Here is a 46,678-nt window from a genome sequence, read left to right as displayed (position 1 = left end):
CACACCCGTTCCCATACCGAACACGGAAGTTAAGCTCTTCAGCGCCGATGGTAGTTGGGGGTCTCCCCCTGTTAGAGTAGGACGTCGCTAGGCAATGAGGAAGATGGATGAAGATCCATCTTCTTTTTTTGTTTTAAAAAGAAAGAAAAGGATCTTTTAGTGATCAAAACAACCAAGATGAGCTGCTGTCTGTAAAATGACAAGCTGCTTGTTCTATGGAAGGCTACATATAAAGCTGTTTTTTCTTGTGAGAAAAGAGCTATCGCGTGGAACGAAGGATATTCTGCGTGGAAAGAGAGAGATTTTGCGTAAAACAGAGTGTATATCGCGTGAAACTCTCACCAACCTGCGTGAAAACCTCCTATCTTTGCGTGAACGTGTAACAAAATAAAAGAACACGTACCGTAAAAAAACTAGCAGACATAAGAGTAGGACGTCACTAGGCAATCAGGAAGATGGATGAAGATCCATCTTCTTTTTTTTGTATAAAAAAGTTTGAAGTAATGAATGGTGCTCCAGCAGCATCATTAATAAGTAAAACTCTGTTTATGAGTCTTCAGCAAGATTTATGAGTCCTTTGCACATTTCAACTTTATTTATAAGTTCCTTCACCAGCGTTTTATCCAATTCTATTTGTCAGAAAGTTACAGCCTAAAGCAAACCCATCACTTATTCCAGTCCAATCTCGACCCAATCCACCCAAAAACCCATCCCACATCCCAAAACCACAACCAGCAAATCCTACTAACCCTCCTCCAAAACCACCATATATTCGACAGAATCATACAGGTTAAAGCACAACTCAGGAGGCAATAATGGAGGCATAGAGATTTGCATTTTCGGAAAAAACCAGGCTATAATAAGGGATAGTCAAAGTTAGTCAAAGTCAGAAGGGGGAGGGGAAATGAGGAATATTTCAGATGTGATTGAAAATTATTTAAAGCAAATTCTCTCAAGCACAAACGATTTGGCCATCGAGATCAAACGGACAGATATTGCTGAAAGGTTTCAATGCGTACCTTCTCAAATTAATTATGTGATCAACACGAGATTTACGGTTGAAAAAGGATTTGTAGTGGAAAGTAAAAGAGGTGGAGGCGGATATATCCGGATCATGAAAGTTCGAACGGAGAGCTCCGCACATCTTATCGATCACTTAACAACCTTGATTGGTGAAAGGATATCACAAGGTAACGCAGAAAATGTTATTAAGAGACTACTGGAAGAAAACATTGTCCGTGAACGTGAAGCGAGGTTGATGTTAAGCGTTATGGACCGTTCCATCTTAAAGCTGAATCTTCCGGATCGGGATGAATTGCGAGCAGAACTTTTAAAAGCTATGATAAAAACTTTAAAATATAGAACCACATAGCCCTTTTTTTCATTCTATATAAAGGGAGGGAGCAGAATGAATTGTGAAGAATGCCATGAACGTGAAGCTTCATTGCATTTTACTAAGATCATAAATGGGGAGAAAACAGAATTTCACATTTGTGAACATTGTGCTAAAGAAAAAGGAGAATTCCTGCCGGGGTCGAATTCCTTTTCCATTCACCAATTGCTTTCTGGTCTTCTGCATGGTGATGGACATGTTCCGAACACACCATCATCGAACTTTATTCCACCATCGTTAGCCTGTGAAAAATGCGGAATGAGTTATTACCAGTTTGCTAAGATTGGCCGCTTTGGATGTGATAATTGCTATAAAGCGTTTGAATCCAAATTAAATCCTATCTTCAAACGGGTTCATGGCGGCAATACGCTGCATGCAGGGAAAATCCCATTACGGGCGGGAAGCAGTATTCAAGAAAAAAAGCAGCTTCAGCAATTAAAGCAAGCCATGCAGCAGTATATATTAAATGAGGAATTCGAAAAAGCTGCTGAAACAAGAGATGAAATAAGAGAGATTGAGCAACGCTTGCAGCAGGGGAGGGATACGTAAACTTATGTCTCTAGAGCGATTTATCAGTGATGCGATCAGTCCCTGGATGAAAAGGGAAGGACCGGAATCAGATATTGTTCTCTCAAGCCGTGTCCGACTTGCCCGAAATCTTCAGCAGTTTGTTTTTCCTATCGCAGCAGACAAAGAATCTGCTCATGAGGTGATTTCATCTATTTCTTCTTTCATAAATGAAGAAAAGGATGTACCAGAAGCAGAAAATTTGGAAATGCTGGTAATGGAAGAGTTAAAACCGATTGAAAAACGGGTACTTGTTGAGAAACACCTCATCAGTCCAAATCTTGCTGAACAAGCAAAATACGGGGCAGTTCTTATGAATCAGGATGAGTCGGTCAGCATCATGCTAAATGAGGAGGACCATATCCGCATTCAATGCTTAGCACCAGGTTTTCAACTGGAAGAAGTGCTTCATAAAGCAAATGTAATCGATGATTTTATTGAAAGAAATGCAGATTATGCGTTTGACGAAAAGCGAGGATATTTAACGAGCTGCCCGACTAATGTAGGAACAGGACTCAGAGCCTCGGTCATGATGCATCTCCCAGCTTTGGTTCTGACAAAGAAAATGAGCCGTATTATTCCTGCGATTAATCAGCTTGGATTAGCCGTAAGAGGAATTTATGGTGAAGGAACCGAAGCGCAGGGGAATATTTTTCAGATTTCAAACCAGATGACACTAGGCAAGTCAGAAGAGGATATAATGGAAGATCTAGCTGGTGTCGTCATGCAGGTTATTCAACAAGAGCGTGCTGCAAGAAAGCAGCTGCAGGATGGTTTGAAACTACAGCTTGAAGATAAGTTATACCGTTCATTGGGAACGTTGGAAAACAGCAGGATTATTCAATCGAAAGAAGCTGCCAAATGCTTATCAGATGTAAGGCTTGGCATCGACTTAGAAATCTTGCCTGGTATTTCGAAAACAATCTTAAATGAACTTATGATACTTACACAACCAGGTTTTCTTCAACAATATGCAGGTGAAGTTCTAACTCCAGACGAACGTGACATAAGAAGAGCCACTTTAATCAGAGAAAGAATAAAATTGGAAAACCGATAAGGAGCGTGAAGGGTATGATGTTTGGCCGTTTTACAGAGCGAGCTCAAAAAGTATTAGCGTTAGCACAAGAAGAAGCAATTCGATTGGGTCATAACAATGTGGGAACTGAACATATTTTGTTAGGGTTGATCAGGGAAGGCGAGGGTATTGCGGCAAAAGCTCTCCAAGTACTTGGTCTCGGACCTGAAAAGATTCAAAAAGAAGTGGAAACGTTAATCGGTCGTGGGCAGGAAGCTGTTCAAACGATTCATTATACACCGCGTGCTAAAAAGGTGATTGAGCTTTCAATGGACGAAGCTCGTAAATTAGGACACTCGTATGTTGGAACAGAACATATCTTATTAGGATTGATTCGTGAAGGTGAAGGCGTAGCAGCAAGAGTCTTGAACAACCTTGGTGTGAGTCTGAACAAAGCGCGTCAGCAAGTGCTTCAATTGTTAGGAAGCAATGAATCTTCTTCAAGCCATAGAGGTTCATCTGCCAGTGCGAATACACCGACTCTAGACAGCTTAGCTCGCGATCTGACAGCAATTGCGCGTGATGGTTCGCTTGACCCTGTTATCGGGCGTGCGAAGGAAATACAGCGTGTTATCGAAGTGTTAAGCCGCCGTACGAAAAACAACCCTGTGCTGATTGGGGAGCCTGGTGTAGGTAAAACGGCGATTGCTGAAGGTTTAGCACAACAGATCATTAATAATGAGGTGCCTGAAACACTTCGTGATAAGCGAGTGATGACGCTTGATATGGGTACGGTGGTTGCAGGAACAAAATACAGAGGTGAATTCGAAGACCGTCTGAAAAAGGTAATGGATGAAATTCGCCAAGCGGGCAATATCATTCTGTTTATTGACGAACTTCACACATTAATTGGTGCAGGCGGAGCAGAAGGTGCGATCGATGCATCTAACATTTTAAAACCTGCTCTTGCACGTGGTGAACTGCAATGTATCGGTGCTACAACACTTGATGAATATAGAAAGTATATTGAAAAAGATGCAGCGTTAGAGCGCCGCTTCCAGCCGATTACGGTTAATGAGCCAACGAAGGATGAAAGTATCCAGATCCTGCAAGGACTTCGTGACCGCTATGAGGCTCACCACCGTGTAACCATCACGGATGAGGCGATCGAAGCATCAGTTTCATTATCTGACCGCTATATCTCAGACCGTTTCTTACCGGATAAAGCGATCGACTTAATTGACGAAGCCGCATCAAAAGTACGTCTTCGTTCATACACAGCTCCGCCAAATTTAAAAGAGCTTGAGCAAAAGCTTGAAGAAGTCCGCAAAGAAAAGGACGCAGCTGTTCAAAGCCAGGAGTTTGAAAAAGCAGCATCACTGCGTGACTCAGAACAGCGTCTTCGTGAAGAGCTTGAAAAGACGAAGGACGTTTGGAAAGAGAAGCAAGGGAAAGAAAATACAGAAGTTACGCCTGAAGATATCGCACAAGTAGTATCTTCGTGGACGGGAGTGCCGGTTTCTAAGCTTGCAGAAGAAGAAACAGAACGCCTCTTGAAGATGGAAGAAATTCTTCATGACCGTGTAATCGGTCAGTCCGAAGCAGTAACGGCTATTTCGAAAGCTATTCGAAGAGCTCGTGCTGGATTGAAAGATCCTAAGCGCCCGATTGGTTCGTTCATATTCTTAGGACCGACTGGTGTTGGTAAAACGGAGCTTGCAAGAGCTGTTGCTGAAACACTTTTCGGAGACGAAGATGCCATTATCCGCATCGACATGTCTGAGTACATGGAGAAGCATACTACTTCAAGGCTTGTTGGATCTCCTCCAGGTTATGTGGGGCATGAAGAAGGCGGACAGTTAACCGAGAAAGTAAGAAGAAAGCCTTACTCTGTTATCTTGCTTGACGAGATTGAAAAAGCACATCCAGAAGTATTCAACATTCTGCTTCAAGTGCTTGAGGATGGGCGTCTGACAGATTCTAAAGGACGTACAGTCGACTTCCGAAATACGGTTGTGATCATGACATCAAACGTTGGTGCGAGCACGTTAAAACGTAACCGCTCACTAGGATTTGCTGTTCACAATGAAGGACAGAAATACAACGATATGAAGTCTAAAGTAATGGATGAATTAAAACGTGCGTTCCGTCCAGAGTTCTTAAACCGTATCGATGAAATCATCGTCTTCCATTCTCTAGAGAAAGAACACCTATTAAGAATTGTAAGTCTCATGGCAGATTCCTTGAAGAAGCGTCTGAGTGACCAAGGCATCGAGATTGAGCTCAGTCAGGCTGCACTAGAGAAGATTACTGAAGAGGGCTATGATCCGGATTATGGAGCGCGCCCACTTAGAAGAGCACTTCAGCGTAAGATCGAGGATAGATTATCTGAAGAGCTGCTAAAAGGAAACATCAACAAAGGGCAAACGGTAAAAATTGACGTTGAAGAGAACGACTTTGTTGTTGAAACCGTGTAAGTAAATGAATGAACAGACCGGTTTTGGCCGGTTAAATAGAGTAAATGAGAATATCTTGCAAAAAAACCCGGAAGGCAGTCATGTCCTCCGGGTTTTTGTCGAAATAATTCTTACGTTTCGCCGTTTTTTGCAGAGCGTAAATGGAAAGAGTTGTTAGGTTTTATGTTATGATATTATTGAATAAATTTTTTTATTTTATAGCATTTAACTGTTTAATATATAAAAGCTTCGGATTGAATAAATATCATGTTTTAAGGTGTGAAGTTAAAGAGGAGTTTTTTTAATGGCCAAAGTAAAATCAATATTTATGTGCCAGGATTGCGGTTATGAGTCTCCAAAATGGATGGGGAAATGTCCAGGCTGCCAGGCTTGGAACACGATGGTGGAAGAAACGATTCGTCCTGAAAAGAACGTAAGAGGACTAAGTTCAGGTGATTCGAATCTTAAGCAGAAACCACAGTCGATCGTAGAAGTGAAAAGTGAGCAGGAACCTCGTATTCCTACAAATTATCAGGAGTTTAACCGTGTTTTAGGTGGAGGGATTGTTCCAGGCTCTTTAGTTTTAGTTGGCGGAGATCCGGGAATCGGAAAATCAACGCTTCTCCTTCAGACATCAGCACAGCTTGCTCAAAAAGGAGAACGTGTTCTCTATATATCTGGTGAAGAATCTGTTAAACAAACAAAGTTAAGAGCGGATAGACTTGAGATCGCGGCAAAAGATTTATTTGTTTTAGCAGAAACGGATTTGGAACTGATAGAGCAGGCGATGGCCGACATTATGCCATCTGTTATGATCATAGATTCCATTCAAACCGTTTATCGGTCTGAAGTAACTTCAGCGCCAGGAAGTGTTTCACAAGTACGAGAATGTACATCGCATCTAATGAGAATGGCAAAAACAAAAGGAATTGCAATATTTATCGTTGGACATGTTACAAAAGAAGGTGCAATTGCCGGACCTCGTCTTTTGGAACACATGGTGGATGCTGTATTATATTTTGAAGGTGAAAGACATCATACTTTTCGTATCTTAAGAGCAGTTAAGAATCGTTTCGGATCAACGAACGAGATTGGTGTTTTTGAGATGAAGGAAGAAGGATTGGAAGAAGTACTGAATCCTTCTGAAATTTTCTTAGAAGAACGTTCAAAGGGAGCTGCAGGCTCTACAGTTGTAGCTTCACTGGAAGGAACGCGGCCGATGCTTGTTGAGCTTCAGGCACTTATTTCACCGACCAGTTTTGGAAACCCTAGAAGGATGGCTACCGGAATCGATCATAACCGTGTATCCCTATTGATGGCTGTTTTAGAGAAAAGAGTCGGGTTGCTGCTTCAGAATCAAGATGCTTATTTAAATGTGGCAGGCGGAGTAAGGCTAGATGAACCTGCGATTGATCTTGCTGTGGCCATCAGCATCGCGTCAAGTTTCAGAGATGCACCTACAAAGCCAACGGATGTAATGATCGGAGAAATTGGATTGACGGGGGAAGTGCGAAGAGTCTCTCGTATTGAACAACGAGTACATGAAGCAGCAAAGCTAGGATTTACGCGTGCTATTATACCTGATAAAAATATCGGCGGCTGGACGGTTCCAAAAGGAATAAAAGTCGTTGGTGTATCTACTGTTTATGAGGCATTACAAGCAGCGTTAGGAGGGTAAAGCATATTATGGATCATGCGATTAAAGAAGCGATCATTAGTCAGATGCTGCAGCTTGTTGCCCCCGGAACACCGCTTCGGGAAGGCATCGATAACGTATTGCGCGCAAATACAGGCGGACTGATTGTTGTTGGCTATAATGATAAAATTAAAGAGATCGTCGATGGCGGTTTCTCGATAAACTGTAAGTATTCACCTGCTTCTCTATATGAGCTTGCCAAGATGGATGGAGCAATTATTTTAAACGAAGATGCAGCGAAGATTTTGTTTGCGAACACGCAGCTTATACCTGATACGGTTATTCCTTCAACGGAAACGGGAATCAGGCATAGAACAGCAGAGCGTGTTGCGCGTCAGACAGGCAACCTTGTAATCTCTATTTCACAGCGACGTAACGTCATCACGCTCTATCAAGGAATGATTCGGTATTCCTTAAAAGAAATAGGCGTTATATTAACGAAAGCGAACCAGGCGATACAGACGCTTGAGAAATATAAGGTTGTGTTTGATCAAAGTGTGACCAATCTAGGCGCACTAGAATTTGAAGAACTTGTGACTTTCCAGGAAGTTACACAAGTTATTCACAGAATTGAAATGGTTTTACGCATAAAAAATGAGATAATTAAATATGTTAATGAACTTGGAGTTGAAGGCAGACTGATCAGGATTCAGATGGAAGAGCTCGTCTCAAACATCGAAGAAGAAGCTTTGCTTTTGATCAAAGATTATATGAAGGACGATGAAAGCGATCCATATGCGATCCTTCGCCAGCTCAATAAGCTTTCAAGTGAAGAATTATTCGACGAGTCCGTTATTATGAAACTTTTAGGCTTCTCAGCCGGTATGAATATGCAGGATGAAACCATTCATCCCCGCGGATACCGTATTCTTGCAAAGATACCAAGACTGCCATCTGTTATTATCGAAAACTTAACAGATGCATTCGAAAATCTCCCGCAAATATTGCGTGCTTCAATTGATGAGTTGGACGAGGTTGAAGGAATTGGTGAGATTCGAGCAAGAAAAGTAAAAGAAGGATTAAAACGAATTCAGGAGCAGCTTTTTGTAGATCGTCATATTTAGTTTTTAAAAATACGATTTTTTACGTTTCAAAACTATTATTTTGTAAATAATGATTAGGGGAGGTGAATCAGGCATGCTAAAAAGAATTGTTCAATTATTTTTTATAGTGATCGGGGGCATGCTCGGCTATCTTTATATTCCAGATTTAATTCGTGTTCTTAACTTCGGTGATCTGCCGACTCAAGTAACATCCCCATATGTCGGGGCAGTAATTGGTGCACTTATACTATTTTTATCTACATTTTGGCTGTCGGATTATGTAGTAGGATTGATTCGCTGGGCAGAGGAAACGGTTGTAAAGGCCCCTGCAACTGATCTCTTATCGGGTACGATGGGACTTATCATTGGATTGATTGTTGCATTCTTAATTCAGTCGCCGCTAAGCAGCATGGATATCGTTGTTGTAAGTTCAATTCTGCCGATCGCTATCACTTTTTTACTTGGATATCTTGGGTTCCAGGTCGGATTCAAAAAGAGAGATGAATTGATTCAGCTCTTCTCTCTGAACCGCCAAGGCAAAGAGAAGAAGAAGGAAGCAGAACCTGAAAAGACTAGAGGAAAATACAAGATTCTCGATACGAGTGTTATTATTGATGGCCGTGTTGCAGATATCTGTCAAACTGGTTTTCTGGAAGGTCCGCTGATCATTCCTAGATTCGTTTTAGAGGAATTGCAGTATATTGCAGATTCGTCAGATGTTTTGAAACGTAACAGAGGCCGTCGAGGATTAGATATCTTGAACCGTATTCAAAAAGAGCTGTCTATGAAAGTGGAGATCTATGAAGGTGACTTTGAAGAAGTGACCGAAGTAGACAGTAAGCTTGTAAAGCTTGCGCAGCTTTTAACAGGCGTAGTGGTTACGAATGATTTTAATCTTAATAAAGTATGTGAGCTGCAGAATGTTGCGGTTCTTAACATTAATGATCTTGCCAACGCGGTAAAACCTGTCGTTCTTCCTGGTGAAGAACTGGTTGTTCAAGTGATCAAAGACGGAAAAGAGCAGAATCAGGGTGTCGGCTATCTTGATGACGGAACGATGATCGTTGTTGAAGATGGACGAGACTATGTCGGAAAAACGATTGATGTGGTTGTTACATCTGTACTTCAAACATCAGCGGGCCGTATGATCTTTGCTAAAAAAAAGCTGCTAGAAAAAGCATTGTAATGAACGGTGGGGAAAGCACGTGAATTATTGGACAGTAATTCCTGCAGCCGGACAAGGCAAAAGAATGAACGCTGGTATTTCAAAACAATGGATCGAGCTCTTAGGAGAACCGGTTTTAAAACATACGTTGGATGTTTTTGAGAAAGACCCGGCATGTTCGGGTATTGTTCTTGTCGGCAGCGAGCGGGAATTAAAACAAATGCAAGATTTTGTACAAACATTCCAATATACAAAAGTGCGCCAAATCGTTCCAGGCGGAAGTGAACGGCAGCAGAGTGTATATGAGGGTCTAAAAAAAGTTCCGGAAGATGCAGAGCTTGTCCTCATACATGATGCTGCACGACCTTTTATTACGCATTACCACATTAGCCAGCTCGTAGAAAATGCGGCTGAAACAGGTTCGGCTGTTTTAGCTGTACCTGTAAAGGATACGGTGAAGCGGGCTGTGCAAAATCAGGTGGTAGAAACGATCGACCGTTCCAGCTTGTGGGCTGTTCAAACCCCGCAAGCTTTTCGTCTTTCTATCGTAAAAGAAGCGCATGAAAAAGCTGCTGCCGAACAATATCTTGGAACGGACGATGCAAGCCTGGTGGAACGAATTGGACATACAGTCGCTATTGTAATGGGAGACTATCATAATATAAAATTAACTACGTCTGATGACTTGTTGTTTGGACAAGCCATCTTGCTGGATAGACAGGGGGAAAAAGCATGATGCGCATAGGCCAAGGGTTTGATGTCCACGCATTTTGTGAAGGACGGCCTTTAATTATTGGCGGAGTTACGATACCTTATGAAAAAGGACTTTTGGGACATTCTGATGCAGACGTTCTTTTGCATGCGATAACAGACGCATTGCTTGGGGCTGCAGGTGAAGGGGATATCGGCAAGCATTTCCCTGACACGGACCCTGCCTATAAGGGTGCAGATTCAAAGCGTTTATTATTAGATTCCTGGAAGCTGGTCGAGAAAAAAGGGTACCGCTTAGGAAATATAGATTGCACGATTATCGCCCAAAAACCCAAAATGCTTCCTTACATTGAAGAGATGAGAAGCGTTATTGCAGGTATTTTTGAAGTGGATGCCGATCAAATCAATGTGAAGGCGACCACGACAGAAAAATTAGGTTTTCCAGGCAGAGAAGAAGGAATTGCGGCTCAAGCGGTCGTTTTAATCGAGAAGTAAAGATTAGTTAAACAAAACTTTTAGAGGTGAACAGGATGGCAAATGAAGTTCGAGTGCGCTATGCACCAAGTCCTACAGGACATTTACATATAGGTAATGCACGTGCTGCTCTTTTTAATTATTTATATGCACGTCACACAGGCGGGAAATTTATTATCAGAATTGAAGACACAGACCAAAAGCGAAATATTCAGGGCGGTGAAGAAAGTCAGCTGGACCATCTAAAATGGCTTGGCATGGATTGGGACGAAAGTGTTGATATCGGTGGAAATTATGGTCCTTATCGTCAGATGGAGCGCTTAGATCTTTATCAAAAATACACGGATGAGCTTCTTTCAAAAGACCTAGCGTATAAGTGTTATTGTACGGAAGAAGAACTGGAAGCTTCCCGTGAAGAGCAGATGGCAAAAGGTGATACACCTGTTTATGACGGACGCTGCCGCAATCTTTCAGATGAAGACCGTGCTGCATTAGAAGCTGAGGGACGCAAGCCGAGTATTCGTTTCTTAGTTCCTCAAGACCAGACGATTACGTTCGACGATATGGTAAAAGGAGAAGTTTCCTTTGAATCAAGCGGGTTTGGCGATTTTGTTATCGTAAAAAAGGACGGTATACCAACGTATAACTACGCGGTAGTAATCGATGATCACGAAATGGCGATCTCTCATGTATTACGTGGAGATGACCATATTTCAAATACACCTAAGCAGCTTTTAATCTACAACGCACTTGGCTTTGAACACCCCAAGTTCGGACACACGACACTAATCGTGAACGAAAACCGCAAGAAGTTAAGCAAGCGTGACGAATCTATCGTTCAATTCATTGAGCAGTATAAGGATCTAGGTTATCTTCCTGAAGCTCTGTTCAACTTTATCGCATTATTAGGCTGGTCACCGGGCGGAGAAGAAGAAATCTTCAGCCGTGAAGAGTTTATTGAGATTTTTGATCCGAATCGCTTGTCAAAGGCACCTGCTGTTTTCGATACGCAAAAGCTTGAATGGCTGAACAACCAGTACATGAAAAAGCAGGACGTTGAACGAATCGTTGACCTTTGCTTGCCTCATCTAATAAAAGCAGGAAGAATCTCAGAGAACCTTAGTGCCGATGAGCAAGAGTGGGTAACACGCCTTGTAGCTCTTCACCAGGAAAAGATGAGCTATGGTGCAGAAATCGTAGATCTAACTGAACTTTTCTTTAAAGAAGAGATTGAGTATGAAGGTGAAGCACTAGAAGTTCTTCAAGGCGAAGGTGTTCCGTCTGTTATGGAGGCTTTCTTAGCTCAGGTTGAAAACAGTGAATCGTTTGAAGCAGAAGATATTAAAGCGATGATGAAGGCAGTACAAAAGGAAACAGGACAAAAAGGAAAGAACCTATTCATGCCGATCCGTGTTGCCACAACAGGACAGACGCACGGTCCAGATCTGCCTGCAGCAGTTTCTCTTTTAGGGAAAGACGTTATTGTTAAACGCCTAAATGCTGTGATCGCAAAAATTAATAAGTAATAAAAGTACACATTTTGCAAAGATTATAATATAGTAAAAGAAACTTATTTTTAAAGACTAAAACGCAGATGAGGAAAGTAGGCTGGCGCCTTTTCATATTAGAGAGAACCATCACCGGCTGAAAGTGGTTTATGAGAAATGCCTGCTGAAGTGCCCCTCGGAGTCCCGTGCTGAAACAGAAGTAGGCATAGGCGGCAGCTCCCCGTTACGGAGATCAAGGGAACAGGTAGTGAAGTTTATTAAATGTACCTGTTAAACAGAGTGGAACCGCGTCTAATTCAGCGTCTCTGTGTCATTCGGCACAGGGGCGTTTTTTATTTTTAGATTTTTTCTAAAAAGTGCAGCTGGTCAGCTTTCATAAAACTTCGGAGCAGTTGATTGGAGCGCAAGGTGCGAGACTCCTGCGGGACGAGTGGGACAGGTGAGACTCCTGAGGGCGCAAAGCGCCAGGAGGCTCACCGCCCGCCCCGCGGAAAGCGAGTACCTGGAGCGGAAATCAACCACTTACAAGAGCAACATAGTTTACTAAAAAGGTTTAAATTTTTTTGCAAGGAGGTTGAGAAGCATGTTTTCAGCCATAAAAGAAGACATTCGTGTTGTATTTGAAAAAGATCCAGCCGCAAGAAGTTCGTTGGAAGTGATCTTAACATACTCAGGGCTGCATGCCGTCTGGGCACATAGACTGGCACACAAATTATTTAAGCGCAGACTGCTGTTTTTAGCCCGTGTGATCTCTCAGATCAGCCGATTTTTCACTGGTATTGAAATCCATCCTGGAGCACAAATCGGAAGAAGATTCTTTATTGATCACGGTATGGGAGTCGTAATCGGTGAGACGTGTATCATCGGCAATGATGTAACCATCTATCAAGGTGTTACACTCGGCGGGACCGGAAAGGAAAAAGGAAAACGGCATCCGACACTTGAAGATCATGTTCTTGTTGCCACAGGAGCAAAGGTCTTAGGGAATATTACCATTGGGAAAAATTCAAAGGTTGGAGCGGGTTCAGTTGTTTTACAAAACGTACCGCCAAACGCAACTGTAGTCGGTATACCAGGAAAAGTCGTCATTAAAGACGGGATCAAAGTGGGATGTGAACTAGATCACCGAGACCTGCCAGATCCGGTAGCTGATAAGTTCAGAGAAATGCAGCTCGAAATGAAAAAGTTATGTGAAGAATTGGAAAGAATGAAAAGAGGGAGTGAATCTTAATGAGCATTAAAATTTTTAACACGATGACGCGCCAAAAAGAACTGTTCGTACCTTTAGAAGAAGGCAAAGTAAAGATGTATGTTTGCGGACCTACTGTATACAATTACATTCACATCGGCAATGCGCGTCCGGCTATCGTTTTTGATACCGTCAGAAGATATCTGGAATACAGAGGATATGATGTTCAATTTATCTCCAACTTTACGGATGTTGATGACAAGCTGATTAAAGCAGCTAACGAAATGGGCAGCGATGTCCCGACGATCGCTGAAAAATTCATAAATGCTTATCACGAAGATACGTGCGCGCTTGGAGTTCAAAAAGCAGATGCACATCCGCGTGTAACAGAAACGATGCCTGAGATTATTGACTTTATCGAGAATCTGATTAAAAAAGGATTTGCATACGAGGCAGCAGGGGATGTTTATTTTAAAACACGTTCTTTTGACGGCTACGGCAAGCTTTCCCATCAATCTATCGATGACTTGAAATCAGGCGCAAGAATTGAAGTCGGAGAGAAAAAAGAAGACCCGCTTGATTTCGCGCTTTGGAAAGCAGCGAAAGAAGGGGAGATCTATTGGGAGAGTCCTTGGGGCAAAGGACGCCCGGGTTGGCATATTGAGTGCTCGGCTATGGCTAAGAAATATCTTGGTGATTCCATCGATATACATGGAGGCGGACAGGACCTTGCATTCCCGCATCATGAAAATGAGATTGCACAATCCGAGGCATTGAATGAAGCTCCGATGGCTAAGTATTGGATGCATAATGGGTATATTAATATAGATAATGAAAAAATGTCCAAGTCACTCGGCAATTTCGTGCTAGTTCATGACCTTGTCAGAGAACAGGATCCACAAGTTATCCGGTTCTTCATGCTGGCTGTTCACTACCGCAACCCGATCAACTTCAGCCAGGAACTACTGGAAGTGGCGGAAACGAGCTTGAACCGAATCAGAACAGCTTATGAAAACTTGAAACACCGTCTGACTGTTACAGCTGATTTGGCTGAAGAAAACGAAAAATGGGCAAAAGTGATCGAAGACACAAGAGCCAAGTTTATCACAGATATGGATGATGATTTTAATACGGCTAACGCGATTTCCATCCTGTTCGATTTTTCAAAAGAAGCGAACGTGTACTTGCAGGAAAAGAACACTTCAAAATCTGTCATTACTGATTTCATCCATTTGTTCGATGAGCTTGCAGGAGTATTAGGACTGACGCTTCAAAAAGAAGAAGAGCTTTTAGACGAACAGATCGAAGCACTAATTGAAGAAAGAAATCAGGCGCGCAAAGACAAGAACTTCTCTCGTGCCGACGAAATTCGCGATCTGCTAAAAGAGCAGAACATCATTCTGGAAGATACCGCACAAGGTGTCCGGTGGAAAAGAGATAAGTAGATGAAACTATCTGATGCAGACATCAAACAACTGAATGGGACCACGCTTGCCTATATGGGTGATGCAGTAATGGAGCAATTCGTACGTGAGCATCTAATACGCAACGGACAGGTCAAACCGAATAAGCTTCATGTATCTGCAACAAAGTATGTATCTGCCAAAGCTCAGGCAGGCATGGTCGTTCACTTGCTAGAAGAAAACTTTTTTACGGAAGAGGAAGTTGCAGTCATCAAACGAGGGCGCAACGCTAATCAAGGGACGGTTCCGAAAAATACGGATGTACAGACATACAGGCATGCAACGAGCTTTGAGGCGATTATCGGCTATTTATATTTGCTGAACGAGCATGAGCGGCTCAAAGCATTAATGAAAACTGTTTTACCAGACAAACAAGATTGAGAGGGGGAAGGCTGAAGATGAGTGAAGAAAAAGAGCAAGAACTGATTATAGGCAGAAATCCGGTGATGGAGGTACTGCGCTCCGGCCGAGATATTAATAAAATTTTTGTAGGTGAGGGTTCGCAGAAAGGACCGGTTAGCACGATTGTTTCAATGGCTAAAAAGCAAAATGTACTCGTTCAATATGTCCCGAAACAAAAACTCGATTCCCTTAGCGGGGGAGGAAATCACCAAGGCGTTGTCGCTGGTGTAGCAGCATACACATATGCTGATATCGATGATTTGTTTAAACTAGCTGAGGAACGCGGTGAAGAGCCTTTCTTTATTTTATTAGACGAGCTTGAAGATCCGCATAACCTAGGATCGATCATGCGTACCGCTGATGCTGTTGGAGCACATGGAATCATTATTCCGAAAAGACGATCTGTAGGATTAACTGCAACAGTTGCAAAGGCATCAACAGGTGCAATTGAATACATCCCTGTTGTACGTGTAACAAACCTTGTGCAGACGATGAAGGACCTGAAGGAAAGAGGCATGTGGTTTGCGGGAGCAGATATGAAAGGTACAGATGATTACCGCCAGGCGAAATGGGACATGCCTTTAGGTCTTGTAATCGGAAGTGAAGGAAAAGGGATGGGAAGACTCGTTTCAGAAACATGTGATTTTCTAGTCCGGCTGCCAATGAAGGGCAAGGTAACATCACTCAATGCATCGGTCGCTGCCAGTCTTTTAATGTACGAGGTATACCGCGGCCGAAATCCACTAGAATTGAAAAAATGAGAACACGCCATTATTTGATTGTTGACGGGTACAACATCATTGGCGCGTGGCCCGAACTCCGGGGCTTAAAAACTTCCGATTTTGCAAAAGCAAGAGATCTGCTGATTGAATATATGGCAGAGTACCAGGGCTCGACAGGGTATCAAGTAATCGTTGTATTTGATGCCCATCTCTCCCCGGGTACTGAAAAAAAGACAAAAAATTACCGGGTAGATGTTATTTTCACACGTGAGAACGAAACAGCCGATGAGCGGATTGAACGGCTGGTAGGGGAATTGAAATCGATAGAAACCCGTATATATGTTGCGACATCAGATTCTACAGAACAATGGCAGATATTTGGCAAAGGTGCATTAAGGAAATCTGCCCGAGAGTTAAAGAACGAAATGGATGAGATCCAAAAACAGATTCATGTCTCCGTAGGCGAGAGAAAACGCCGACAAAGCTCTTCCTCTATACATCTTTCGGATGAAATTGCCGAAATATTTGAAAGATGGAGAAGAGGGCAAAAATAAGGAATGTTGACGCTTTTGTGAACTATGAAGTATAATATTGCTATATTTTGCCGGTAAAAACCTGGTCGGGGGGATTTGTCGTGAACATAGATCTCAAGGAACTGTCAGTAAGCGATTACGAGCTAATGGAAGATGAAAGCCTTGTGGAACTGGTTCATGAGGGAGACAGTGCAGCGTTAGAATATTTAATCAATAAATATAAAAACTTCGTTCGTGCTAAGGCGAGGTCATACTTTTTAATCGGTGCAGACCGTGAAGATATCATTCAAGAAGGTATGATTGGGCTTTATAAAGCAATTCGTGATTTTAAAGAGGACAAGCTGTCATCCTTTAAAGCTTTTGCCGAACTCTGTATTACGAGGCAAATGATCACTGCTATCAAAACAGCAACAAGACAAAAGCATATTCCGTTGAATTCATATGTATCATTGGACAAGCCCATCTATGATGAAGAGTCCGATCGTACACTAATGGATGTTATTTGCGGTACAAAAGTCACTGACCCGGAAGAACTCATCATCAATCAGGAAGAATTTGATGATATCGAAGTGAAGATGGGAGAAATCTTAAGTGACCTCGAACGCAAGGTTCTTATGCTGTACCTTGACGGAAGATCCTATCAAGAAATCTCAGTGGATCTTGACAGACATGTGAAATCAATTGATAACGCACTTCAGAGAGTGAAGCGTAAATTAGAGCGGTATCTAGAACTAAGGGAAATAACTTCTTAAAAAGCAGGGTCTATCCCTGCTTTTTTGTGTATTTGGGCTCAATTGAGCAGAAAGATGTTCGATTTTAAATGAAGTTATATACAGAATTAAAGGCTATTGGGTGAAAGTGAAGGTATCATGCGTGGAACGAAGCTCATTCTGCGTGAAACGGCAGGAGTTTTGCGTGAAAGTGATAGTGTATCGCGTGGAACTTCCCTATTTCTGCGTGAACGTGTAATAAATAAAAAAACACGTACCGTAAAAGCATGATCAAAATGCGATAAGTCCAAAGCCTGCTAGATTAGACAAAATCATTCATTCTAGTCCTTTTTCCCTTTATTGACAAGCTTATACCCCTATGTTAATGTTTTAAAAGTAACATTGTAACGTGGATGAGTGGGTTTGTCGCACGAAAGGTGTTTATTTAGCATGAGAAAAAAAGTATTTTTAGCCTGTAAACAATGCTCAAAACGGAATTATACAACGATGAAGAACCAGCAAAACAATCCTGAACGAGTCGAGGTTAAGAAGTTTTGCAGCTACTGCAACGCTCATACCATTCACCAGGAAACGAAGTAAGCGAGCAAGCTTTTTTATAAATGTTTGAATGAATTAAAGGCATGGGGGTTTATGAAGATGGCGGATGTTGCAGAAAAGACAAAAAAATCACCAGCAAAGTTTCTTTCTGATGTTAATAAGGAAATGAAGCGCGTAAGCTGGCCTAAGCGAAAAGAACTGTTTCGCTACACGGGGATTGTACTGTCAACTGTTGTAATTATGGCTTTGTTCTTCTGGGTTGTGGATCTAGGGATTTCACAAATCGTAGAGCTTATTTTAGGGTAGATTAGATACATCTTCTTTTGGATAGAATGCTAGAGTATTATCCATTTTAGGAGGGAAAGGACACGGGTCCCATCGTATGGAAAAAAATTGGTACGTAGTTCATACCTATTCAGGTTATGAAAACAAGGTAAAAGCAAACTTGGAAAAACGTTTAGAATCTATGGGGATGACAGATAAAATTTTCCGTGTACTTGTACCTGTAGAAGAAGAGACCGAAACAAAGAACGGCAAGACAAAAACAAGCATGAAAAAAGTTTTCCCTGGTTATGTACTGACAGAAATGATCATGACAGATGATTCTTGGTACGTTGTACGTAATACACCGGGTGTAACTGGATTTGTCGGTTCTGCTGGTGCGGGTTCAAAACCAACGGCGCTATTGCCTGAGGAAGTAGAACATATTCTTAAAGGTATGGGTATGGAAGCGCCGCGCGTTGAAGTGGATTTCGAAATTAAGGAATCTGTAAAAGTGAAAGAAGGTCCTTTTGCTGACTTTGTTGGAACGATTGAAGAGATCGATGCAACAAAACGCAAGCTGAAGGTTCACGTTAACATGTTCGGCCGTGAAACACCTGTTGAACTCGAGTTTAACCAAGTCAGCAAGTTAAGTTAACAGCAATAATGGAAAAAGACTTGTAATCACTTTAAAAAGGTGATAGAATTTTTTATGTTTGATATTTCTAATCAACTGCTTCTTCTCTTTTAGGAGGGGAAGCGTATTTTTGAGTGGGAGGGTTTCGGCCCATAATACCACATCACGGACTTAAGGAGGTGTGTCGCGTGGCTAAAAAGGTTATTAAAATGGTGAAATTGCAAATCCCTGCTGGTAAAGCAAACCCGGCACCGCCAGTTGGACCTGCACTAGGACAAGCTGGGGTAAACATCATGGGATTCTGTAAAGAATTCAACGCTCGTACTGCTGATCAAGCTGGTTTAATCATTCCGGTTGAAATCACGGTTTTCGAAGACCGTTCATTTACATTCATCACTAAAACTCCTCCGGCTGCTGTTCTTTTAAAGAAAGCTGCGGGAATCGAGTCAGGTTCAGGTGAGCCAAACAAGAAAAAAGTTGCGACTGTAAAGCGTGATAAAGTTCGCGAAATCGCAGAATCAAAAATGCCTGACCTAAACGCTGCTAGCGTTGAAGCTGCAATGCGTATGGTTGAAGGTACAGCACGCAGCATGGGAATTGTTATCGAAGACTAATTCCATGCCTGATGTATATTAGGTTGCGAGTAAATGGATGAGATCCTGCCGTTAATCACGGTTCGCAACCTTTATTCATGCAAAGCGCGTGAGTTGTACTCGACAAATTCGAGTGCAATAAGTGGGAGGAATATCCGCTAAACCACATAAGGAGGACAAAACAAATGGCAAACAAAGGTAAGAAGTACCAAGAAGCGGCTAAATTAGTAGACCGCACAAAAGCATATGAGCCTGCAGAGGCTATTGAGCTAGTTAAGAAAGCTGCTCCTGCTAAGTTTGACGAGTCTGTAGAAGTTGCAGTTCGTTTAGGAGTAGACACTAAGAAAGCTGACCAGCAAGTTCGTGGAGCAGTAGTGCTTCCAAACGGAACTGGTAAAACACAACGTGTATTAGTTTTCGCTAAAGGCGAAAAGGCGAAAGAAGCAGAAGCTGCTGGAGCAGATCACGTTGGAGATTCTGACTACATCAACAAAATCCAACAAGGCTGGTTCGAGTTCGACGTAATCGTTGCAACTCCTGACATGATGGCTGAAGTTGGTAAACTTGGACGTGTTCTAGGACCTAAAGGCTTAATGCCAAACCCTAAAACAGGAACAGTTACATTTGAAGTAGAAAAAGCGGTTAACGAAATCAAAGCTGGTAAAGTAGAATACCGTGTTGATAAAACGGGTAACGTACACGTTCCAATCGGTAAAGTATCTTTCGAAGCTGATAAGCTTGCAGAAAACCTTTCAACAATCATCGAAACATTGTTAAAAGTTAAGCCTGCAGCTGCAAAGGGAACTTACATGAAGAATGTAGCTATCTCTTCTACTATGGGACCTGGGATCAAAGTTAATCCAACTTCTTTCTCTGTAAAACGATAGTTGACAAACGGGTTTTGACCCGTTATATTATATACTGTTAAACACAAATGCATCAGATGAATGCCGTAGACAGCAGGAGCCAACTTGGCTTAAAACTTTCCTGCCGAGGTGAAGCATCGATAAGCTCATTAGTATGTTACTTATGACTTTTAGATACTCACGCCTCCATGTCTCGACATGGAGGCTTTGTTTTTGAAACAAAACCTGCGGTGATGCAATCATTTTACAGGAGGTGTAATAATGAGCAGCATTTTAGAAACAAAAAAGCAAGTAGTATCCACTATTTCTGAGAAAATCAAAAATAGCCAATCAACAATTCTTGTTGATTACCGTGGACTTACTGTTGCTGAGGTTACTGAACTTCGTAAGTCTTTGCGTGAAGCTGGCATCGAGTTTAAGGTATACAAGAACTCAATGGTAGTCCGCGCTGCTGAAGAAAATAACCTTAACGAACTATCAGAACACTTAACTGGTCCTACAGCGATCGCATTCTCAAATGAAGATGTTGTAGCTCCTGCTAAGATCCTTAACGACTTCGCTAAGAAGCATGAGGCTCTTGAAATCAAGGCTGGTGTAATCGAAGGACGCATCGCGTCTCTAGAAGAAGTTAAAGCTCTTGCTGAACTTCCTTCAAGAGAAGGTCTTCTTTCAATGGTACTCAGCGTGCTTCAAGCACCTATCCGCAACTTTGCGTTGGCTACTAAGGCTGTTGCTGAACAAAAAGAAGAACAAGGCGCATAAGCTGATTCTTCATCCAATAACTTACATTCCATAAGGAGGAAATTAAAATGTCAAAAGAACAAATCATTGAAAGCCTAAAAACAATGACTGTTTTAGAGCTTAACGATCTAGTTAAAGCAATCGAAGAAGAGTTTGGTGTAACTGCTGCTGCTCCTGTAGCTGTAGCTGGTGGAGCTGCTGGTGGAGAAGCTGCAGCTGAAAAGACTGAATTCGACGTAATTCTTGCAAGCGGTGGAGCTTCAAAAATTAAAGTTATCAAAGTTGTTCGTGAACTTACAGGTCTTGGACTTAAAGAAGCGAAAGAACTTGTTGACGGTGCTCCAAAGCCAGTTAAAGAAGGCGTATCTAAAGACGAAGCTGAAGAAATCAAAGCTAAGCTTGAAGAAGTTGGAGCTTCTGTTGAAGTTAAGTAATTCAAAAGAAAAGGTTCGCCCGTTGGCGGACCTTTTTGCTTGTTTTACTGTTTAAAAGTACGAAATCCGTACTGATCGGGAATACTGTCTTTATCAGATGGTAAGGAGAGTTGTTTAAAATGAAAAACCATTACTATTCAGAAACACCTGGGACAGAGAGTAAAAGAGAAACGTGGGAATTTGAACTTAACGGCGGTAAATTCAAATTTACAACTGATTCTGGAGTATTTTCAAAAAAGGAAGTAGATTTCGGAAGCCGTGTTTTGATAGATTCCTTTATTTCTCCAGAGGTACCCGGGGATTATATAGATGTAGGCTGCGGATATGGTCCGATCGGACTTTCGCTTGCAAAAGCAGAACCTGGCCGAACAGTACAGATGATTGATATCAATGAACGTGCAGTAGAACTTGCGAAACGAAATGCAGAGCAAAACAAAATAGACAACGTTAAGATTAAAAAAAGCTATTTGTTTTCTGAAGTTGCAGATGATGATTTCGCTGCAGTCATCACAAACCCGCCGATCAGGGCAGGGAAGGCAGTGGTTCATCAAATTTTTGAAGACGCTCATGAGAGACTCCGCATTGGAGGCGAACTATGGGTAGTTATTCAAAAAAAGCAAGGTGCACCCTCTGCGATGGATAAAATAGAAGAATTATTCGGGCAAGTTGAAACGGTCGCAAAGAAAAAAGGTTATTATATTTTGCGTTCAATAAAAGTTTGACTTGATAAAACCCGTATGATAGTATTATAAAATGCCAATGGATTCGCATTTTCCTGCTTATTTTTCGTGGTAAGCGAAAAAACGTTGATATATCAACGTTTTTTACTCATGTTTAGACGTATAGAATGTGAAAAAGTTGGACAAAATTATATAATCAGCTTTTGTCAAAATAGGAAAACTGCGGTTTTAAATTATGAAACCCTTTTTCTTTTTGTTTTCTAACCTTCTTAATAGAATGTTAGATAGAAATAAAAAAACACGAAAAAAACGCTGGATTTGAGGGGTGAAGCAGTTGACAGGTCAACTAGTTCAGTTTGGACGCCACCGCCAACGAAGAAGTTATGCAAGAATTAGCGAAGTGCTTGAATTACCAAACTTAATTGAAATTCAAACCGCTTCCTATCAATGGTTTCTTGATGAGGGGTTACGTGAAATGTTCCGAGACATTTCGCCGATTGAAGATTTTACAGGGAACCTCGTTTTAGAGTTTATTGATTATAACTTAGGTGAGCCGAAGTATCCTGTAGATGAATCAAAAGAGCGCGATGTTACTTACGCTGCTCCGCTTCGTGTGAAAGTGCGTCTGATCAATAAAGAGACGGGCGAAGTAAAAGAGCAAGAAGTATTTATGGGAGATTTCCCGTTAATGACAGATACGGGAACCTTTGTGATCAACGGGGCAGAGCGTGTAATTGTATCACAGCTCGTTCGTTCACCAAGTGTTTACTATAGCGAGAAAATAGACAAAAACGGTAAAAAAGGTTTTACCGCAACTGTCATTCCAAACCGCGGTGCTTGGCTGGAGTTTGAAACCGATGCTAAGGACGTAGTTTATGTGCGTATTGACCGCACAAGAAAAATCCCGATTACCGTATTGCTTCGTGCTTTAGGGTTTGGGTCTGATCAAGAAATCATTGATTTGCTCGGAGAAGACGAGTATCTGCGCAACACGCTTGATAAGGATAATACAGAGGGAACTGAAAAGGCCCTTCTTGAAATCTATGAGCGTCTTCGTCCGGGAGAGCCGCCAACAGTAGATAATGCCAAAAGTTTATTAGATTCTCGTTTCTTTGATCCGAAGCGCTATGACTTGGCGAATGTTGGACGCTACAAAATCAATAAGAAGCTTCATATAAAAAATAGATTGTTCAACCAGAAACTAGCTGAAACACTTGTTGATGCTGAAACTGGCGAAGTGATCGCTGAAGAGGGTACAGTGCTTGACCGCAGAACGCTGGATAAGATTATTCCTGCGTTAGAGAGCGGAGTAGGCTTCAAAACTGTTACACCTGCTGGCGGAGTTGCTGAAGATCAGGACATCGCTTTACAATCTATTAAAATCTACGCACCTGATGATCAAGAAGGTGAAAGAATCATTAATGTTATTGGTAACGGTCTTGTTGATAAAGAAGTTAAAAACATTACGGTTTCAGACATTATTGCTTCTATTAACTACTTCTTCAACTTGTTGCATCAAGTAGGAAGCACTGATGATATTGATCATCTTGGAAACCGTCGTCTGCGTTCTGTTGGTGAGCTTCTGCAAAACCAATTCAGAATCGGACTTTCCAGAATGGAACGTGTTGTGCGTGAACGTATGTCTATTCAGGACACGAACGCGATCACACCACAAGCTTTAATCAATATCCGTCCTGTAATTGCTTCAATTAAAGAGTTCTTCGGAAGCTCACAGCTTTCACAGTTCATGGATCAAACGAACCCGCTTGCCGAATTGACGCATAAACGTCGTCTTTCTGCATTAGGGCCAGGTGGTCTTACACGTGAACGTGCAGGCTTTGAAGTTCGTGACGTTCACTACTCTCACTATGGACGTATGTGTCCGATCGAGACGCCGGAAGGTCCGAACATCGGGTTGATCAACTCACTTTCATCTTATGCGAAAGTAAACCAGTATGGTTTTATTGAAACTCCATACCGTCGTGTTGATCCAGAAACAGGCCGTGTAACGAGCCGTATCGATTACCTGACTGCCGATGAAGAAGATTTGTACGTTGTAGCGCAAGCAAACTCACTCCTAGGCGAAGATGGAGAATTCCTTAACGAAGACGTAATTGCACGTTTCCGTGGTGATAACACAGTTGTTAAACGCGAACGCATCGACTACATGGATGTATCGCCGAAACAGGTTGTATCAGCTGCGACGGCATGTATTCCGTTCTTGGAAAATGATGACTCCAACCGTGCCCTAATGGGAGCGAACATGCAGCGTCAGGCTGTACCATTGCTTGTTCCTGAATCACCGATCGTCGGTACAGGAATGGAGCACGTATCAGCAAAAGACTCCGGAGCTGCAGTTATATGTAAGCACGAAGGAATTGTTGAGCGTGTTACAGCTAAACAAGTGCAAGTACGCCGCATTAAAGAAGTAGATGGCAAGGAAGTTTCTGGCGACCTTGACACTTACAACATGCTTAAATTTATCCGTTCCAACCAAGGAACTTGTTATAACCAGCGTCCGATCGTGAGCACTGGTGACCGAGTAACTAAAGGGGAGATCCTAGCGGATGGTCCTTCGATGGAGAAAGGTGAACTTGCTTTAGGACGCAACGTACTTGTTGCCTTCATGACTTGGGAAGGTTACAACTACGAGGATGCTGTTATCATGAGCGAGCGTCTTGTAAAAGATGATGTTTACACTTCTATTCATATTGAAGAATATGAGTCAGAAGCACGTGATACGAAGCTTGGACCGGAAGAAATCACTCGTGATATTCCGAACGTCGGAGAAGATGCACTTCGCAACCTGGATGAACGCGGAATTATCCGTGTTGGTGCAGAAGTAAAAGACGGAGATATCTTAGTTGGTAAAGTGACACCTAAAGGGGTTACAGAACTGACTGCAGAAGAACGTCTATTACATGCGATCTTCGGTGAAAAAGCTCGTGAAGTTCGTGATACTTCATTGCGTGTGCCTCATGGCGGCGATGGAATTATCCTGGATGTTAAAGTATTCAACCGTGAAGATGGCGATGAACTTCCTCCTGGTGTGAATCAGCTCGTTCGTGCATATATCGTGCAAAAACGTAAGATTCACGAAGGAGATAAGATGGCCGGACGTCACGGAAACAAGGGTGTAATTTCTAAAATTATGCCTGAAGAAGATATGCCTTATCTTCCTGATGGAACGCCAGTTGACATCATGTTAAACCCGTTAGGGGTACCTTCCCGTATGAACATTGGTCAGGTATTGGAGCTTCATCTTGGAATGGCAGCACGCCAGCTCGGCATTCATGTTGCAACACCGGTATTCGATGGTGCGCGTGAAGAAGATGTTTGGTCTACGATCGAAGAAGCCGGCATGGCTCGCGATGGTAAAACGGTACTTTATGATGGACGTACAGGAACTGCTTTCGATAACCGTGTATCAGTTGGTGTCATGTATATGATCAAACTTGCTCACATGGTTGATGATAAGCTTCATGCTCGTTCAACTGGACCTTACTCACTTGTTACACAGCAGCCTCTTGGCGGTAAAGCGCAATTCGGAGGACAGCGTTTCGGGGAGATGGAAGTTTGGGCGCTTGAAGCATATGGCGCAGCTTACACTCTTCAGGAAATTCTTACGGTTAAGTCCGATGATGTTGTCGGCCGTGTGAAAACGTATGAAGCCATCGTTAAAGGTGAAAACGTTCCTGAACCAGGTGTTCCAGAATCATTTAAAGTATTAATTAAAGAGCTTCAATCTCTTGGAATGGATGTTAAGATCTGCTCTGGAGATGATCAGGAGATCGAAATGAGAGAGCTTGATGATGAAGACGATCAGGCAAGCGAGAAATTAAATCTAAATCTTGAGTCTTACACTGCGAATGACTAAACCAGGATATCAAAAGGGAGGTACGCTCCTTGATAGACGTAAATAATTTTGAATATATGAAAATTGGTCTTGCTTCACCGGACAAAATCCGGTCGTGGTCAAGAGGGGAAGTAAAAAAACCTGAAACAATCAACTACCGTACACTTAAGCCTGAAAAAGACGGCTTGTTCTGCGAAAGAATTTTCGGTCCTACAAAAGACTGGGAATGTCATTGCGGAAAGTATAAGCGCGTCCGTTATAAAGGTGTCGTTTGTGACCGCTGTGGTGTTGAAGTAACTAGAGCTAAAGTTCGACGTGACCGTATGGGTCACATCGAGCTTGCTGCTCCGGTTTCCCACATCTGGTATTTCAAAGGAATCCCGAGTCGTATGGGCCTTGTTTTGGATATGTCTCCAAGAGCATTAGAGGAAGTTATCTATTTTGCATCTTACGTTGTTACAGATACAGGGGATACTCCGCTTGAGAAGAAACAATTGCTTTCTGAAAAGGAATACCGCACATACCGTGAAAAGTATGGCAAAGGGTTTACTGCCCAAATGGGTGCAGAGGCAATCAAGCGTCTTTTAGAAGATATCGACGCTGAAAAAGAAGTTGATATGCTGAAAGAAGAGCTTAAAACTGCACAAGGACAACGCCGTACGCGTGCAATTAAGCGTTTGGAAGTATTGGAAGCATTCCGTCACTCGGGCAACCATGCTGACTGGATGATTCTTGAAGTACTTCCTGTTATCCCGCCGGAATTGCGTCCGATGGTTCAGCTTGATGGCGGACGTTTCGCTACTTCTGATCTTAACGACCTTTACCGTCGTGTTATCAACCGTAACAACCGTTTGAAGCGTCTATTAGACCTAGGTGCTCCTAACATTATCGTTCAAAATGAAAAACGTATGCTTCAAGAAGCAGTTGATGCTTTAATCGATAATGGCCGTCGCGGCCGTCCGGTTACAGGACCAGGAAATCGTCCGCTTAAATCACTTTCACACATGCTGAAAGGGAAGCAAGGACGTTTCCGTCAAAACTTACTTGGTAAGCGTGTTGACTACTCTGGTCGTTCGGTTATCGTTGTAGGACCGAACTTAAAGATGTATCAATGTGGTCTGCCAAAAGAAATGGCACTTGAATTGTTTAAGCCGTTTGTTATGAAAGAACTTGTATCAAAAGGTCTTGCTCATAACATTAAGAGTGCTAAACGCAAGGTTGAACGTGTTCAGCCTGAAGTCTGGGATGTTTTAGAAGAAGTTATTCGTGAACACCCAGTATTGCTAAACCGTGCACCAACGCTTCACAGACTTGGTATTCAAGCATTTGAACCAACTCTAGTTGAAGGACGCGCGATCCGTCTTCACCCGCTTGTTTGTACAGCTTACAACGCTGACTTCGATGGTGACCAGATGGCCGTCCACGTACCTTTATCTGCTGAAGCGCAAGCAGAAGCTCGTATCCTAATGCTTGCTGCACAAAACATCTTGAACCCGAAAGATGGTAAGCCAGTAGTTACACCTTCACAGGATATGGTACTAGGTAACTATTACCTGACTCTAGAGCGTGCAGGAGCTATTGGTGAAGGTTCAGTATTTAAAGACATCAACGAAGCGATTATCGCTTATGAAAATGGATATGTTCATCTGCATACAAGAATTGCAGTGCCAGTATCGAGCCTTAACAAAGAATCGTTCACTGAAGAACAGCAATCCAAGCTTCTTATGACAACAGTAGGTAAATTGTTATTTAACGAGATCCTGCCGCCGTCATTCCCATACATTAACGAGCCGACAACTACGAACCTTCAAGTGGAAACACCTGAAAAGTATTTCTTAGATCCGGCATCTAATGTTAAAGAAGAAATTCAAAAGCATGAAGAGATCGTTCCTTTCAAGAAAGGTATTCTTGGAAAAATAATCGCTGAAGTCTTCAAACGCTTTAAGATTACAGAAACGTCTAAAATGCTTGACCGCATGAAGGACTTAGGATTTAAATATTCAACTCGCGCTGGTATTACGATCGGTGTATCTGACATCGTAGTATTACCTGAAAAGCAAGATATCCTTAAAATTGCAGAAGAAAAAGTAGTTAACGTTACAAAGCAATTCAGACGTGGTTTAATCACAGAAGAAGAGCGTTATGAGCGTGTAATTAACATATGGAGTTTGGCGAAAGACGAAATCCAAAATAAATTGATGGGTACTCTTGATAAGCGCAACCCGATCTTCATGATGAGTGACTCCGGCGCCCGTGGTAACGCATCTAACTTTACGCAGCTTGCTGGTATGCGTGGTCTGATGGCCAACCCGGCTGGTAAGATCATCGAGCTTCCGATCAAGTCAAGTTTCCGTGAAGGACTAACAGTACTCGAGTACTTTATCTCTACTCACGGAGCGCGTAAAGGTCTTGCCGATACAGCCCTTAAAACAGCTGACTCAGGTTACCTTACTCGCCGACTTGTTGACGTTGCTCAAGACGTTATTGTGCGTGAAGATGACTGCGGAACTGACCGCGGCTTAGAAGTTGCAGCTATTAAAGAAGGCAACGAAGTTATCGAACCGCTTCATGAACGTTTAATTGGACGTACAGCTTATAAAAAGGTGTACCATCCTGAAACAAATGAAATTCTTGCAGATGTTAACGAATTGATCACAGAAGATATGGCTGCTCACATTGAGGAAGTAGGCGTAAAAGCTGTAACAATCCGATCTGTATTCACTTGTGACACGCGTCACGGTGTATGTAAAAAGTGTTATGGACGTAACCTTGCAACAGGCTCTGACGTTGAAGTCGGGGAAGCTGTTGGAATCATCGCTGCTCAATCCATCGGTGAGCCAGGTACACAGCTTACAATGCGTACCTTCCATACCGGCGGTGTAGCAGGAGACGATATTACACAAGGTCTTCCGCGTATCCAAGAATTGTTCGAAGCGCGTAACCCGAAAGGTCAAGCCGTTATTTCTGAGCTTGAAGGAACGGTTGTTGGCGTTAACGACAATAAAGATAAGCGTGAAGTAGTCGTTCAAGGTGAAATTGAATCTAGATCTTACACTATCCCATTCGGTGCTCGTATTAAGGTAGTTGAAGGCGATAAAGTAGTTGCAGGTCAAGTATTGACTGAAGGTTCGATTGATCCGAAAGAATTAATCAAAGTCCGAGGTGCGGAAGGCGTTCAGGAATACCTGTTGCGTGAGGTACAGAAAGTTTACCGTATGCAAGGGGTAGAAATCGGAGATAAGCACGTTGAAGTAATGGTTCGCCAGATGCTTCGTAAAGTGCGCATCATCGATTCTGGTGATTCTCAAGTGCTTCCGGGAGCTCTTATGGACATCCATAACTTTACGGATGTTAACCGAAGTGTTCTTCTTGAAGGCGGAACTCCTGCTACAGGACGTCCAGTTCTTCTTGGTATCACAAAAGCATCACTTGAAACTGAATCGTTCCTATCTGCTGCATCATTCCAAGAGACAACAAGAGTTCTTACTGACGCTGCGATCAAAGGTAAGCGTGATGAATTGCTCGGTCTTAAGGAAAACGTTATTATCGGTAAGCTGATTCCGGCTGGAACGGGTATGAACCGTTACAGAAACATCGGAATGAATTCTCCGGTAGTTGAAGAAGAGAACGGTGAAGAGGCTGAACTGCCTACAGAGCTTGTTTCTCAAGATTAATAAATGAAATGTTGACATCGGGAGTACATCGGTGATATTATAACGGATGTGCTCCTAAGAATTGTTACTTTGGAGGATATTCGTATGTCTTATGAAAAAGTGACACAGGCTTCTGAAATTATCGTAGGTACTAAGCAAACAATCAAAGCTTTACAAAACGGCGAGGTAAAAGAGCTGGTCGTTGCGGAAGACGCTGATTTTCGGGTAACGAGCAAAGTATTGCAGATTGCCGAAGAAAAGAAAGTGCCGATCGTAAAGGTTGATTCTATGAAAAAGCTTGGAAAAGCATGCGGTATAGATGTCGGGGCCGCAACTGTTGCGATAAAAGGATAAAATAACTGTTTTTGCGATGAGCATTGCTTAACGCTCCTCTCGCAAAAACTTTCTTTTGTCCTAAAATGAACCACCTGGGTCGGTGGTATTACAAGACAAGAGAGGAGGAAATAAAAATGCCTACAATTAACCAACTAGTTCGCAAAGGTCGCGTTTCTAAAATTAAGAAATCTGACTCTCCTGCGTTGAACAAAGGTTACAACAGCTTCAAAAAGTCCCAAACTAACGTTTCATCTCCGCAAAAGCGTGGAGTTTGTACTCGTGTTGGTACTATGACTCCTAAGAAGCCGAACTCGGCGCTACGTAAGTATGCTCGTGTTCGTTTAACTAACGGAATCGAAGTTACAGCTTACATTCCTGGTATCGGTCACAACCTTCAAGAGCACAGTGTTGTTCTTATCCGTGGAGGACGTGTAAAAGATTTACCGGGGGTACGTTACCACATCGTTCGTGGTGCTCTTGATACGGCTGGTGTTACTAACCGTATGCAAGGTCGTTCTAAGTATGGAACGAAGCGTCCAAAGGAAGCTAAGAAATAATATTGTTTTAAAATAAATTAAACAACTATAAGAAAGGAGGGGACCACATGCCACGTAAAGGACCTGTTGCTCGTCGTGATGTGTTACCTGATCCAATTTACAAGTCTAAGCTTGTAACTCGTCTAATCAACAAAATTATGATTGACGGTAAGAGAGGGGTAGCTCAAACAATCTTGTACAATGCGTTCGAACTTATTAAAGAACGTACAAACCAAGATCCTATGGAAGTGTTTGAACAAGCTCTTAAAAATATCATGCCAGTTCTTGAAGTTCGTGCTCGCCGTGTTGGTGGAGCTAACTACCAAGTACCAGTTGAAGTTCGCCCAGAGCGTCGTACAACTTTAGGACTTCGTTATTTAACGAACTACTCTCGTCTACGCGGAGAAAAGACAATGGAAGAACGTCTTGCGTTCGAGATCATGGATGCTGCAAACAACACTGGTGCTTCTGTTAAGAAGCGCGAAGATATGCACAAAATGGCAGAAGCAAACAAAGCGTTTGCTCACTACCGCTGGTAAAATCATAGAGACAGTTTTCGGACTGTCTCTAAAACACTATAAAAATTCCTTTGCATAAGGAAGGAGAGAAATTCATGGCTAGAGAATTCTCCTTAAAAAATACTCGTAATATCGGTATCATGGCTCACATCGATGCTGGTAAAACAACGACTACTGAACGTGTACTTTATTATACTGGCCGTATCCACAAAATTGGTGAAACTCATGAAGGAGCTTCACAAATGGACTGGATGGAGCAGGAGCAAGAGCGTGGAATCACGATTACTTCCGCTGCTACAACTGCTCAATGGAAAGGTCACCGTGTCAACATCATTGATACACCAGGTCACGTAGACTTTACAGTTGAAGTAGAACGTTCATTACGTGTATTAGACGGAGCGGTTGCTTTACTTGATGCTCAATCAGGTGTAGAACCACAAACAGAAACAGTATGGCGTCAAGCGACTACTTACGGAGTTCCCCGTGTAGTATTCGTAAACAAAATGGACAAGATTGGTGCGGATTTCTTATACTCCGTAAAAACTATCCATGATCGTCTTGGTGCAAATGCTCATCCGATTCAATTACCGATCGGTGCTGAAGACCAATTCGAAGCAATCATCGACTTAGTTGAAATGAACGCTGTATTCTACGGAAACGACCTTGGTACTGATATCGAAGTTCGTGAAATTCCTGAAGAACACATGCCTTTAGCTGAAGAATACCGCAACAAGTTAGTTGAAGCGGTAGCTGAGCTAGACGAAGAAATGATGATGAAGTACTTAGAAGGCGAAGAGATTACGAAAGAAGAACTTAAAGCAGGTATCCGTAAAGGTACTTGTGACGTTGAGTTCTACCCAGTAATGTGTGGGTCGGCATTTAAGAACAAAGGTGTTCAGCTTATGCTTGACGCTGTTCTTGATTACCTTCCATCGCCAGTTGATGTACCAGCTATTAAGGGTGTTCTTCCAGATTCAGAAGAAGAAGTAACTCGTGAATCAAGTGACGAAGCTCCGTTTTCAGCACTTGCATTTAAAGTTATGACTGACCCTTATGTTGGTAAGTTAACATTCTTCCGAGTGTACTCAGGTACATTGAACTCTGGATCATACGTACAGAACTCTACTAAAGGAAAGCGTGAGCGTGTTGGACGTATCCTTCAAATGCACGCGAACTCCCGTGAAGAGATCTCTATCGTATACGCTGGAGATATCGCAGCTGCTGTAGGTCTTAAAGATACTACAACTGGTGATACACTATGTGATGAAAAGAGCCTTGTTATCTTAGAATCCATGGTATTCCCAGAGCCGGTAATCTCACTATCTATCGAGCCGAAGTCTAAAGCAGACCAAGACAAGATGGGTATGGCGCTTTCTAAGCTTGCTGAAGAAGATCCAACATTCCGTACTGAAACAAACGAAGAAACTGGACAAACGATCATCGCAGGTATGGGTGAACTTCACCTTGATATCCTAGTTGACCGTATGCGCCGCGAATTCAAGGTTGAAGCTAACGTGGGTGCTCCTCAGGTTGCTTACCGTGAAACGATTCGCCAAGCTGCTAAAGTTGAAGGTAAATTCGTTCGTCAGTCTGGTGGTCGTGGACAATACGGTCACGTTTGGATTGAATTCGAGCCAGGTGAAGAAGGATCTGGATTCGTGTTTGAAAACAAAATCGTTGGTGGGGCAGTTCCTCGTGAATACATCCCTGCAGTACAAGCTGGTATCGAAGAATCAATGAAAAACGGAATGCTTGCTGGTTTCCCATTATTGGACCTTAAAGCTCGTATCGTTGATGGATCTTACCATGACGTTGACTCCAACGAAATGGCGTTTAAGATTGCCGGTTCAATGGCACTTAAGAACGCAAAAGCAAAATGTGATCCTGCAATTCTTGAGCCGATCATGAAAGTTGAAGTAACGGTTCCTGAAGAGTATATGGGTGATATCATGGGTGACGTAACTTCCCGTCGTGGACGTGTTGAAGGTATGGAAGCTCGTGGTAACGCACAGATCGTTAAAGCGATGGTTCCACTTGCTGAAATGTTCGGATATGCAACTAGCTTGCGTTCTCGTACACAAGGCCGTGGTACTTACTCTATGCACTTCGATCACTACGAAGAAGTACCAAAGTCGATTTCTGAAGAAATCATCAAAAAAGCAACTGGAGCTTAATCTCCCCGGTTGTAAGAAACAGCAATTTCATGTAATCTAAAATGGGCAGTACAATCTGTCTGTTTTAAATAAAAAAATCTACTATATGTAACCATATTTAAGGAGGAATCTTTCTCATGGGTAAAGAGAAATTTGATCGTTCCAAAACGCATGCTAACATTGGTACTATTGGTCACGTTGACCATGGTAAAACAACTTTAACAGCTGCAATCACTACTGTTCTTGCAAAGAAGAACGGTAAAGGTGTAGCAATGGCTTATGACCAAATCGACGGTGCTCCAGAAGAGCGCGAGCGTGGTATCACAATCTCAACTGCACACGTTGAGTATGAAACTGATTCTCGTCACTATGCACACGTTGACTGCCCAGGACATGCTGACTATGTTAAGAACATGATCACTGGTGCAGCACAAATGGATGGTGGGATCCTAGTAGTATCTGCTGCTGACGGCCCAATGCCACAAACTCGTGAGCACATCCTTCTTTCTCGTCAAGTAGGTGTACCTTACCTTGTTGTATTCTTGAACAAGTGTGACATGGTTGATGATGAAGAATTACTAGAGCTAGTTGAAATGGAAGTTCGTGACCTTCTTTCTGAGTACGATTTCCCTGGAGACGATGTTCCTGTAATCAAAGGTTCTGCTCTTAAAGCTCTTGAAGGAGACGCTGACTGGGAAGCTAAAATCTATGAGCTAATGGACGCTGTAGATTCTTACATCCCAACTCCTCCTCGTGACACTGAAAAGCCATTCATGATGCCAGTTGAGGATGTATTCTCAATCACTGGTCGTGGTACAGTTGCTACTGGACGTGTTGAGCGTGGAGTAGTAAAAGTTGGTGACGTAGTTGAGATCCTAGGTCTTACTGAAGAGCCAAAATCAACAACTGTAACAGGTGTTGAAATGTTCCGTAAGCTTCTTGACTATGCTGAAGCTGGTGACAACATTGGTGCACTTCTTCGTGGGGTTTCCCGTGACGATGTTGAGCGTGGACAAGTTCTTGCTAAGCCAGGTACTGTTAAAGCTCACACTAAGTTCAAATCAGAAGTATACGTTCTTTCAAAAGAAGAGGGTGGACGTCACACTCCATTCTTCTCTAACTACCGTCCTCAGTTCTACTTCCGTACAACTGACGTAACTGGTATCATCCAACTTCCTGAAGGCGTTGAAATGGTAATGCCTGGAGATAACGTTGAGATGACTGTAGAACTAATCGCTCCAATCGCTATCGAAGAAGGAACTAAGTTCTCTATTCGTGAAGGTGGACGTACAGTTGGTGCAGGTGTAGTTGCAACAATCACTGAGTAATCTTTAGATTACTTCTATATAAGAAGCACTCTCCATTCGGAGGGTGCTTTTTTGTATGTTCAAGTATCTTTTTAATAGTTGAAGAATCATTTTTTAAGTGAAAATGAAACATTATTGAAAAACACCTCTGTAAACTGCTTATGAGCTGCTGGATACTGCGTGGAAACTTACCTGAAGCGGCTTAAAACACATCCAATCCAGAAATATAGCCTATGAATCCACAAATTCAGCAGGTGAATCCAAAAGTTTTAGGGTTGAATCCACGAGTTGCGACTGTTAATCCACAAATTGTATTTATGACAACCAGCCGGAATAGGTTCTTATAACCTGGAACAAAACCTGCAAACCATTAGGCTTAATCACTAGCTCAACATCTGGATCAAGAATCACCACAGCAGATACACTTATATATAGAAGTAACATATTCAAGCGTGTAAAAGAAGAAAAAGGAAGTTGAAATTGCCGTGCAAAGTCTCTATAATAGAAAAAGTGCGATTAACAATAAATAAATGCAAATAAAACTTGCATTAGGCATTGTTTTTCTCTATAATGAGTAATGTTGGTCATTCACTGCGATGATTCGGAAGGTTGCTGACACACCAGGCCCCTTTGCCATGGCTGGTGACATCAGGTTGAATTTCCGTGGAGCAATGTCTGTTTATCAAAATAGGCGAATAAAGGAGGGAAAATAATGGCAAAGCAAAAGATTCGTATCCGTTTAAAGGCGTATGATCACAGAATTCTTGATCAATCTGCTGAAAAAATCGTTGAAACTGCTAAGCGTTCAGGAGCAAAGGTATCAGGTCCAATCCCGCTACCTACTGAGAAAGCGATCTACACGATCCTTCGTGCGGTTCATAAGTACAAGGACTCTCGTGAGCAGTTCGAAATGCGTACTCATAAGCGCTTGATCGACATTATCGAGCCAACACCACAAACTGTTGATTCATTAATGCGTTTGGATCTGCCGTCTGGTGTAGACATCGAAATTAAACTATAATTTCACGTTTGCTTTATATAATTTATTTTACTTATTAATAGGAGGTGTGACGAATGACCAAAGGAATCTTAGGTAAAAAAATTGGTATGACTCAAGTTTTCGCTGAAAACGGAGATCTTATCCCAGTTACTGTAGTAGAAGTAACTCCTAACGTTGTTCTTCAAAAGAAATCCGTAGAGAACGATGGCTACGAAGCTATCCAGCTTGGATTTGACGATAGAAAAGAATCTCGTACTATCAAGCCGCAAGCAGGTCATGCTGCTAAAGCTAGCACGAGCCCTAAGCGCTACGTTAAGGAATTCCGCAATGTTGATGCTGCGGGATACGAAGTTGGTCAGGAAGTCAAGGTAGATATTTTTGCAGAAGGTGACGCTGTAGACGTTACTGGTACATCTAAAGGAAAAGGATTCCAAGGTGTTATCAAACGTCACGGGCAATCACGCGGGCCAATGAGCCACGGTTCCCGTTACCACCGTCGTCCTGGTTCAATGGGTGCAGTTGACCCTAACCGTGTTTTCAAAGGGAAAGCATTGCCTGGACGTACTGGCGGAGATACAGTAACTGTACAAAACTTAGAAGTTGTAAGAGTTGATACAGAACGTAATCTTCTATTGATCAAGGGTAACGTACCTGGAGCGAAAAAGAGCTACGTTACAATTAACTCTGCTGTTAAAGCAAAGGATGCTAAATAAGGAAGGAGGACAATCTGATGCCAAAAGTAGCATTATTTAAACAAGATGGTACTCAAGCTGGCGATATCGAATTAAACGATTCCGTTTTCGGTATTGAACCAAATAAAAGCGTGCTTTTCGACGCTGTTATTATGCAGCAAGCATCACAGCGCCAAGGAACACATGATGTAAAGAACCGTTCCGAAGTTGCTGGTGGTGGACGCAAGCCATGGAAACAGAAAGGTACTGGACGTGCTCGTCAAGGATCTATCCGTTCTCCGCAATGGGTTGGCGGTGGAGTGGTTTTCGGACCAACACCAAGAAGCTATTCTTACAAATTACCTAAGAAGGTTCGTCGCTTAGCTATTAAATCAGCGCTATCTTCTAAGGTTCTAGATAACGACTTGATCGTTTTAGAAGGACTTGCATTCGATGCTCCGAAAACAAAGGAAATGAAGCAAGTGCTTGCAAATCTATCCGCAGATCGTAAAGCATTAGTTGTAACGGCTGATTACAATGACGCTGTTGCATTATCTGCACGTAACATCCCTGGCGTAACAGTTGTTACGGCTAACGGCGTTAGTGTTCTTGACGTGTTAAACCACGACAAGCTTCTTATGACTAAAGACGCTGTGGAAAAAGTAGGGGAGGTGCTCGCATAATGGAAGCTCGTGATGTGATTAAGCGCCCCGTTATTACAGAGCGTTCTACTGAAATAATGGCTGACAAAAAATACACGTTCGAAGTAAACCCTCGTGCTACTAAGACTCAAATCAAAGGCGCACTTGAAGAAATCTTTGGCGTAAAAGTACAAACAGTAAACACTGCTAACTACAAAGGTAAGTTCAAGCGTGTAGGCCGTCATACTGGTTATACATCTAAACGTAAAAAAGCAGTAGTTACACTAACTCCAGAAAGCAAAGAACTCGACTTTTTTGAAGGAGTTTAAAAAGAACTCGTAAAGGAGGGAAATTACAATGGGTATCAAAAAGTTTAAACCGACAACTAACGGTCGTCGTAACATGTCTCAGCTTGACTTTGCTGAAATCACGACTGACCAGCCAGAAAAATCCTTGCTTGCTCCTCTTAGCAAAAAAGCTGGGCGTAACAACCAAGGTAAACTAACTGTTCGTCACCAAGGTGGAGGACATAAGCGTAAGTATCGTATCATCGATTTCAAACGTAACAAAGATGGAATACCAGGTCGCGTTGCTACAATCGAGTACGATCCAAACCGTACAGCAAACATCGCTCTTATCCATTACGCAGATGGTGAGAAGCGTTATATCCTAGCTCCTAAAGGAATTAAGGTTGGACAAGAAATCATGTCTGGTACTGATGCTGACATCAAAGTAGGTAATGCTTTACCGTTAGCTAACATTCCTGTAGGTTCTACAATTCACAACATCGAACTTAAGCCTGGTAAAGGTGGACAATTAGCTCGTTCAGCTGGTGCTGAAGCTCAACTTCTTGGTAAAGAAGAAAGATATGCGCTAGTTCGTCTAGGTTCTGGTGAAGTTCGTATGATCCTTCTTACTTGCCGTGCAACTATCGGTCAAGTTGGTAACTTAGAACATGAACTTGTAAACGTTGGTAAAGCAGGTCGTTCTCGTTGGAAGGGTATCCGCCCAACAGTTCGTGGTTCTGTAATGAACCCTAACGATCACCCACACGGTGGTGGTGAAGGACGCGCTCCAATCGGACGTAAATCACCAATGTCTCCATGGGGCAAACCAACTCTTGGATATAAAACTCGTAAGAAAAACAGCCAAACTGACAAGTACATTGTACGTCGTCGCAAAAAATAATGTGATTGTCCTACGGTTCAATCGAGCCGTAGCGCAAACACAAAGGGAGGTTCTCAAATGGGTCGCAGTTTGAAAAAAGGGCCTTTTGTAGATGACCACTTGATGAAAAAGGTCGAGGCACTTAATGAATCTAACGACAAGAAAGTAGTTAAAACTTGGTCTCGTCGTTCTACGATTTTCCCTGACTTCATCGGTCACACAATCGCTGTTTATGATGGTCGTAAGCACGTGCCGGTATATGTAACAGAAGATATGGTCGGTCACAAGCTAGGTGAATTCGCACCTACTCGTACTTACAAAGGCCATGCAGCTGATGATAAGAAAACTAGACGTTAATTGAGGGGAGGTACACAAAATGGAAGCAAAAGCAATTGCTAAACAAGTGCGTATTGCTCCTCGTAAAGCTCGTATCGTTATCGACTTGATTCGAGGCAAGCAAGTAGGTGAAGCACTTGCGATTCTACGTTTGACGCCTAAAGCAGCTTCTCCTGTAATCGAAAAGGTGCTTAAGTCTGCTATCGCAAACGCAGAACACAACTATGAAATGGAACCGAACAACCTAGTGATTAAGCAAGCGTTCGTTGATGAAGGAATTACTCTTAAGAGATTCCGTCCACGTGCCATGGGTCGTGCGAGCCGTATCAACAAACGTACTAGCCACATCACAATCGTTGTTTCTGAAAAGAAGGAGGGTTAAGACGTGGGTCAAAAAGTAAATCCAACAGGTCTACGTATTGGCGTCATCCGTGACTGGGATTCTAAATGGTACGCAGAAAAGGATTACGCTAATCTTTTACATGAAGACATTAAGATCCGTTCTTATATTGAAAAGCGTCTAAAAGATGCTGCTGTATCTGGTATCGAGATCGAACGTGCAGCTAATCGTGTAAATATCACAATCAAAACTGCTAAGCCAGGAATGGTAATCGGTAAAGGCGGATCGGAAGTAGAAGCACTTCGTAAAGCTCTTAACGATATGACTGGCAAGCGAGTTCATGTTAACATCTTTGAAATCAAGCAAGCAGACGTTGATGCTAAGCTAGTTGCTGAAAACATCGCTCGTCAACTTGAAAATCGTGTATCTTTCCGTCGTGCAATGAAGCAGGCGATCCAACGTGCAATGCGTATGGGTGCGAAAGGTATCAAAACTCAAGTATCAGGCCGTCTTGGCGGAGCTGATATCGCTCGTTCTGAACATTATAGTGAAGGTACTGTTCCTCTTCACACACTTCGTGCAGATATCGATTATGGTACTGCTGAAGCAGACACAACTTACGGTAAGCTTGGAATTAAAATCTGGATTTATCGTGGTGAGGTCCTTCCAACAAGAGGAACGAAAAAAGAGGAAGGAGGCAAATAATTATGTTATTGCCAAAACGTGTTAAATATCGTCGTGAACACCGCGGTAAAATGCGTGGGAACGCTAAAGGCGGTACAGAAGTTCATTTCGGAGAATTCGGTTTGCAAGCTCTAGAAGCTAGCTGGATTACTAACCGTCAGATCGAAGCTGCTCGTATTGCGATGACTCGTTATATGAAGCGTGGCGGTAAAGTATGGATCAAAATTTTCCCTTCTAAGCCTTACACTGCAAAGCCTCTAGAAGTCCGAATGGGTTCCGGTAAAGGTGCTCCTGAAGGATGGGTAGCAGTAGTTAAGCCAGGAAAAGTTATGTTTGAAATCGCTGGTGTCTCTGAAGAAGTGGCACGCGAAGCGTTGCGTCTTGCAGCACACAAACTTCCTGTAAAATGTAAGTTTGTTAAACGCGAAGAAGTGGGTGGTGACACAAATGAAGGCTAATGATATTCGTAACCTGACCACTGCAGAAGTTGAACAAAAAGCAAAAGCACTTAAAGAAGAGCTTTTTAACCTTCGTTTCCAACTAGCGACAGGTCAATTAGAAAACCCGGCCCGCATTCGTGAAGTTCGTAAAGCAATTGCCCGTGCAAAAACGGTTTTACGTGAAAGAGAGCTTGGGATTACTAACGGTTAATTCTTGAGAGGAGGTTCGCACAATGAGTGAACGTAACCAGCGCAAGGTGTACACTGGTCGTGTTGTTTCTGACAAGATGGACAAAACGATTACAGTACTTGTTGAGACATACAAGACACACTCTTTATATAACAAGCGCGTTAAATACTCTAAAAAGTTAAAAGCGCATGATGAAAACAACACTGCTAAGATCGGTGATATCGTTAAGGTTATGGAAACGCGTCCGCTTTCCAAAGACAAGCGATTCCGTTTGGTAGAAGTTGTTCAAGAAGCAGTAATTATTTAATAAATTGTTCGGATTATACTCATATCCGAAAGGAGGTCCATTCGCATGATTCAACAAGAATCCCGTTTAAGAGTAGCTGATAACTCTGGTGCGAAAGAGCTACTTTGCATTAAAGTTCTTGGTGGTTCTGGTCGTAAGTACGCTAACATTGGTGACATTATCGTTTGTTCGGTTAAGTCCGCAACACCAGGTGGCGTTGTTAAGAAAGGTGACGTTGTTAAAGCGGTAGTGGTACGTTCTAAGCGTGGTATGCGCCGTAACGACGGATCTTACATCCGCTTTGATGAGAACGCGGCTGTAATCGTAAAGGATGACAAAGGTCCTCGAGGAACTCGTATCTTCGGACCTGTAGCACGTGAACTTCGTGACAAGCAATTTATGAAAATCGTTTCTCTTGCTCCAGAAGTTCTTTAATATATTTACTAACAAGGCTCTTATTGTCTTGTAAGGAGGTGCAGCTCACAATGCCATTGCATGTGAAAAAAGGCGATAAAGTTCAAGTAATTTCAGGCAAGGATAAAGGCAAACAAGGTGTGATCCTTGAAGCTTATCCGAAGCTTAATAGAGTGCTTGTTGAAGGCGTAAACGTTGTTAAGAAACACGCAAAACCTTCTCAGGCTAATCCGCAAGGCGGAATCCTTAGCCAAGAAGCACCAATTCATGCTTCTAACGTAATGCCTCTTGACCCTAAAACTGGTGCCCCTACTCGTGTAGGCTACAATGTAGTTGATGGGAAAAAAGTTCGTGTGGCCAAAAAATCTGGTGAAACCCTAGATAAATAAGTCTCAGAGTGAAAGGAGGACACATAATGAACCGTCTACAAGAGCGATATAAATCAGAGATCTTACCATCTCTAATGGAAAAGTTTAATTACACTTCAGTAATGCAAGCGCCAAAGATTGAAAAAATCGTTATCAACATGGGTGTTGGTGAAGCAGTTTCCAACTCTAAAGTGTTAGATACAGCAGTAGAGGAACTTACAGCAATCGCTGGTCAAAAGCCTGTGATTACTCGTGCTAAAAAGTCCATCGCTGGATTTAAGCTTCGTGAAGGTATGCCGATCGGATCAAAAGTTACACTTCGCGGAGAGCGCATGTATGACTTCCTTGATAAGCTGATCAGCGTTTCACTTCCACGTGTTCGTGACTTCCGCGGGGTTTCTAAGAAATCTTTCGACGGTCGCGGTAACTACACGCTAGGTGTTAAAGAACAATTGATCTTCCCTGAGATCGATTATGATAAAGTAAACAAAGTTCGCGGAATGGACATCGTTATTGTAACGACTGCGAACACTGACGAAGAAGCTCGTGAGCTTCTAACACAAGTCGGAATGCCATTCCAAAAATAACCTTTAGCCAAAGGAGGTTTACCCGTGGCAAAGAAGTCAATGATTGCTAAGCAACAACGCAAGCAAAAGTTCGGAGTGCAAGAGTACACGCGCTGTGAACGTTGCGGGCGTCCTCATTCAGTAATCCGCAAGTTCAAATTATGTCGTATTTGTTTCAGAGAACTTGCTCACAAAGGTCAAATTCCTGGCGTTAGAAAAGCCAGCTGGTAATACCCTGAAAAAAGGGAAGGAGGTAACTAGTAATGGTTATGACAGATCCAATTGCAGATATGCTTACTCGTATCCGCAACGCTAACACTGTTCGTCACGATAAGTTGGAGCTTCCTGCTTCTAATATGAAAAAAGAAATCGCAGAAATCCTAAAGCGTGAAGGTTTTGTTCGCGATGTGGAGTATGTAGAGGACAGCAAACAAGGAATGATTCGTATCTTCCTTAAGTACGGTTCTAACAATGAGCGTGTAATCTCAGGTCTTAAGCGTATCTCAAAGCCTGGTTTACGTGTTTATGCAAAATCAAGTGAACTTCCACGTGTTCTTGGAGGACTTGGAATTGCAATCGTATCTACATCTAAAGGCATTATGACTGATAAAGAAGCTCGCCAATCACAAATGGGCGGCGAAGTACTAGCGTACGTTTGGTAATAAAAAGCGAATGGAGGTGTCATCATGTCTCGCGTAGGTAACAAACCGATAGAAGTTCCAGGCGGCGTTACGATCAATGTTGCTAATGACAACACTGTTTCTGTAAAAGGCCCTAAAGGTGAACTTTCTCGCAAATTCAATGCTGACATTAAAATTAATGTTCAAGATAACGAAATTACTGTGGAACGCCCGAGCGACCACAAAGAGCACCGTGCATTGCATGGTACTACTCGCAGCGTATTAAACAACATGGTAATCGGTGTAACAAACGGTTATGAAAGAGCTCTTGAAATTATCGGGGTTGGATATCGTGCTTCCAAAGCTGGTAACAAGCTTGTACTTAACGTTGGTTACTCTCACCCAGTTGAAATCGTTCCTGAGCAAGGAATCGACATCGAAGTACCTTCTAACACGAAGGTTATCGTTAAGGGTATTGACAAGCAACGTGTAGGTGAAGTTGCTGCAAACATCCGTTCAGTTCGTTCACCTGAGCCTTACAAAGGTAAAGGTATTCGTTACGAAGGTGAATTCGTTCGCCGTAAAGAAGGTAAGACTGGTAAATAAAGCCGTTAGGTAGCGGAAAGGAGTGCAAAGGATGATCACGAAAGCAGATAAGAATGTCGCTCGTAAGAAAAGACATGCTCGTGTTCGCCGCGTTGTAAGCGGAACAGCACAACGTCCTCGTTTGAACGTATTCCGTTCTACAAAGCACATCTATGCTCAATTGATCGATGATCAAGCAGGTGTAACAATTGTATCTGCATCTTCTCTTGATAAAGGAGTAAATGTAGAAAACGGTGGAAACGTAGATGCTGCTAAAGCGATTGGTCAAGAAATCGCTAAGCGCGCAGTTGAAAAAGGAATCAAATCGGTTGTATTTGACCGAGGCGGATATTTATATCACGGACGTATTAAAGCATTAGCAGACGCAGCTCGCGAAGCTGGGTTAGAATTTTAATCGAAGGAGGGAACCTGATGCGTATCGACCCTAACAAACTTGAACTTGAAGAACGCGTCGTTACGGTTAACCGTGTAGCTAAGGTAGTAAAAGGTGGACGTCGTTTCCGCTTTGCTGCAGTGGTTGTCGTAGGTGACAAAAATGGTCACGTTGGATTCGGTACTGGTAAAGCCCAAGAGGTACCAGAAGCGATCCGTAAGGCGATTGAAGATGCTAAGAAAAACTTAGTAACTGTACCGATTGTAAAAACAACAATTCCTCACCAAGTAGTTGGACGTTTTGGAGCAGGTAACGTATTCTTAAAGCCTGCATCTGAAGGTACTGGGGTAATTGCTGGTGGACCTGTACGTGCGGTATTGGAGCTTGCTGGTGTAGGTGACATCCTTTCTAAGTCACTTGGATCTAACAACCCAATCAACATGGTTCGTGCAACAATCGAAGGATTGAAAAATTTAAAGCGTGCTGAAGACGTTGCGAAACTTCGTGGCAAATCAGTACAAGAGCTTTTAGGTTAAGGAGGGAACTTTAGATGGCTAAGAAATTAGAAATCACCCTCACTCGCAGTGTTATCGGCCGTCCGGAAAACCAGCGTGTTGTTGTTAAGACACTAGGTTTGCGCAAAATGCACCAGACAGTTGTGCACGAAGATAACGCGGCTATCCGCGGTATGGTTAACAAGGTATCTCACCTTTTAACAGTGAAAGAATTAGAAGCTTAATAAGATAAATAAATCATGAGGAGGTGCTCAGATGAAACTTCATGAGTTGAAGCCATCAGAAGGATCCCGTAAAGTTCGCAACCGTGTAGGTCGCGGTATCGGATCAGGAAATGGTAAAACAAGTGGTCGAGGACATAAAGGTCAAAACTCACGTTCAGGCGGTGGAGTAAGACCAGGATTCGAGGGTGGACAAAATCCACTAGCACGTCGTTTACCGAAGCGCGGATTCACAAACCCTACTCGTAAAGAGTATGCAGTTGTAAATCTTGAGAAGCTTGTACGTTTTGAAGAGGGCACAGAGGTAACTCCTGAACTTCTTCTTGAAACAGGAGTAGTAAGCAATCTTAAGAACGGTATCAAAGTATTAGGTAATGGCAAGTTGGAAGTTAAGCTTACAGTTAAGGCGCACAAATTCTCTGTTTCTGCTAAAGAAGCAATTGAAGCAGCGGGCGGAAAAACTGAGGTGATCTAATGTTCCAGACAATCTCCAACATTATGCGTGTGGGTGATCTGAGAAACAAAATATTGTTTACACTTGCGATGCTGGTGGTGTTCCGTCTTGGAACATTCATCCCAGTACCTGGTGTGAATCGCGATGTATTGAAATTCAGTACGGGCGACAGTGCTAACATTTTTGGTTTTTTAAATACGTTTGGCGGTGGAGCGTTACAAAACTTCTCCATTTTCGCTATGGGTATCATGCCGTACATTACAGCATCGATCATCGTGCAGCTTTTGCAGATGGACGTAGTGCCGAAGTTTACGGAATGGAGTAAGCAAGGTGAAGTCGGGCGAAAGAAATTAGCTCAGTTCACTCGTTATGGAACGATCGTTCTTGGTTTTATCCAGGCAATCGGTATGTCTATCGGTTTTAACAATCTTTTTCCAGGACTTATTCAAAACCCTAGCATGACTACGTATCTATTTATCGCGTTAGTTTTAACTGCAGGTACTGCATTCTTAATGTGGTTAGGTGAGCAGATTACCCTTAAGGGGATTGGAAACGGAATATCAGTTCTAATTTTTGCGGGGATTGTTGCAGCTATTCCTACAGCAGTTAACCAGCTTTTCACAACGCAATTCGAAGGCGGCAGTGATCAGATGTTTATGCACATCGTTACGGTCGTACTTCTTGCACTTGCGATTGTACTCATCATTATGGGTGTTATCTTTATTCAACAAGGTGTTCGGAAAATCCCGATTCAGTATGCAAAACGGGTCGTTGGAACAAAGCCTGTTGGCGGCCAGTCTACTCATCTTCCGATCAAAGTTAACGCAGCAGGTGTTATCCCGGTTATCTTCGCGATTTCCTTGATCATCACGCCAAGAACTGTTGCTGGCTTCTTTGGACAGAATGATGTTACGACTTGGATTATCAACACGTTTGACTACACGAAACCAGTCGGAATGATTATATATGCGCTCCTCATTATCGGATTCTCGTATTTCTATACGTTCATCCAAGTGAACCCGGAGCAAATGGCGGAAAACTTAAAAAAGCAGGGTGGATACATTCCTGGCATTCGTCCAGGAGCTAACACTCAAACTTATATAACAAGAATTCTGTATCGATTAACGTTTGTTGGATCTCTATTCCTGGCTGCAATTGCAGTCCTGCCAGTTGTCTTTACAGCAATTCCAGGTTTGAACCTTCCGCCAGCCATTCAAATTGGTGGAACAAGCTTGCTGATTGTTGTAGGTGTGGCACTAGACACCATGAAGCAAATTGAGAGCCAGCTGATCAAGCGGCACTACAAAGGCTTCATTAAATAAGGGCGTGGGAAGATTATTCTTCCCGGCATGCTCTGTTTAAAAAAGACGATTGTGATTTATGGAGGGATTAGATGTATCTAGTCTTAATGGGATTACCCGGAGCAGGTAAGGGTACTCAAGCAGAAAGAATTGTTGAGAAGTACGGAATTCCACATATCTCTACTGGAGATATGTTCCGAGCAGCAATTAAAGAGGAGACTCCTCTTGGACTTGAGGCAAAATCGTACATGGATGCGGGTAACCTCGTTCCTGACGAAGTTACAATCGGCATCGTACGTGACCGACTTTCTAAAAAGGACTGCGAAAAAGGATTTTTACTAGATGGATTCCCTCGGACAGTTGCCCAAGCGGAAGCCCTGGAAGAGATCACACAAGAGCTATCCCGAAAGATTGATTATGTTCTAAACATTTCAGTTGATTCGGATAAGCTTATGCAGCGATTAACAGGTCGTCGGATTTGCCAAACATGCGGAAGCACGTATCATGTAATATTCAACCCGCCAAAGGTTGAAGGAGTATGTGATAAAGACGGCGGTACGCTTATCCAACGTCAAGATGATAATGAAGAGACCGTTCGAAACCGTTTAGATGTAAACATGAAGCAGGCTAAACCACTGCTTGATTTTTATGGTGATAAAGGTTACCTGAAAAACATTAATGGTGATCAGGATATCGACAAAGTCTTTCAAGACATTGACCAACTTATTGGGGGATTGGCGAAATGATTATCTGCAAAACACCGCGAGAGATTGAAATCATGCGGGATGCAGGTCGCATCGTTGCCTTAACTCATCAAGAGTTAAAAAAACACATTAAGCCTGGCATAACTACTAAGGAACTGGATAAAATTGCTGATAAGTTTATCCGCAGCCAAGGTGCAATCCCTTCATTTAAAAACTATAATGGTTTTAGCGGAAGCATCTGTGCTTCAGTAAATGAAGAGCTTGTACATGGAATTCCAGGTAAACGCGTACTGAACCATGGCGACATTATCTCTATAGATATTGGGGCGAAGTACAACGGATATCATGGTGATTCCGCTTGGACGTATGGAGTTGGAGAGATTTCTGAGGAAGCTCAAAAACTTCTGGATGTAACCGAAGAGTCTTTATATAGAGGACTTGAAAAAGCAAAAGCCGGTGCCCGGTTAACTGACATTTCTCATGAGATACAAAAGTATGCTGAGGAAGAAGGTTTTTCTGTTGTCCGCGAATATGTCGGACACGGGATAGGCCAGGACTTGCATGAGGACCCGCAAATTCATAATTAAGGACCGCCTGGTAAAGGA

General features: G+C 42.6%; 55 protein-coding genes, 1 rRNA gene, 1 pseudogene and 2 other annotated features. All 57 genes and pseudogenes read left to right on the top strand.

The window, feature by feature from the left end; translation table 11 throughout:
* Positions 1-93 (top strand): 5S ribosomal RNA (gene rrf, locus EV282_RS19410); the annotation flags it as partial.
* An 811-nt stretch (positions 94-904) separates the two neighbouring features.
* Positions 905-1,372 carry a CtsR family transcriptional regulator gene (locus EV282_RS19405; RefSeq protein WP_066285464.1) on the top strand — a complete coding sequence of 156 codons (468 nt, stop codon included), beginning with the start codon at positions 905-907 and terminating at the stop codon, positions 1,370-1,372.
* Positions 1,373-1,408: 36 nt separating this feature from the next.
* Positions 1,409-1,942 (top strand): UvrB/UvrC motif-containing protein, encoded by a 534-nt coding sequence (locus tag EV282_RS19400; RefSeq protein ID WP_130297483.1) that lies wholly within the window; start codon positions 1,409-1,411, stop codon positions 1,940-1,942.
* 4 nt (positions 1,943-1,946) lie between these two features.
* Positions 1,947-3,017, top strand: coding sequence for a protein arginine kinase (locus EV282_RS19395; RefSeq protein ID WP_130297482.1), 1,071 nt, complete (start codon positions 1,947-1,949; stop codon positions 3,015-3,017).
* Between the two features lie 14 nt (positions 3,018-3,031).
* Positions 3,032-5,452: an ATP-dependent protease ATP-binding subunit ClpC gene (gene clpC, locus EV282_RS19390; RefSeq protein WP_077365461.1), complete on the top strand. Its 2,421-nt coding sequence runs from the start codon at positions 3,032-3,034 to the stop codon at positions 5,450-5,452.
* Between the two features lie 283 nt (positions 5,453-5,735).
* A complete protein-coding gene (gene radA, locus EV282_RS19385; protein WP_130297481.1) occupies positions 5,736-7,109 on the top strand; it encodes a DNA repair protein RadA in 1,374 nt (457 codons plus the stop codon).
* Positions 7,110-7,117: 8 nt separating this feature from the next.
* A complete protein-coding gene (gene disA / locus EV282_RS19380; RefSeq protein WP_077365465.1) occupies positions 7,118-8,191 on the top strand; it encodes a DNA integrity scanning diadenylate cyclase DisA in 1,074 nt (357 codons plus the stop codon).
* 73 nt (positions 8,192-8,264) lie between these two features.
* Complete coding sequence (locus EV282_RS19375; RefSeq protein WP_130297480.1) at positions 8,265-9,356, top strand: PIN/TRAM domain-containing protein; 1,092 nt, start codon at positions 8,265-8,267, stop codon at positions 9,354-9,356.
* Between the two features lie 19 nt (positions 9,357-9,375).
* Entirely contained in the window at positions 9,376-10,071 is a 696-nt protein-coding gene (gene ispD, locus EV282_RS19370; protein WP_130297479.1) for a 2-C-methyl-D-erythritol 4-phosphate cytidylyltransferase, read from the top strand.
* Positions 10,068-10,541 carry a 2-C-methyl-D-erythritol 2,4-cyclodiphosphate synthase gene (gene ispF / locus EV282_RS19365; RefSeq protein WP_130297478.1) on the top strand — a complete coding sequence of 158 codons (474 nt, stop codon included), beginning with the start codon at positions 10,068-10,070 and terminating at the stop codon, positions 10,539-10,541. Before ispD ends, ispF begins: the two co-directional genes overlap by 4 nt.
* Before the next feature lie 35 nt (positions 10,542-10,576).
* The gene (gltX, locus tag EV282_RS19360; RefSeq protein WP_130297477.1) at positions 10,577-12,046 is read left to right on the top strand and encodes a glutamate--tRNA ligase; all 1,470 of its coding nucleotides are present in this window, start codon (positions 10,577-10,579) and stop codon (positions 12,044-12,046) included.
* Between the two features lie 56 nt (positions 12,047-12,102).
* Positions 12,103-12,338 (top strand) — a binding site (T-box leader).
* Between the two features lie 273 nt (positions 12,339-12,611).
* The gene (gene cysE / locus EV282_RS19355) at positions 12,612-13,259 is read left to right on the top strand and encodes a serine O-acetyltransferase (protein ID WP_130297476.1); all 648 of its coding nucleotides are present in this window, start codon (positions 12,612-12,614) and stop codon (positions 13,257-13,259) included.
* Entirely contained in the window at positions 13,259-14,662 is a 1,404-nt protein-coding gene (cysS, locus tag EV282_RS19350; protein ID WP_130297475.1) for a cysteine--tRNA ligase, read from the top strand. Before cysE ends, cysS begins: the two co-directional genes overlap by 1 nt.
* The gene (locus EV282_RS20460) at positions 14,663-15,061 is read left to right on the top strand and encodes a Mini-ribonuclease 3 (protein WP_130297474.1); all 399 of its coding nucleotides are present in this window, start codon (positions 14,663-14,665) and stop codon (positions 15,059-15,061) included.
* 17 nt (positions 15,062-15,078) lie between these two features.
* Entirely contained in the window at positions 15,079-15,843 is a 765-nt protein-coding gene (gene rlmB, locus EV282_RS19340) for a 23S rRNA (guanosine(2251)-2'-O)-methyltransferase RlmB (RefSeq protein ID WP_130297473.1), read from the top strand.
* A complete protein-coding gene (locus EV282_RS19335) occupies positions 15,840-16,358 on the top strand; it encodes an NYN domain-containing protein (RefSeq protein ID WP_130297472.1) in 519 nt (172 codons plus the stop codon). The genes rlmB and EV282_RS19335 overlap by 4 nt, the downstream gene beginning before the upstream one ends.
* Before the next feature lie 80 nt (positions 16,359-16,438).
* On the top strand, positions 16,439-17,089 hold the full coding sequence (gene sigH, locus EV282_RS19330) for an RNA polymerase sporulation sigma factor SigH (protein ID WP_066285495.1): 651 nt from the start codon (positions 16,439-16,441) through the stop codon (positions 17,087-17,089).
* A 117-nt stretch (positions 17,090-17,206) separates the two neighbouring features.
* Complete coding sequence (locus EV282_RS20635; RefSeq protein ID WP_278043793.1) at positions 17,207-17,338, top strand: hypothetical protein; 132 nt, start codon at positions 17,207-17,209, stop codon at positions 17,336-17,338.
* 159 nt (positions 17,339-17,497) lie between these two features.
* Positions 17,498-17,647, top strand: coding sequence for a 50S ribosomal protein L33 (gene rpmG / locus EV282_RS19325; protein ID WP_077365486.1), 150 nt, complete (start codon positions 17,498-17,500; stop codon positions 17,645-17,647).
* 57 nt (positions 17,648-17,704) lie between these two features.
* Positions 17,705-17,911: a preprotein translocase subunit SecE gene (secE, locus tag EV282_RS19320; RefSeq protein WP_066285497.1), complete on the top strand. Its 207-nt coding sequence runs from the start codon at positions 17,705-17,707 to the stop codon at positions 17,909-17,911.
* A gap of 76 nt (positions 17,912-17,987) precedes the next feature.
* Positions 17,988-18,524, top strand: a complete 537-nt coding sequence (nusG, locus tag EV282_RS19315; RefSeq protein ID WP_066285499.1) for a transcription termination/antitermination protein NusG — start codon at positions 17,988-17,990, stop codon at positions 18,522-18,524.
* A gap of 167 nt (positions 18,525-18,691) precedes the next feature.
* Positions 18,692-19,117 (top strand): 50S ribosomal protein L11, encoded by a 426-nt coding sequence (rplK, locus tag EV282_RS19310; RefSeq protein ID WP_066285502.1) that lies wholly within the window; start codon positions 18,692-18,694, stop codon positions 19,115-19,117.
* A 164-nt stretch (positions 19,118-19,281) separates the two neighbouring features.
* Positions 19,282-19,983 carry a 50S ribosomal protein L1 gene (gene rplA, locus EV282_RS19305; RefSeq protein ID WP_077365490.1) on the top strand — a complete coding sequence of 234 codons (702 nt, stop codon included), beginning with the start codon at positions 19,282-19,284 and terminating at the stop codon, positions 19,981-19,983.
* A gap of 45 nt (positions 19,984-20,028) precedes the next feature.
* Positions 20,029-20,183 (top strand) — a sequence feature (ribosomal protein L10 leader region).
* Positions 20,184-20,223: 40 nt separating this feature from the next.
* On the top strand, positions 20,224-20,724 hold the full coding sequence (gene rplJ / locus EV282_RS19300; RefSeq protein WP_077365492.1) for a 50S ribosomal protein L10: 501 nt from the start codon (positions 20,224-20,226) through the stop codon (positions 20,722-20,724).
* A 47-nt stretch (positions 20,725-20,771) separates the two neighbouring features.
* A complete protein-coding gene (rplL, locus tag EV282_RS19295) occupies positions 20,772-21,137 on the top strand; it encodes a 50S ribosomal protein L7/L12 (RefSeq protein WP_130297471.1) in 366 nt (121 codons plus the stop codon).
* Positions 21,138-21,256: 119 nt separating this feature from the next.
* On the top strand, positions 21,257-21,859 hold the full coding sequence (locus tag EV282_RS19290; protein ID WP_130297470.1) for a class I SAM-dependent methyltransferase: 603 nt from the start codon (positions 21,257-21,259) through the stop codon (positions 21,857-21,859).
* Between the two features lie 292 nt (positions 21,860-22,151).
* Positions 22,152-25,694 (top strand): DNA-directed RNA polymerase subunit beta, encoded by a 3,543-nt coding sequence (rpoB, locus tag EV282_RS19285; RefSeq protein WP_130297469.1) that lies wholly within the window; start codon positions 22,152-22,154, stop codon positions 25,692-25,694.
* A gap of 29 nt (positions 25,695-25,723) precedes the next feature.
* The gene (gene rpoC / locus EV282_RS19280; protein WP_130297468.1) at positions 25,724-29,347 is read left to right on the top strand and encodes a DNA-directed RNA polymerase subunit beta'; all 3,624 of its coding nucleotides are present in this window, start codon (positions 25,724-25,726) and stop codon (positions 29,345-29,347) included.
* 84 nt (positions 29,348-29,431) lie between these two features.
* Positions 29,432-29,680, top strand: coding sequence for a 50S ribosomal protein L7ae-like protein (locus tag EV282_RS19275; protein ID WP_130297467.1), 249 nt, complete (start codon positions 29,432-29,434; stop codon positions 29,678-29,680).
* Between the two features lie 116 nt (positions 29,681-29,796).
* Complete coding sequence (gene rpsL / locus EV282_RS19270) at positions 29,797-30,219, top strand: 30S ribosomal protein S12 (RefSeq protein WP_077365504.1); 423 nt, start codon at positions 29,797-29,799, stop codon at positions 30,217-30,219.
* Positions 30,220-30,266: 47 nt separating this feature from the next.
* Complete coding sequence (gene rpsG / locus EV282_RS19265) at positions 30,267-30,737, top strand: 30S ribosomal protein S7 (RefSeq protein ID WP_077365506.1); 471 nt, start codon at positions 30,267-30,269, stop codon at positions 30,735-30,737.
* Positions 30,738-30,811: 74 nt separating this feature from the next.
* Complete coding sequence (gene fusA, locus EV282_RS19260) at positions 30,812-32,890, top strand: elongation factor G (RefSeq protein ID WP_130297466.1); 2,079 nt, start codon at positions 30,812-30,814, stop codon at positions 32,888-32,890.
* 116 nt (positions 32,891-33,006) lie between these two features.
* Complete coding sequence (gene tuf / locus EV282_RS19255) at positions 33,007-34,197, top strand: elongation factor Tu (protein WP_130297465.1); 1,191 nt, start codon at positions 33,007-33,009, stop codon at positions 34,195-34,197.
* A gap of 691 nt (positions 34,198-34,888) precedes the next feature.
* Entirely contained in the window at positions 34,889-35,197 is a 309-nt protein-coding gene (rpsJ, locus tag EV282_RS19245; RefSeq protein ID WP_053356198.1) for a 30S ribosomal protein S10, read from the top strand.
* 53 nt (positions 35,198-35,250) lie between these two features.
* Positions 35,251-35,889: a 50S ribosomal protein L3 gene (gene rplC, locus EV282_RS19240; RefSeq protein ID WP_077365514.1), complete on the top strand. Its 639-nt coding sequence runs from the start codon at positions 35,251-35,253 to the stop codon at positions 35,887-35,889.
* 17 nt (positions 35,890-35,906) lie between these two features.
* Positions 35,907-36,530, top strand: a complete 624-nt coding sequence (rplD, locus tag EV282_RS19235) for a 50S ribosomal protein L4 (RefSeq protein WP_066285532.1) — start codon at positions 35,907-35,909, stop codon at positions 36,528-36,530.
* Complete coding sequence (rplW, locus tag EV282_RS19230) at positions 36,530-36,817, top strand: 50S ribosomal protein L23 (protein ID WP_066237959.1); 288 nt, start codon at positions 36,530-36,532, stop codon at positions 36,815-36,817. Before rplD ends, rplW begins: the two co-directional genes overlap by 1 nt.
* A 28-nt stretch (positions 36,818-36,845) precedes the next feature.
* On the top strand, positions 36,846-37,676 hold the full coding sequence (rplB, locus tag EV282_RS19225; protein ID WP_130297464.1) for a 50S ribosomal protein L2: 831 nt from the start codon (positions 36,846-36,848) through the stop codon (positions 37,674-37,676).
* A gap of 57 nt (positions 37,677-37,733) precedes the next feature.
* Positions 37,734-38,012, top strand: a complete 279-nt coding sequence (gene rpsS / locus EV282_RS19220) for a 30S ribosomal protein S19 (RefSeq protein WP_066285535.1) — start codon at positions 37,734-37,736, stop codon at positions 38,010-38,012.
* A 19-nt stretch (positions 38,013-38,031) separates the two neighbouring features.
* A complete protein-coding gene (gene rplV, locus EV282_RS19215; protein ID WP_066237948.1) occupies positions 38,032-38,373 on the top strand; it encodes a 50S ribosomal protein L22 in 342 nt (113 codons plus the stop codon).
* Positions 38,374-38,376: 3 nt separating this feature from the next.
* Positions 38,377-39,036: a 30S ribosomal protein S3 gene (gene rpsC / locus EV282_RS19210; RefSeq protein ID WP_077365518.1), complete on the top strand. Its 660-nt coding sequence runs from the start codon at positions 38,377-38,379 to the stop codon at positions 39,034-39,036.
* 2 nt (positions 39,037-39,038) lie between these two features.
* On the top strand, positions 39,039-39,473 hold the full coding sequence (gene rplP, locus EV282_RS19205; protein ID WP_066237943.1) for a 50S ribosomal protein L16: 435 nt from the start codon (positions 39,039-39,041) through the stop codon (positions 39,471-39,473).
* Positions 39,463-39,666, top strand: a complete 204-nt coding sequence (gene rpmC, locus EV282_RS19200) for a 50S ribosomal protein L29 (RefSeq protein ID WP_066237940.1) — start codon at positions 39,463-39,465, stop codon at positions 39,664-39,666. The genes rplP and rpmC overlap by 11 nt, the downstream gene beginning before the upstream one ends.
* 22 nt (positions 39,667-39,688) lie before the next feature.
* The gene (gene rpsQ, locus EV282_RS19195; RefSeq protein ID WP_077365520.1) at positions 39,689-39,952 is read left to right on the top strand and encodes a 30S ribosomal protein S17; all 264 of its coding nucleotides are present in this window, start codon (positions 39,689-39,691) and stop codon (positions 39,950-39,952) included.
* A 45-nt stretch (positions 39,953-39,997) separates the two neighbouring features.
* Complete coding sequence (gene rplN / locus EV282_RS19190; RefSeq protein ID WP_066285543.1) at positions 39,998-40,366, top strand: 50S ribosomal protein L14; 369 nt, start codon at positions 39,998-40,000, stop codon at positions 40,364-40,366.
* Positions 40,367-40,422: 56 nt separating this feature from the next.
* Positions 40,423-40,734, top strand: coding sequence for a 50S ribosomal protein L24 (rplX, locus tag EV282_RS19185; protein WP_066294477.1), 312 nt, complete (start codon positions 40,423-40,425; stop codon positions 40,732-40,734).
* Between the two features lie 26 nt (positions 40,735-40,760).
* Positions 40,761-41,300: a 50S ribosomal protein L5 gene (gene rplE / locus EV282_RS19180; RefSeq protein ID WP_066237931.1), complete on the top strand. Its 540-nt coding sequence runs from the start codon at positions 40,761-40,763 to the stop codon at positions 41,298-41,300.
* A 24-nt stretch (positions 41,301-41,324) separates the two neighbouring features.
* Positions 41,325-41,510, top strand: a complete 186-nt coding sequence (locus EV282_RS19175; RefSeq protein ID WP_130297463.1) for a type Z 30S ribosomal protein S14 — start codon at positions 41,325-41,327, stop codon at positions 41,508-41,510.
* 32 nt (positions 41,511-41,542) lie between these two features.
* Positions 41,543-41,941 (top strand): 30S ribosomal protein S8, encoded by a 399-nt coding sequence (gene rpsH, locus EV282_RS19170; RefSeq protein ID WP_066285549.1) that lies wholly within the window; start codon positions 41,543-41,545, stop codon positions 41,939-41,941.
* Between the two features lie 24 nt (positions 41,942-41,965).
* Complete coding sequence (gene rplF, locus EV282_RS19165; RefSeq protein WP_077365524.1) at positions 41,966-42,505, top strand: 50S ribosomal protein L6; 540 nt, start codon at positions 41,966-41,968, stop codon at positions 42,503-42,505.
* Between the two features lie 31 nt (positions 42,506-42,536).
* Positions 42,537-42,899, top strand: a complete 363-nt coding sequence (rplR, locus tag EV282_RS19160; protein ID WP_077365526.1) for a 50S ribosomal protein L18 — start codon at positions 42,537-42,539, stop codon at positions 42,897-42,899.
* Positions 42,900-42,913: 14 nt separating this feature from the next.
* Entirely contained in the window at positions 42,914-43,414 is a 501-nt protein-coding gene (gene rpsE / locus EV282_RS19155) for a 30S ribosomal protein S5 (protein WP_066285555.1), read from the top strand.
* A gap of 14 nt (positions 43,415-43,428) precedes the next feature.
* Positions 43,429-43,617, top strand: coding sequence for a 50S ribosomal protein L30 (gene rpmD, locus EV282_RS19150; RefSeq protein WP_066285557.1), 189 nt, complete (start codon positions 43,429-43,431; stop codon positions 43,615-43,617).
* A gap of 31 nt (positions 43,618-43,648) precedes the next feature.
* Positions 43,649-44,089 (top strand): 50S ribosomal protein L15, encoded by a 441-nt coding sequence (gene rplO / locus EV282_RS19145; protein ID WP_066285559.1) that lies wholly within the window; start codon positions 43,649-43,651, stop codon positions 44,087-44,089.
* Positions 44,089-45,390 (top strand): preprotein translocase subunit SecY, encoded by a 1,302-nt coding sequence (gene secY / locus EV282_RS19140; RefSeq protein ID WP_130297462.1) that lies wholly within the window; start codon positions 44,089-44,091, stop codon positions 45,388-45,390. Before rplO ends, secY begins: the two co-directional genes overlap by 1 nt.
* Before the next feature lie 71 nt (positions 45,391-45,461).
* Complete coding sequence (locus tag EV282_RS19135) at positions 45,462-46,115, top strand: adenylate kinase (protein WP_066285562.1); 654 nt, start codon at positions 45,462-45,464, stop codon at positions 46,113-46,115.
* A pseudogene (gene map / locus EV282_RS19130) lies at positions 46,112-46,657 on the top strand (type I methionyl aminopeptidase); the annotation flags it as partial. The gene EV282_RS19135 and the pseudogene map, both read left to right, overlap by 4 nt.
* Positions 46,658-46,678 lie beyond the last annotated feature (21 nt).

This window comes from Fictibacillus sp. BK138, from assembly GCF_004216955.1.
Taxonomy (GTDB): domain Bacteria; phylum Bacillota; class Bacilli; order Bacillales; family Fictibacillaceae; genus Fictibacillus.
This window is presented reverse-complemented; position numbering and strand designations above follow the sequence as displayed.

Excerpts from the sequence above, each read along its gene's own strand:
- rplV (WP_066237948.1), top strand. The coding sequence starts at position 38,032 with ATGGAAGCAAAAGCAATTGCTAAACAAGTGCGTATTGCTCCTCGTAAA.
- rplE (WP_066237931.1), top strand. The coding sequence starts at position 40,761 with ATGAACCGTCTACAAGAGCGATATAAATCAGAGATCTTACCATCTCTA.
- cysE (WP_130297476.1), top strand. The coding sequence starts at position 12,612 with ATGTTTTCAGCCATAAAAGAAGACATTCGTGTTGTATTTGAAAAAGAT.
- rplP (WP_066237943.1), top strand. The coding sequence starts at position 39,039 with ATGTTATTGCCAAAACGTGTTAAATATCGTCGTGAACACCGCGGTAAA.
- gltX (WP_130297477.1), top strand. The coding sequence starts at position 10,577 with ATGGCAAATGAAGTTCGAGTGCGCTATGCACCAAGTCCTACAGGACAT.
- rplJ (WP_077365492.1), top strand. The coding sequence starts at position 20,224 with ATGAGCAGCATTTTAGAAACAAAAAAGCAAGTAGTATCCACTATTTCT.
- rplW (WP_066237959.1), top strand. The coding sequence starts at position 36,530 with ATGGAAGCTCGTGATGTGATTAAGCGCCCCGTTATTACAGAGCGTTCT.
- rpmC (WP_066237940.1), top strand. The coding sequence starts at position 39,463 with ATGAAGGCTAATGATATTCGTAACCTGACCACTGCAGAAGTTGAACAA.
- cysS (WP_130297475.1), top strand. The coding sequence starts at position 13,259 with ATGAGCATTAAAATTTTTAACACGATGACGCGCCAAAAAGAACTGTTC.
- EV282_RS20460 (WP_130297474.1), top strand. The coding sequence starts at position 14,663 with ATGAAACTATCTGATGCAGACATCAAACAACTGAATGGGACCACGCTT.
- rpsH (WP_066285549.1), top strand. The coding sequence starts at position 41,543 with ATGGTTATGACAGATCCAATTGCAGATATGCTTACTCGTATCCGCAAC.
- EV282_RS19135 (WP_066285562.1), top strand. The coding sequence starts at position 45,462 with ATGTATCTAGTCTTAATGGGATTACCCGGAGCAGGTAAGGGTACTCAA.
- rplO (WP_066285559.1), top strand. The coding sequence starts at position 43,649 with ATGAAACTTCATGAGTTGAAGCCATCAGAAGGATCCCGTAAAGTTCGC.
- rlmB (WP_130297473.1), top strand. The coding sequence starts at position 15,079 with ATGAGTGAAGAAAAAGAGCAAGAACTGATTATAGGCAGAAATCCGGTG.
- rplL (WP_130297471.1), top strand. The coding sequence starts at position 20,772 with ATGTCAAAAGAACAAATCATTGAAAGCCTAAAAACAATGACTGTTTTA.
- secE (WP_066285497.1), top strand. The coding sequence starts at position 17,705 with ATGGCGGATGTTGCAGAAAAGACAAAAAAATCACCAGCAAAGTTTCTT.
- rpsG (WP_077365506.1), top strand. The coding sequence starts at position 30,267 with ATGCCACGTAAAGGACCTGTTGCTCGTCGTGATGTGTTACCTGATCCA.
- EV282_RS19290 (WP_130297470.1), top strand. The coding sequence starts at position 21,257 with ATGAAAAACCATTACTATTCAGAAACACCTGGGACAGAGAGTAAAAGA.
- tuf (WP_130297465.1), top strand. The coding sequence starts at position 33,007 with ATGGGTAAAGAGAAATTTGATCGTTCCAAAACGCATGCTAACATTGGT.
- radA (WP_130297481.1), top strand. The coding sequence starts at position 5,736 with ATGGCCAAAGTAAAATCAATATTTATGTGCCAGGATTGCGGTTATGAG.
- rpsS (WP_066285535.1), top strand. The coding sequence starts at position 37,734 with ATGGGTCGCAGTTTGAAAAAAGGGCCTTTTGTAGATGACCACTTGATG.
- fusA (WP_130297466.1), top strand. The coding sequence starts at position 30,812 with ATGGCTAGAGAATTCTCCTTAAAAAATACTCGTAATATCGGTATCATG.
- EV282_RS19335 (WP_130297472.1), top strand. The coding sequence starts at position 15,840 with ATGAGAACACGCCATTATTTGATTGTTGACGGGTACAACATCATTGGC.
- rpmD (WP_066285557.1), top strand. The coding sequence starts at position 43,429 with ATGGCTAAGAAATTAGAAATCACCCTCACTCGCAGTGTTATCGGCCGT.
- EV282_RS19405 (WP_066285464.1), top strand. The coding sequence starts at position 905 with ATGAGGAATATTTCAGATGTGATTGAAAATTATTTAAAGCAAATTCTC.
- rpsJ (WP_053356198.1), top strand. The coding sequence starts at position 34,889 with ATGGCAAAGCAAAAGATTCGTATCCGTTTAAAGGCGTATGATCACAGA.
- rplD (WP_066285532.1), top strand. The coding sequence starts at position 35,907 with ATGCCAAAAGTAGCATTATTTAAACAAGATGGTACTCAAGCTGGCGAT.
- clpC (WP_077365461.1), top strand. The coding sequence starts at position 3,032 with ATGATGTTTGGCCGTTTTACAGAGCGAGCTCAAAAAGTATTAGCGTTA.
- secY (WP_130297462.1), top strand. The coding sequence starts at position 44,089 with ATGTTCCAGACAATCTCCAACATTATGCGTGTGGGTGATCTGAGAAAC.
- EV282_RS20635 (WP_278043793.1), top strand. The coding sequence starts at position 17,207 with ATGCGTGGAACGAAGCTCATTCTGCGTGAAACGGCAGGAGTTTTGCGT.
- EV282_RS19400 (WP_130297483.1), top strand. The coding sequence starts at position 1,409 with ATGAATTGTGAAGAATGCCATGAACGTGAAGCTTCATTGCATTTTACT.
- rpsL (WP_077365504.1), top strand. The coding sequence starts at position 29,797 with ATGCCTACAATTAACCAACTAGTTCGCAAAGGTCGCGTTTCTAAAATT.
- disA (WP_077365465.1), top strand. The coding sequence starts at position 7,118 with ATGGATCATGCGATTAAAGAAGCGATCATTAGTCAGATGCTGCAGCTT.
- EV282_RS19275 (WP_130297467.1), top strand. The coding sequence starts at position 29,432 with ATGTCTTATGAAAAAGTGACACAGGCTTCTGAAATTATCGTAGGTACT.
- rplA (WP_077365490.1), top strand. The coding sequence starts at position 19,282 with ATGGCAAACAAAGGTAAGAAGTACCAAGAAGCGGCTAAATTAGTAGAC.
- nusG (WP_066285499.1), top strand. The coding sequence starts at position 17,988 with ATGGAAAAAAATTGGTACGTAGTTCATACCTATTCAGGTTATGAAAAC.
- rplF (WP_077365524.1), top strand. The coding sequence starts at position 41,966 with ATGTCTCGCGTAGGTAACAAACCGATAGAAGTTCCAGGCGGCGTTACG.
- EV282_RS19375 (WP_130297480.1), top strand. The coding sequence starts at position 8,265 with ATGCTAAAAAGAATTGTTCAATTATTTTTTATAGTGATCGGGGGCATG.
- rplR (WP_077365526.1), top strand. The coding sequence starts at position 42,537 with ATGATCACGAAAGCAGATAAGAATGTCGCTCGTAAGAAAAGACATGCT.
- EV282_RS19395 (WP_130297482.1), top strand. The coding sequence starts at position 1,947 with ATGTCTCTAGAGCGATTTATCAGTGATGCGATCAGTCCCTGGATGAAA.
- rplB (WP_130297464.1), top strand. The coding sequence starts at position 36,846 with ATGGGTATCAAAAAGTTTAAACCGACAACTAACGGTCGTCGTAACATG.
- rplC (WP_077365514.1), top strand. The coding sequence starts at position 35,251 with ATGACCAAAGGAATCTTAGGTAAAAAAATTGGTATGACTCAAGTTTTC.
- rpmG (WP_077365486.1), top strand. The coding sequence starts at position 17,498 with ATGAGAAAAAAAGTATTTTTAGCCTGTAAACAATGCTCAAAACGGAAT.
- ispF (WP_130297478.1), top strand. The coding sequence starts at position 10,068 with ATGATGCGCATAGGCCAAGGGTTTGATGTCCACGCATTTTGTGAAGGA.
- rplN (WP_066285543.1), top strand. The coding sequence starts at position 39,998 with ATGATTCAACAAGAATCCCGTTTAAGAGTAGCTGATAACTCTGGTGCG.
- rpsQ (WP_077365520.1), top strand. The coding sequence starts at position 39,689 with ATGAGTGAACGTAACCAGCGCAAGGTGTACACTGGTCGTGTTGTTTCT.